The 55,332-nt window shown below is 66.4% G+C and carries 55 protein-coding genes and 1 tRNA gene (1 of these 56 only partly in view); 31 read left to right on the plus strand and 25 right to left on the minus strand.

Annotation, left to right across the window (positions count from 1 at the left end; translation table 11 throughout):
• Positions 1-272: 272 nt before the first annotated feature.
• The 4 genes from CJZ82_RS11190 to CJZ82_RS11205 all read left to right on the plus strand — a co-directional run bounded on the left by CJZ82_RS11190 (position 273) and on the right by CJZ82_RS11205 (position 2,501).
• Complete coding sequence (locus CJZ82_RS11190) at positions 273-536, plus strand: hypothetical protein (protein ID WP_094555862.1); 264 nt, start codon at positions 273-275, stop codon at positions 534-536.
• Entirely contained in the window at positions 536-1,270 is a 735-nt protein-coding gene (locus CJZ82_RS11195) for an ABC transporter ATP-binding protein (protein WP_198949744.1), read from the plus strand. The genes CJZ82_RS11190 and CJZ82_RS11195 overlap by 1 nt, the downstream gene beginning before the upstream one ends.
• A 16-nt stretch (positions 1,271-1,286) precedes the next feature.
• A tRNA-Asn gene (locus CJZ82_RS11200) sits at positions 1,287-1,358 on the plus strand.
• A gap of 351 nt (positions 1,359-1,709) precedes the next feature.
• Entirely contained in the window at positions 1,710-2,501 is a 792-nt protein-coding gene (locus tag CJZ82_RS11205) for a response regulator transcription factor (RefSeq protein ID WP_094555863.1), read from the plus strand.
• 38 nt (positions 2,502-2,539) lie between these two features.
• Here CJZ82_RS11205 and CJZ82_RS11210 read toward each other — a convergent pair whose 3' ends face one another.
• From CJZ82_RS11210 to CJZ82_RS11220, 3 genes are read right to left on the minus strand one after another with little or no spacing between them, the layout of a single operon-like run.
• Positions 2,540-3,532 carry a DNA polymerase III subunit delta' gene (locus CJZ82_RS11210; protein ID WP_094555864.1) on the minus strand — a complete coding sequence of 331 codons (993 nt, stop codon included), beginning with the start codon at positions 3,530-3,532 and terminating at the stop codon, positions 2,540-2,542.
• Entirely contained in the window at positions 3,525-4,205 is a 681-nt protein-coding gene (tmk, locus tag CJZ82_RS11215; RefSeq protein WP_094555865.1) for a dTMP kinase, read from the minus strand. Before tmk ends, CJZ82_RS11210 begins: the two co-directional genes overlap by 8 nt.
• Positions 4,192-6,579, minus strand: coding sequence for a cation-translocating P-type ATPase (locus CJZ82_RS11220; protein ID WP_255380899.1), 2,388 nt, complete (start codon positions 6,577-6,579; stop codon positions 4,192-4,194). The genes tmk and CJZ82_RS11220 overlap by 14 nt, the downstream gene beginning before the upstream one ends.
• A 99-nt stretch (positions 6,580-6,678) precedes the next feature.
• Here CJZ82_RS11220 and CJZ82_RS11225 point away from each other — a divergent pair, with 99 nt between their 5' ends.
• The 3 genes from CJZ82_RS11225 to CJZ82_RS11235 are packed head-to-tail and all read left to right on the plus strand — an operon-like array spanning position 6,679 to position 9,071.
• Positions 6,679-7,200 (plus strand): photosystem I assembly protein Ycf3, encoded by a 522-nt coding sequence (locus tag CJZ82_RS11225; protein WP_094555923.1) that lies wholly within the window; start codon positions 6,679-6,681, stop codon positions 7,198-7,200.
• Between the two features lie 24 nt (positions 7,201-7,224).
• Complete coding sequence (locus CJZ82_RS11230; RefSeq protein ID WP_094555866.1) at positions 7,225-8,100, plus strand: zeta toxin family protein; 876 nt, start codon at positions 7,225-7,227, stop codon at positions 8,098-8,100.
• 17 nt (positions 8,101-8,117) lie between these two features.
• Positions 8,118-9,071, plus strand: a complete 954-nt coding sequence (locus CJZ82_RS11235) for an EamA family transporter (protein WP_094555867.1) — start codon at positions 8,118-8,120, stop codon at positions 9,069-9,071.
• Positions 9,072-9,103: 32 nt separating this feature from the next.
• Here CJZ82_RS11235 and radA read toward each other — a convergent pair whose 3' ends face one another.
• Positions 9,104-10,540: a DNA repair protein RadA gene (gene radA, locus CJZ82_RS11240; protein WP_094555868.1), complete on the minus strand. Its 1,437-nt coding sequence runs from the start codon at positions 10,538-10,540 to the stop codon at positions 9,104-9,106.
• 92 nt (positions 10,541-10,632) lie between these two features.
• Here radA and rpaB point away from each other — a divergent pair, with 92 nt between their 5' ends.
• The 5 genes from rpaB to CJZ82_RS11265 are packed head-to-tail and all read left to right on the plus strand — an operon-like array spanning position 10,633 to position 15,497.
• Positions 10,633-11,379 carry a response regulator transcription factor RpaB gene (gene rpaB / locus CJZ82_RS11245; RefSeq protein ID WP_094555869.1) on the plus strand — a complete coding sequence of 249 codons (747 nt, stop codon included), beginning with the start codon at positions 10,633-10,635 and terminating at the stop codon, positions 11,377-11,379.
• Positions 11,360-12,718, plus strand: a complete 1,359-nt coding sequence (gene plsX, locus CJZ82_RS11250) for a phosphate acyltransferase PlsX (RefSeq protein WP_094555870.1) — start codon at positions 11,360-11,362, stop codon at positions 12,716-12,718. Before rpaB ends, plsX begins: the two co-directional genes overlap by 20 nt.
• A 52-nt stretch (positions 12,719-12,770) precedes the next feature.
• Positions 12,771-13,787 (plus strand): beta-ketoacyl-ACP synthase III, encoded by a 1,017-nt coding sequence (locus tag CJZ82_RS11255; protein ID WP_094555924.1) that lies wholly within the window; start codon positions 12,771-12,773, stop codon positions 13,785-13,787.
• Between the two features lie 43 nt (positions 13,788-13,830).
• Positions 13,831-14,730 (plus strand): ACP S-malonyltransferase, encoded by a 900-nt coding sequence (fabD, locus tag CJZ82_RS11260; RefSeq protein WP_094555871.1) that lies wholly within the window; start codon positions 13,831-13,833, stop codon positions 14,728-14,730.
• A 35-nt stretch (positions 14,731-14,765) separates the two neighbouring features.
• A complete protein-coding gene (locus CJZ82_RS11265; protein ID WP_198949746.1) occupies positions 14,766-15,497 on the plus strand; it encodes a 1-acyl-sn-glycerol-3-phosphate acyltransferase in 732 nt (243 codons plus the stop codon).
• On the opposite strand, the gene CJZ82_RS11270 is transcribed toward CJZ82_RS11265, so the two are convergent.
• The 3 genes from CJZ82_RS11270 to CJZ82_RS11280 are packed head-to-tail and all read right to left on the minus strand — an operon-like array spanning position 15,412 to position 16,903.
• Complete coding sequence (locus tag CJZ82_RS11270) at positions 15,412-15,996, minus strand: YdcF family protein (RefSeq protein ID WP_094555872.1); 585 nt, start codon at positions 15,994-15,996, stop codon at positions 15,412-15,414. The genes CJZ82_RS11265 and CJZ82_RS11270 overlap by 86 nt on opposite strands.
• Positions 15,996-16,655, minus strand: a complete 660-nt coding sequence (tsaB, locus tag CJZ82_RS11275; RefSeq protein ID WP_094555873.1) for a tRNA (adenosine(37)-N6)-threonylcarbamoyltransferase complex dimerization subunit type 1 TsaB — start codon at positions 16,653-16,655, stop codon at positions 15,996-15,998. The genes CJZ82_RS11270 and tsaB overlap by 1 nt, the downstream gene beginning before the upstream one ends.
• The gene (locus CJZ82_RS11280; RefSeq protein WP_094555926.1) at positions 16,652-16,903 is read right to left on the minus strand and encodes a Ycf34 family protein; all 252 of its coding nucleotides are present in this window, start codon (positions 16,901-16,903) and stop codon (positions 16,652-16,654) included. The genes tsaB and CJZ82_RS11280 overlap by 4 nt, the downstream gene beginning before the upstream one ends.
• Positions 16,904-16,961: 58 nt before the next feature.
• On the opposite strand from CJZ82_RS11280, the gene CJZ82_RS11285 reads away from it, so the two are divergent.
• From CJZ82_RS11285 to CJZ82_RS11295, 3 genes are all read left to right on the plus strand, one after another.
• Positions 16,962-18,161, plus strand: coding sequence for a CCA tRNA nucleotidyltransferase (locus CJZ82_RS11285; RefSeq protein WP_233130207.1), 1,200 nt, complete (start codon positions 16,962-16,964; stop codon positions 18,159-18,161).
• Between the two features lie 171 nt (positions 18,162-18,332).
• The gene (locus CJZ82_RS11290; protein WP_094555875.1) at positions 18,333-18,764 is read left to right on the plus strand and encodes an RNA-binding protein; all 432 of its coding nucleotides are present in this window, start codon (positions 18,333-18,335) and stop codon (positions 18,762-18,764) included.
• A gap of 49 nt (positions 18,765-18,813) precedes the next feature.
• Positions 18,814-19,845 carry an alpha/beta fold hydrolase gene (locus tag CJZ82_RS11295; protein WP_233130208.1) on the plus strand — a complete coding sequence of 344 codons (1,032 nt, stop codon included), beginning with the start codon at positions 18,814-18,816 and terminating at the stop codon, positions 19,843-19,845.
• Here CJZ82_RS11295 and CJZ82_RS11300 read toward each other — a convergent pair.
• Positions 19,796-20,734 (minus strand): phytoene synthase, encoded by a 939-nt coding sequence (locus CJZ82_RS11300; protein ID WP_369820051.1) that lies wholly within the window; start codon positions 20,732-20,734, stop codon positions 19,796-19,798. The genes CJZ82_RS11295 and CJZ82_RS11300 overlap by 50 nt on opposite strands.
• Positions 20,731-22,125, minus strand: a complete 1,395-nt coding sequence (pds, locus tag CJZ82_RS11305) for a 15-cis-phytoene desaturase (protein ID WP_094555877.1) — start codon at positions 22,123-22,125, stop codon at positions 20,731-20,733. The genes CJZ82_RS11300 and pds overlap by 4 nt, the downstream gene beginning before the upstream one ends.
• Before the next feature lie 133 nt (positions 22,126-22,258).
• Between pds and CJZ82_RS11310 the strand changes: the two genes are divergently transcribed.
• Both CJZ82_RS11310 and CJZ82_RS11315 read left to right on the plus strand, forming a co-directional pair.
• A complete protein-coding gene (locus tag CJZ82_RS11310; protein WP_094555878.1) occupies positions 22,259-22,609 on the plus strand; it encodes an NAD(P)H-quinone oxidoreductase subunit M in 351 nt (116 codons plus the stop codon).
• Positions 22,606-23,352, plus strand: coding sequence for a DUF3172 domain-containing protein (locus CJZ82_RS11315; RefSeq protein ID WP_369820052.1), 747 nt, complete (start codon positions 22,606-22,608; stop codon positions 23,350-23,352). The genes CJZ82_RS11310 and CJZ82_RS11315 overlap by 4 nt, the downstream gene beginning before the upstream one ends.
• Before the next feature lie 14 nt (positions 23,353-23,366).
• Here CJZ82_RS11315 and CJZ82_RS11320 read toward each other — a convergent pair whose 3' ends face one another.
• A complete protein-coding gene (locus tag CJZ82_RS11320; protein WP_094555879.1) occupies positions 23,367-24,371 on the minus strand; it encodes a LysR family transcriptional regulator in 1,005 nt (334 codons plus the stop codon).
• 184 nt (positions 24,372-24,555) lie between these two features.
• Between CJZ82_RS11320 and CJZ82_RS11325 the strand changes: the two genes are divergently transcribed.
• The 6 genes from CJZ82_RS11325 (at position 24,556) to CJZ82_RS11350 (ending at position 31,840) form a co-directional block, all read left to right on the plus strand.
• Positions 24,556-25,287, plus strand: a complete 732-nt coding sequence (locus tag CJZ82_RS11325; RefSeq protein ID WP_094555880.1) for an NnrU family protein — start codon at positions 24,556-24,558, stop codon at positions 25,285-25,287.
• A 105-nt stretch (positions 25,288-25,392) separates the two neighbouring features.
• A complete protein-coding gene (locus CJZ82_RS11330; RefSeq protein ID WP_094555881.1) occupies positions 25,393-27,414 on the plus strand; it encodes an NAD(P)H-quinone oxidoreductase subunit 5 in 2,022 nt (673 codons plus the stop codon).
• A 200-nt stretch (positions 27,415-27,614) separates the two neighbouring features.
• Positions 27,615-29,204 carry an NAD(P)H-quinone oxidoreductase subunit 4 gene (locus CJZ82_RS11335; protein ID WP_233130210.1) on the plus strand — a complete coding sequence of 530 codons (1,590 nt, stop codon included), beginning with the start codon at positions 27,615-27,617 and terminating at the stop codon, positions 29,202-29,204.
• 91 nt (positions 29,205-29,295) lie between these two features.
• Positions 29,296-29,670 carry a LapA family protein gene (locus CJZ82_RS11340; RefSeq protein WP_094555883.1) on the plus strand — a complete coding sequence of 125 codons (375 nt, stop codon included), beginning with the start codon at positions 29,296-29,298 and terminating at the stop codon, positions 29,668-29,670.
• Between the two features lie 63 nt (positions 29,671-29,733).
• The gene (locus tag CJZ82_RS11345; RefSeq protein ID WP_094555884.1) at positions 29,734-30,606 is read left to right on the plus strand and encodes a segregation/condensation protein A; all 873 of its coding nucleotides are present in this window, start codon (positions 29,734-29,736) and stop codon (positions 30,604-30,606) included.
• Positions 30,607-30,655: 49 nt separating this feature from the next.
• Positions 30,656-31,840 carry an NDP-sugar synthase gene (locus CJZ82_RS11350; protein ID WP_094555885.1) on the plus strand — a complete coding sequence of 395 codons (1,185 nt, stop codon included), beginning with the start codon at positions 30,656-30,658 and terminating at the stop codon, positions 31,838-31,840.
• Here CJZ82_RS11350 and CJZ82_RS11355 read toward each other — a convergent pair.
• A complete protein-coding gene (locus tag CJZ82_RS11355) occupies positions 31,821-32,741 on the minus strand; it encodes a methylenetetrahydrofolate reductase (protein ID WP_094555886.1) in 921 nt (306 codons plus the stop codon). The two genes, CJZ82_RS11350 and CJZ82_RS11355, sit on opposite strands and share 20 nt — an antisense overlap.
• Positions 32,742-32,819: 78 nt before the next feature.
• On the opposite strand from CJZ82_RS11355, the gene CJZ82_RS11360 reads away from it, so the two are divergent.
• Positions 32,820-33,089, plus strand: a complete 270-nt coding sequence (locus tag CJZ82_RS11360; RefSeq protein ID WP_094555887.1) for a LuxR C-terminal-related transcriptional regulator — start codon at positions 32,820-32,822, stop codon at positions 33,087-33,089.
• A gap of 352 nt (positions 33,090-33,441) precedes the next feature.
• On the opposite strand, the gene CJZ82_RS11365 is transcribed toward CJZ82_RS11360, so the two are convergent.
• The 9 genes from CJZ82_RS11365 to CJZ82_RS11405 form a co-directional block, all read right to left on the minus strand.
• Positions 33,442-34,050, minus strand: coding sequence for a CYTH domain-containing protein (locus CJZ82_RS11365; protein WP_094555929.1), 609 nt, complete (start codon positions 34,048-34,050; stop codon positions 33,442-33,444).
• A 66-nt stretch (positions 34,051-34,116) separates the two neighbouring features.
• A complete protein-coding gene (locus CJZ82_RS11370; RefSeq protein ID WP_094555888.1) occupies positions 34,117-35,076 on the minus strand; it encodes an NAD(+) kinase in 960 nt (319 codons plus the stop codon).
• A 54-nt stretch (positions 35,077-35,130) separates the two neighbouring features.
• Positions 35,131-35,457 carry an NADH-quinone oxidoreductase subunit NuoK gene (nuoK, locus tag CJZ82_RS11375; RefSeq protein ID WP_094555889.1) on the minus strand — a complete coding sequence of 109 codons (327 nt, stop codon included), beginning with the start codon at positions 35,455-35,457 and terminating at the stop codon, positions 35,131-35,133.
• Positions 35,458-35,459: 2 nt separating this feature from the next.
• Positions 35,460-36,086: an NADH-quinone oxidoreductase subunit J gene (locus CJZ82_RS11380; protein WP_094555890.1), complete on the minus strand. Its 627-nt coding sequence runs from the start codon at positions 36,084-36,086 to the stop codon at positions 35,460-35,462.
• Positions 36,086-36,697 (minus strand): NAD(P)H-quinone oxidoreductase subunit I, encoded by a 612-nt coding sequence (gene ndhI, locus CJZ82_RS11385; protein WP_094555891.1) that lies wholly within the window; start codon positions 36,695-36,697, stop codon positions 36,086-36,088. The genes CJZ82_RS11380 and ndhI overlap by 1 nt, the downstream gene beginning before the upstream one ends.
• A 98-nt stretch (positions 36,698-36,795) precedes the next feature.
• A complete protein-coding gene (nuoH, locus tag CJZ82_RS11390) occupies positions 36,796-37,914 on the minus strand; it encodes an NADH-quinone oxidoreductase subunit NuoH (RefSeq protein ID WP_198949748.1) in 1,119 nt (372 codons plus the stop codon).
• A 93-nt stretch (positions 37,915-38,007) separates the two neighbouring features.
• Positions 38,008-39,198 carry a citrate synthase gene (locus CJZ82_RS11395; RefSeq protein WP_094555931.1) on the minus strand — a complete coding sequence of 397 codons (1,191 nt, stop codon included), beginning with the start codon at positions 39,196-39,198 and terminating at the stop codon, positions 38,008-38,010.
• Between the two features lie 67 nt (positions 39,199-39,265).
• The gene (locus tag CJZ82_RS11400; protein ID WP_094555892.1) at positions 39,266-39,796 is read right to left on the minus strand and encodes a histidine phosphatase family protein; all 531 of its coding nucleotides are present in this window, start codon (positions 39,794-39,796) and stop codon (positions 39,266-39,268) included.
• A 2-nt stretch (positions 39,797-39,798) separates the two neighbouring features.
• The gene (locus CJZ82_RS11405; RefSeq protein WP_094555893.1) at positions 39,799-41,439 is read right to left on the minus strand and encodes a DUF3352 domain-containing protein; all 1,641 of its coding nucleotides are present in this window, start codon (positions 41,437-41,439) and stop codon (positions 39,799-39,801) included.
• 104 nt (positions 41,440-41,543) lie between these two features.
• On the opposite strand from CJZ82_RS11405, the gene CJZ82_RS11410 reads away from it, so the two are divergent.
• The 3 genes from CJZ82_RS11410 to CJZ82_RS11420 all read left to right on the plus strand — a co-directional run bounded on the left by CJZ82_RS11410 (position 41,544) and on the right by CJZ82_RS11420 (position 43,842).
• Positions 41,544-41,894 (plus strand): rhodanese-like domain-containing protein, encoded by a 351-nt coding sequence (locus CJZ82_RS11410; RefSeq protein ID WP_094555894.1) that lies wholly within the window; start codon positions 41,544-41,546, stop codon positions 41,892-41,894.
• A 118-nt stretch (positions 41,895-42,012) separates the two neighbouring features.
• The gene (locus CJZ82_RS11415) at positions 42,013-43,014 is read left to right on the plus strand and encodes a heat-inducible transcriptional repressor HrcA (protein WP_094555895.1); all 1,002 of its coding nucleotides are present in this window, start codon (positions 42,013-42,015) and stop codon (positions 43,012-43,014) included.
• A 12-nt stretch (positions 43,015-43,026) separates the two neighbouring features.
• Positions 43,027-43,842, plus strand: a complete 816-nt coding sequence (locus tag CJZ82_RS11420; RefSeq protein ID WP_094555896.1) for a 20S proteasome subunit A/B — start codon at positions 43,027-43,029, stop codon at positions 43,840-43,842.
• 9 nt (positions 43,843-43,851) lie between these two features.
• Here the strand turns inward: CJZ82_RS11420 and trpB are convergent, their stop codons facing one another.
• Positions 43,852-45,132 carry a tryptophan synthase subunit beta gene (gene trpB / locus CJZ82_RS11425; RefSeq protein ID WP_094555897.1) on the minus strand — a complete coding sequence of 427 codons (1,281 nt, stop codon included), beginning with the start codon at positions 45,130-45,132 and terminating at the stop codon, positions 43,852-43,854.
• Between the two features lie 102 nt (positions 45,133-45,234).
• On the opposite strand from trpB, the gene CJZ82_RS11430 reads away from it, so the two are divergent.
• Both CJZ82_RS11430 and cysC read left to right on the plus strand, forming a co-directional pair.
• Positions 45,235-45,561, plus strand: coding sequence for a translation initiation factor (locus CJZ82_RS11430; RefSeq protein ID WP_094555898.1), 327 nt, complete (start codon positions 45,235-45,237; stop codon positions 45,559-45,561).
• A 58-nt stretch (positions 45,562-45,619) separates the two neighbouring features.
• The gene (gene cysC / locus CJZ82_RS11435) at positions 45,620-46,258 is read left to right on the plus strand and encodes an adenylyl-sulfate kinase (protein ID WP_369820053.1); all 639 of its coding nucleotides are present in this window, start codon (positions 45,620-45,622) and stop codon (positions 46,256-46,258) included.
• Here cysC and CJZ82_RS11440 read toward each other — a convergent pair.
• The 3 genes from CJZ82_RS11440 to purE are packed head-to-tail and all read right to left on the minus strand — an operon-like array spanning position 46,218 to position 49,411.
• Complete coding sequence (locus CJZ82_RS11440) at positions 46,218-47,357, minus strand: AI-2E family transporter (RefSeq protein WP_094555900.1); 1,140 nt, start codon at positions 47,355-47,357, stop codon at positions 46,218-46,220. The genes cysC and CJZ82_RS11440 overlap by 41 nt on opposite strands.
• On the minus strand, positions 47,354-48,910 hold the full coding sequence (locus CJZ82_RS11445; protein ID WP_143593642.1) for a glycosyltransferase family 39 protein: 1,557 nt from the start codon (positions 48,908-48,910) through the stop codon (positions 47,354-47,356). The genes CJZ82_RS11440 and CJZ82_RS11445 overlap by 4 nt, the downstream gene beginning before the upstream one ends.
• Positions 48,911-48,913: 3 nt before the next feature.
• Positions 48,914-49,411: a 5-(carboxyamino)imidazole ribonucleotide mutase gene (gene purE, locus CJZ82_RS11450; protein WP_094555932.1), complete on the minus strand. Its 498-nt coding sequence runs from the start codon at positions 49,409-49,411 to the stop codon at positions 48,914-48,916.
• Positions 49,412-49,527: 116 nt separating this feature from the next.
• On the opposite strand from purE, the gene CJZ82_RS11455 reads away from it, so the two are divergent.
• Positions 49,528-50,736: an N-acetylglucosamine-6-phosphate deacetylase gene (locus tag CJZ82_RS11455; protein WP_233130209.1), complete on the plus strand. Its 1,209-nt coding sequence runs from the start codon at positions 49,528-49,530 to the stop codon at positions 50,734-50,736.
• Between the two features lie 27 nt (positions 50,737-50,763).
• Entirely contained in the window at positions 50,764-51,483 is a 720-nt protein-coding gene (gene bchM, locus CJZ82_RS11460) for a magnesium protoporphyrin IX methyltransferase (protein WP_094555903.1), read from the plus strand.
• 34 nt (positions 51,484-51,517) lie between these two features.
• On the opposite strand, the gene gltB is transcribed toward bchM, so the two are convergent.
• On the minus strand, positions 51,518-55,332 hold the 3' portion of the coding sequence (gene gltB / locus CJZ82_RS11465) for a glutamate synthase large subunit (protein WP_094555904.1). The gene runs 784 nt beyond the window's last position; only the last 3,815 of its 4,599 coding nucleotides appear in the window; its start codon lies off the right edge, out of view — the gene reads right to left on this strand; the stop codon is at positions 51,518-51,520.

The raw sequence follows: 55,332 nt of genomic DNA on the forward strand, positions 1-55,332 counted from the left end.
CCACCCCACGAAAACGAAGCGGTCACGCTTGAGCCAGTCATCGAGGACGTCGAACCATCCCCGTGCGGCGGGTGCGCGCCCTAGAGCGATCGTCATGCGGGTACTTCATGAAGCTTTACAGAGTCAGCTTACGGATAACCGGTGCACGCTGGGACCCTGCCGGGTTGAGCGCGCCAGCAAATGAGTAAATACACTCAGCAGACCCTGGCCAAGGCCGGCGGCGGCGCGGCAGGCCATTCGCCAGAGTGGCCTTTGGTTTTCAAACACAGAACGTGTACGTCGTCGAGCTCGCTCTCAAGCTCAGCCCCATGCCCATCTCGGTGCAGCGCAAGGAATTGAGCGACGCCCAGGCGCTCCACAGCGAGATCCGGGCGGCTATGGAAAGCGGCCAACCCCGCGTGCTCGAGCTCCACTGCGAGAAATCAGAGGAGAAACGCGTCAGCCTGCTCAGTGGCGAACTGCTGGCCGTTCAGCTGTACGAGAAGTCGGCGGTCGGCGGCGGCAGCAAGCGGCCGGGCTTCAGTGTCGACGGTTGATGGCCTGGGGCAGCCCCTCCAGCGAAGCCGCATCGCCTCGATCTCCCGCCCTGCAGGTGGGGGGCCTTTGTTTTGGCTGGTCCAACGGCAATGCCGCCCTTGATCACTGCGACCTGCGCCTGCCCGGACCCGGCCTCTGGATGCTGGTGGGCGGCAACGGCAGCGGAAAAAGCACCCTGTTGCGCCTGATTGCCGGCCTGCTTGAGCCCAGTGGCGGCCAGATCGCGCTGACGATCAAACCCGCCCTGGTGTTCCAGAACCCAGATCATCAGCTGCTGCTCCCCAGTTGCGGCACCGATCTGCAGCTCGGCCTTGAGCAGGGACTGCCAGCCGCGGTGCGGCAGGCACGAGTGGCCGCGGCCCTCGCCCAGGTGGGTCTGGGGGGGTTCGAAGGGCGGCCGATCCACACCCTCAGCGGCGGCCAGAAACAGCGGCTGGCGATCGCCGGCGCCCTGGCGGGAGACGCGGGCCTGCTGCTGCTGGATGAGCCCACCGCCCTGCTCGACCCCGAAAGCCAGCGAGAGGTCTTGCAACTGATCGAGCGGCTCTGCCACCGGCAGGAGCGGCCGCTCACGGCGCTGTGGATCACCCATCGGCTGGAAGAGCTCGACCACTGCGACGCTGCTGCCGAGATGGAGCAGGGCCGGATCGGGCCCTGGCAGAAGGGCCCAGCCCTGCGACGGCACATCGAGAGCCGACTTCCCCCCTTGCCGGGCGGTAGGGCCGACGGGTAGGTTCACCACAGTCCGTTCCTCGGTAGCTCAGTGGTAGAGCGATCGGCTGTTAACCGATTGGTCGCAGGTTCGAATCCTGCCCGGGGAGTTTCAACCCACAGATGCAGCCTGAATTGGTGGTTGCTGCTGGCGAGTCAATCTCCAAACTGAACGGTCCGAGCACAACGCCCGATCCCGACCTGCTCGCCGTCGCCTGACATGGATCACAGCCAGTACCCGCTGGCAACAGGTTGACTGGAAGAAAATCTGTAGATTCAATTCAAGTTGTTCTGGGCCTGTCCCAGTCAGAAACCTTGTCAGAGCAGGTTTGCAGCCCCGGAATCAGCCGCTGGAGCGGTCCGGCAGTACTCGGGGAAGCCTTGGATCAGGAGAAAATGGCTTGCGCTTCGTTGGTGCCGGCCGTCTTCGTCCTGCCGACTCGTGTCCCTCAGCACTTGCCATGAAACCCCGCATCTTGCTGATTGAGGACGATGACGACATGCGCGAGCTGGTGGCAGGCCATCTTGAGCATGGCGGCTTCGTGGTGGAGACCGCCGACGATGGGATCAAGGGTCAGGCCCTGGCGTTGCAGGCCAATCCTGATCTGATCCTGCTTGATCTGATGCTGCCGAAGGTCGACGGTCTCACCCTCTGCCAACGGCTACGCCGGGATGAGCGCACTGCCGCCATCCCGATCCTGATGATCACAGCCCTGGGCGGCACCAAGGACAAGGTGAGCGGGTTCAACTCCGGTGCCGACGACTACCTCACCAAACCCTTCGATCTCGAAGAGCTGATGGTGCGCGTCAAAGCCCTGCTGCGCCGCAGCGAACGAGCTCCGCTCTCCACCAAGCACAGCGAAATCCTCAGCTACGGCCCCCTCACCCTGGTTCCGGAGCGGTTTGAGGCGATCTGGTTCGACGACCCCGTGCGCCTGACCCACCTGGAATTCGAGTTGCTCCACTGCCTGCTACAGCGTCATGGCCAGACCGTGGCTCCGTCGCTGATCCTCAAGGAAGTCTGGGGTTACGAACCTGACGACGACATCGAAACCATCCGGGTCCATGTACGCCACCTGCGTACCAAGCTCGAGCCCGATCCACGCAAACCGCGTTTCATCAAGACGGTCTATGGAGCCGGCTACTGCCTGGAACTGCCGACCGGAACCAAACTCGCCCAGCAGGAGGCCCTGATCCGCAGCCAACGGGAAGAGCAACTGGCCGCGGCCTCCCACGCTCTCGAGAGCGCCTGAGCCCTGCTGGGCTGGAAAGGAAGTGAGGACGTGGTGGTTCAGACGATCACGCCACTCAGCTCAAGCAGAGCCACTTCCCAGGCCAGGCGAGGCTGCACGAAGCCTCGCAGTTGCCCCCGCAACCGCTCCAGCCTTTGCTGCTGGGGCAGCCGGGGTTCCCTGCGCCAGAGGAAGAGCTGCCACCAGTTGAGCAGCCACAACTGCTGATCCAGATCAAGCGCTTCACTCAGGTCACGCGCCAGCGCCATGGCCTCGAGTGGGTCGGCCGGCAAGGCTCCCAACCGTTCAGCCAGGCCGCTGGGCAACCCCCGCCACTGACGGCGATGCTCCAACAGGGCTCCCGGGGCTCCAGCGGCCAGTTCGATCAGCTCGGGAGGATCAGCGGCTTCTGGGGCGTCAGAAGCATCAGCATCTGTGGCGCCAGAAGCATCGGCGACATCGGCCTGCTGCGCCAGAACCTCCGCCATCGCAACGGGATCGAGAGGGCGGAAGGGAATCAGCTGGCAACGGGAGCGGATTGTGCTGAGCAGGCGTTCCGGTGCGGTGCTCAGCAGCAGCAGCAGTCCCGCCCCTGGCTCCTCCAGAGTCTTGAGCAGACCATTGGCCGCCCCCTCCGCCATCAGCTCCACGGCCTCAATCACCACCACCGGGCGTGGGCCAGCCACTGCCCGCCTCGCCAGGAACGGCCCGACGGAGCGGATCTGCTCCAGCCGGATCTGCGGCAGGCCCCGTTTGCTCACCCCCTCCGCCATCGCCTGGCTCACCGGCACGAGCCGACCCTGGTGGGAGTAGGTGGGCTCCAGCCAGAGCAGATCAGGATGGTTGCCCTGACTCAGGCGCCGGCGCACCGCAAGGTCGCTGGCGGGTCCGGCCAGCACGCCCTCCAGGAAGCGCAGCCCCCCCAGCCTGCGGCCCACCCCCTCGGGACCGCTGAGCAGGTAAGCGGCCGCCAGGCGCTGCTGCTCCAGGGAGGAGCGCATCAGCGCCACCGCCGTGGGCTGACCGATCAGATCAGCAAACAGATCAGCCATCGGCATCGGCCGGACTGGCCAGGACCGGGAGAAAATGCTCCAGCAGCACAGCACGAAGGGCCGACTCCACCTCCAGGGGCGAGCCGGAGGCATCCAGCCTCTGCCAGCCCCGCTCCGCGGCCAGCCTCGCAAACCCGGCCGACACCCGCTCCAGAAACGGCAGGCCAGCCGCTTCGATCCGATCAGCGCCGCGATGGCCCCGGCGCTGGGCAGACAGCGTCAAGGGCAGATCGAGCCAGAGGGTGAGATCTGGCACCAGGCCGGCGGTGGCGATGGACTCGAGCTGGTCGATCAGGTCCAGGGACAGGCCCCGGCCATGGCCTTGATAGGCGGCCGTGGAGCCGGCGAATCGATCGCTGAGCACCCAGTGACCGGCTGCCAAGGCCGGCTCGATCAGGCTCTGCACGTGCTGGGCGCGATCGGCGGCATAGAGGAGAAGCTCGGCGCTGGCCACTGGGGCCGTCTCCGCCGGGGGATGGAGCAGCAGCTGCCTCAGCCCCTGACCGAGCGGGGTGCCGCCTGGCTCCCGGGTGGTGACCAGGCTGGCGCCGACAGGCATGAGGCCGCTGACGGGAAGCCAGGTGGCCAGGCGCTCCAGCTGGCTCGATTTACCCGACCCATCGATGCCCTCCAGCACCAGAAAGCGGCCTCGCTGGACCTCAGGCAGGGCCATGGAGCAACAGCGCGTTGACGACCACTGTGATCGAGCTGACGGCCATCAGCAGGGCGGCCAGCGGAGGTGAGAGCAACAAGCCGAAGCCGGGCAGCAGGGCTCCCGCGGCAATCGGCAGGACGATCAGGTTGTAGCCGAAGGCCCAGAATAGGTTCTGCCTCACCTTGGCCAGGGTGCGGCGAGCCAGGTGCAGGGCCTCCACCAGCGACTCCAGCCGATCACCGAGGATCACCAGATCAGCGGTGTCCTGGGCGATCTGGGTGCCGGTGCCCACCGCGATGCCCAGGTCAGCGGCCGCCAGAGCCGGGGCGTCGTTGATGCCGTCTCCCACCATCGCCACAGTCCCCTGCTGGCGCCAATTGAGGATGTGCTCCAGCTTCTGCTGGGGATCGAGCTCCCAGGCCAGGCCTGCGCTGGGCAACCCAAGCCGTCCACCCAGCTGCAACACCGGCTCGCGACGATCGCCACTGAGCACCCCAAGCCGCAGGCCCATGTCGCCAAGCTCAGCCAGGGCCTTGGCCGCATCGCTACGGGGCTGGTCCTGCACTGCCACCAGGCCAAGCACGGCCTCGGGAGAGGCCACCGCCAGCACCGTGGCCCCCTCCGACTCCAGCTGGGCCAGCTGCAGCTCCAGCCCAGCTGGAATGGTCAGACCATGGGCACTCAGCCAGCCCGGACGACCGACCCGGGCCAGACCGTCACCCCCCCCAAGCCGGCCTTCCACACCGGATCCCGCCTCTGTGCGGCTGTCGCTCACGTCCGCCAGGCGCAGCCCGCGGCACTGGGCCTCCTGCAGCAGGGCATGGGCCAGGGGGTGGCGGGTGTGTTGCTCAAGGCTGGCGGCGAGCTGGATCAGGGCGTCCGCCGCCGCCCCGGCGGAATCGCCGCCGCTGGCCGGCAGGACAGCCACCACCAGGGGGCGGCCAAGGGTGAGGGTTCCGGTCTTGTCGAAGAGCACGCTCTCGAGGCGGGCCGCCATCTCGATCGCGTCGCCGCCGCGGAAGAGCAGGCCAGAGCGAGCCGCCTGGCCCGATCCCACCGTGATCGCCGTTGGGGTGGCCAGACCCAGGGCACAGGGGCAGGCCACCACCAGCACGGCAATCGCCAGCTGCAGAGCCAATGAGAATGGAGTGGTGGCCGCGGCCCCCAGCACTCCATGACCGCCGTGGGCCCCGTGGCCCGCCCCCATGAGCACCTGCGGCCAGAGCTTGGTGCCCCATTGCCACCAGAACACGAACGTGGCCATGGCCAGCAGCAGCACGGCCACGCTGAAGCGGCCGGCCACCCGGTCGGCAAGGCTCTGGATCGGCGCCTTGCGGGCCTGGGCCTGCTCCACCAGGGCAATGATCCGAGCCAGGGTCGACTCCGGGCCCGTGCGCCGCACCTCCAGCTCCAGAGGGGCCTGCAGGTTGAGCATGCCGGCCATCAGCTCGGTGCCAGGCCCTGCCTCCAGGGGCATGGGTTCGCCCGTGAGGCTGGAGACATCCACTGCGGAGCGCCCCTCCACCACCTCACCGTCGACAGGGACCCGATCTCCGGGCAGCAGTCGCACCCGGTCGCCAGGGCGAAGACCACCGACGCGCACCTCACGCGCCGGTCCATCGCCGAGGAGCAGCAGGGCAGTGTCGGGCTGAAGGCGCACCAGCTGCTCGAGGGCCTGGCCCGTGCGGTTGCGGGCGCGCTCCTCAAGGAAACGGCCCAGCAGCACGAAGCCCAGCAGCATCACGGGCTCATTGAAGAAGCAGGGCCAGCCGGACCCTGGTCGCAGGTAAGCCACCAGGCTGGCCAGGTAGGCACTACCCATGCCCAACCCCACCAGGGTGTCCATGCTCGGGCTCCCCTGCCAGGCGTTGCGCGCGCCCCGCACCAGGATTCCCCGCCCGGGTCCAAGCAGAGCCACGCTGGCCACAAGAGCGTGGAAGCCCAGATCACCCAGCCTGGGCACCCCGGGCAGGGACATCAGGGCCGGCGGCAGGTGGCCACCCTGGGCCAGATGACCGAGCACTGACACCAGCATCAAGCTGAGGGCCACGATCAGCTGACGCCACTCCTGACGCCAGCGGCGCTGCTGGTCGCGCTTGGCGCGACTGGAATCAGGGCCCATCTGATCGCGCCTTTGGGCCTCGAATCCCAGGGCCTGCAGGCTGGCGATCAAAGCCGTCGCCTGATCTTCCGTCGGGGTGCTCTGGAAAGGGTCGAGACCGATCCAGGCGGTGCGGGTCACCAGATTGACGCTGGCCTGGCTGACCCCAGGCTGCTCCAGCAGCCGCCGCTCGACCGCACGCACGCAGCCGCCGCACTTCATGCCGTCCACATCGAGGAGCAAGGGCTCGACGGGGGCGCTGGGCGCAGGGGGGTGGGAGGTCAGGGTCACAGGCTGAGGCTCAGGCCCCAAGGGTAGGGAGTGTGGCGGAGGCTCCCTGGCCTGGCAGGCACCCGTCAGGATGGGAGCACCGATCACGCCAGTCGACCCGTGCCCCGCAGCCAACGCAACGACAACTTCATCGACAAGAGTTTCACGGTGATGGCCGACCTGATCCTCAAGGTGTTGCCCACCAACCGCCGGGCCAAGGAGGCCTTCGCCTACTACCGCGACGGCATGAGCGCCCAGGGGGATGGGGAATATGCCGAGGCGCTTGAGAACTACGACGAGGCGTTGAAGCTCGAGGACGACCCCCTCGATCGCGCCTTCATCCTCTACAACATGGCGCTGGTGTACACCAGCAACGGCGACCACCAGCGGGCGATCGAGACCTACGAGCAGGTGCTGGAGCTCAACAGCAAGATGCCCCAGGCCCTCAACAACATGGCGGTGATCCACCACCACCTCGGTTCCCTCGCTGAGGAGCGTGGCGACACCGATGAGTCCGACCGTCGCTTCGCCCAGGCAGCCGAATACTGGACCAAGGCGATCCGGATGGCCCCCAACAACTACATCGAGGCCCAGAACTGGCTCAAGACCAGCGGGAGAGGCAGTGTTGATGTCTATTTCTAGGTACGGCGCCTAAGTCCCGCGCCCATGCCACTAGTAATCCGGCACAGGCGGCTTGGCGCTGCGCTTTCCGGGCTTGTCCTGGCGTGGTCGACGCTGGTTCAGGCGGGTCCGCATCTTCTTTCCGGTACGTCACCAGCCGCTGAGATCCGCTCGCCGAGCGCAGATTGCCCGGGCACTGAAACGACCGTCCCGTCCCTGGTCACGCCAGAGGCCCTGGCCGCCCTTGAGCGCTGCCTGGCCGCGCTGCCCCAGACCCGCGATCTCTACAGCAAGGGAGGCACCTACACACCGGAGCGAGATCTCCTCCATCGACGGATTCTCGCCGACGCCACGGCGGGTGATTCCTGCGTGAGTGGTCGTGCCCCGATCGCCCTGCTGACTGGAGGACCTCCTGGAGCGGGCAAGACCACCTGGCTGAGACGGCACGCGCCGATGTTGCTCCGTCCCACAACCCTGCGGGTCGATGCAGACGAGCTGCGGATGAAGTTGCCGGAATACAGAGGCTGGAACGCGGCGATCACCCAGGATGAAGTGGGCGATCTGGTGGACCGGCTGCTTGATGCCGTAGGCAAGCCTTGCCTGACAGATCTGATTTATGACGGGACCCTCTCCAGTGCTCGCCGGTACCAGCGCCTGATCCCCCGCTTAAAAAGCCTCGGCTACCGGGTGTTCCTTGTGAACGTGCTGGTCCCAGAATCCGTCAGCCGGGCGCAGGTGCTGCGGCGCTACCAGGCAAGCGGACGCTACGTACCTCAGTCTGCCATCAGCTCCTACTTCAGTAAGGGGCCGGCTGTATTCCGCCAGATTGCCCCTCAGGTGGATGGCTACCTTCAGGTGAACGGACTAGACGGATCCGTGCTTGATACCGGCGGGGCGCCCCTGCCATCGCTCGATCCCTAGAGCCTCCGCGAGCCACCATGCTGATCACTGCAGCCCGCCTCGTCCTCTTCGGCTACGTCATCGTCTCCGGGCTGCGCAACACTGCCCTGAAGGGGCTGCAACTCCAGGGCGCAAGCCATCCGATCGGGGGGGAGAATCCGATCAGCTTCTGCAATGTCTTCTTCATCAGCCAACTGATGGTGGGCATTGCCCTGATCAGCCTCGAGCCCAAACAGGTCCGGCGTCAAATCAGCCAGTTGCCATCCTCCGCTGCACCCCTGATCGCAGCGGATGCCTTCTTTGGCTGCTTTCTCGCCCCAATGGCCTTCTATCTCGCCCTCGAAGAGCTGAGTGTCATCACCCAGACCCTGCTCTTCTCACTGACGCTGCCGGCCTCAGCCCTGGTGGCCCAGTTTTGGCTCGGGGAACGTCTTCAACCCAGATTCGGCTACAGCCTTCTGCTGATTCTTTCTGGTTTGCTGGCGGGGAAGATTCTCGGAGTCATGCAGAGCGGCGGGTACCAATCGGTTATGCCGATGCTCGACGGCATCGGCGGCTACCTCTGGGCTCTGGTCTCGGTGGGCGCCACAGCGATGAGGAGTTGCATTCGAAAGCGTCTCGCCGGACTGGAACTCTGCCGAGGCTTGTCTTCGGGAATCCCCAATCTGGCCGGGGCCCTGGTATTTGCTGTCATCGCCCTGATCCGTTATGGCCCCGGGCACTTCTTTTACCTGAGCTGGTGGTGGGTGCTCGGCGTGATCGTGATCTACGGTCTAACGCTCTGTCTTGGCACCGAGGTGCTCCGCCAGGCCTGTCAGAGACACTTCAACGTGACCCAGATCGCCTTTGCGGGTTCGGGCAGCCTTGTGGTCACCGTTCTCAGTGCCACCTTGCTACTCGGCGAACCGTTGGCCTGGCCCACCGTGCTGAGTACAACGCTGATCCTGGGAGGCGTGCTGCTGCGCTTCCTCCCTCCGCTCCGGACCACCTGAGGGCGAGCGGAAACGTACCGACAACAACACGACTACAGATCGGAGGCGGGATCCACTCCCAAGGCCAATACCAGGGCCTCGGCCACTCCTCCCGCTTCGAGCAGCTCCAGCCCCAGCGCCGCCGCCACTGGAGCAAGACCGCTGCCACGGGGGACCACGGCCCTGGTGAACCCCAGGCGGGCCGCTTCCTGCAGACGTAACTCCAGCTGACCCACCGAGCGGATCTGTCCCCCCAGGCCAAGCTCTCCCACCAGCACCGTGCCGGCGGGCAAGGTGAGATCGCGGTAGCTGGCCACCACAGCGGCGGCCACCCCCAGGTCGGCGGCGGGCTCCTCCACATCGAGTCCCCCGGCCACGGCCAGATAGCAATCGAAGCGGGATAGGGGCAGGCCCAGGTGCTTCTCCAGCACCGCCAGGATCTGGTGCAGGCGGTTGATGCCGATCCCTGTGGCGGTACGCCGCGGGCTGGCGTAGCTGGTGGTGCTCACCAGGGCCTGGAGGTCCACCAGCAGCGGCCGGGTGCCTTCGCAGGCCACGATCGTGGCGGTGCCGGCGCAGGGGCCCTCTCCCCCCAGGAACAGCTCGCTGGGGTTGGTCACCTCGACCAGACCACGGTCGCGCATCTCGAACACCCCCAGCTCGTGGGTGGGCCCGAAGCGGTTCTTGACGGCCCGCAGCAGGCGGTGGCTCGCGAAGCGGTCGCCCTCGAAGGTGAGCACGGCATCCACCAAATGCTCAAGCACCTTTGGCCCTGCCAGCATTCCCTCCTTGGTGACATGGCCCACCAGAAGCAGGGCTGTGTCCTGGCGCTTGGCCAGCCGCTGCAGGGCCGCGGCGCAGTCTCTGACCTGAGAAACCGAGCCCGGGGCACTGCTCAGCTCGGCGTCATGGAGCGCCTGGATGCTGTCGATGATCGCCACCGCCGGGCGCAGCGCCTCCAGCTCCTGCAGCACCAGCTCCAGATCGGTTTCGGCCAGGAGCTGCAGTCCGGCCTGGTCGCTCACCCCCTCTCCCTCCGCTGCCTGCTCCGTGCCCAGGCGCCGCCAGCGCAGCTTCACTTGCTGGGCCGATTCCTCAGCACTCACGTAGAGCACCGAGCAGACATCCGCCAGGGCCCGCGCGCTCTGCAGCAGCAGCGTCGACTTGCCGATACCTGGATCCCCGCCCACCAGCACGAGCGACCCAGGCACCAGGCCACCCCCGAGGACCCGATCCAGTTCAGGGAAGCCTGTGGCGAGCCGCAGCAGCGGGCGTTCCCCCACGGTCTGGATGGGCTCAGAGCGCCGCGCCCGGGAAGCGGCGCCATCTGCAGTGGGAGATGGTGTTGTGCGCCGACGGCGGCCATCAGCAGCGGGGTTGCTCTGCTCCACGAGGCTGTTCCAGCTGCCGCAACCAGGGCAGCGGCCGAAGAACTGACGGGACTGAGCGCCGCAGCTCTGGCAGACGTAGAAAGGGGTGGAACGTCCCAAAGAGGTTTGTGAAGAATGGTGGCTTTGGGTGAACTGGCGGGTGCTCGCACCAGTTCAGTGGTCGGAGATTTTGTAACCGTGCCGGCGACGCGATGACGGTTTCCAGCTCAGCGAAGGAGACCATCCTGGTCGTCGACGACGAAGCCAGTATCCGCAGGATCCTGGACACACGCCTTTCGATGATCGGCTACCACGTGGTCACTGCCTCCGACGGTATCGAGGCACTTGAGGCCTTCCGTCAGTCGAGTCCGGATCTGGTCGTGCTCGACGTGATGATGCCCAGGCTCGACGGCTATGGGGTCTGCCAGGAGCTGCGCAAGGAATCGGATGTGCCGATCGTGATGCTCACCGCCCTGGGCGATGTGGCTGACCGCATCACCGGCCTGGAGCTGGGGGCCGATGACTACGTCGTCAAGCCCTTCAGCCCCAAGGAACTGGAGGCCCGCATCCGCTGCGTGCTGCGCCGGGTGGAGAAGGACCAGGTGGTGGGGATCCCCAATTCCGGAGTCATCCAGGTTGGGGAGCTGCGCATCGACACCAACAAGCGGCAGGTGTACCGGGGTGAGGAGCGCATCCGCCTCACGGGCATGGAATTCAGTTTGCTGGAGCTGCTGGTGAGCCGCTCTGGCGAACCCTTCAGCCGCGGCGAAATCCTCAAGGAAGTCTGGGGTTACACACCCGAGCGCCATGTGGACACCCGAGTGGTGGATGTCCACATCTCCCGGTTGCGCTCCAAGTTGGAGGATGATCCAGCCAATCCCGAGCTGATCCTCACGGCTCGTGGCACGGGATACCTGTTTCAGCGCATCGTGGAAGCCGTTGCCTCCGAAGGAATCTGATCTCGATCCGCGCTCCGGCAGGCGTGCCAAGCCCAGCCGGGCCATTCGTCGCCTGGTGATCTGGTACCGCCGCAATGCGGCGGTCACAACCATCGTGGGCACAGCCACCTCCTCCGCCAGCACGGCAGCGTCGGCCGCGGGTTCGGTGGCAGGCACGATGGCCTCCGCCGCAGGGTCAGTGGCCGGCAGCATGGCCTCGACGGCCGGCTCGGTCCTCAACCCCCTGGTGATCGATCCCCTGCGACGGCTCCAGCAGAGCGGTGGGGAAGAGCTGGCCGCCATCAGCCGTGGCGAACGCCTCTGGGTCGCCGTCGACGGCATGGGGGGCGACCATGCTCCTGGACCAATCCTGGAGGGTTGCCTCAGGGCGGTGCAGATCCTGCCCGTGCGCATCCGCTTCGTGGCCGAAGCAGCGGCGGTGGAGGCGGTGGTACCCAAGCTGGGCCTGGGTGAGCTGCTGCAGGAGTCCATCCAGCGGGGCCTGATCGAGCTGGTGCCCAGCGGCCCGTCCGTTGGCATGGACGACGAGGCCACCGTGGTTCGGCGCAAGCGCGACGCCAGCATCAACCTGGCCATGGACCTGGTGAAGCGGGGGGAAGCGACCGCAGTCTACTCGGCCGGCAACTCCGGCGCCGTGATGGCCTCGGCCATCTTCCGGCTGGGACGTCTCAAGGGCATCGACCGGCCGGCCATCGGCGCCCTCTTCCCCACCAAGGACCCGTCCCAGCAGGTGCTGGTGCTCGATGTGGGCGCAAACATGGACTGCAAACCGGGCTACCTGCACCAGTTCGCCCTGCTGGGGAGCATCTACAGCCGTGACGTGCTCGGGGTGCCCCGGCCAACCGTCGGTCTGCTCAACATCGGCGAAGAGGAGTGCAAGGGCAACGAACTCACGCTCAAGGCCTTCCCCCTGCTGGCCGCCGAACCCCGGATTTCCTTCAAGGGCAACTGTGAAGGCCGCGATGTGCTCTCAGGCGAATTCGATGTGGTTGTCTGCGATGGCTACACCGGCAACGTGCTGCTGAAGTTTCTCGAGTCAGTGGGCAGCGTGCTGCTCGACGTGCTGCGTGCGGAATTGCCCAGAGGTCGCCGCGGCAAGGTGGGCTCAGCCTTCCTGCGCAGCAATCTGATCCGGATCAAGAAACGCCTCGACCATGCCGAGCACGGGGGGGCCTTGCTGCTGGGCGTGAACGGTGTCTGCGTGATCGGCCATGGCAGCAGCAAGGCCCTCTCGGTGGTCAGTGCCCTGCGTCTCGCCCACCTGGCCGCCAGCCACGGGGTCATGGACGACCTGCACAGACTCAGCGCCCAGGAAGAAACCGTCACCGCCTGTGGTTGACTGAGCCCAACTGAGGACTGAGACGGTGTCGCTCGGCCGGATGGGCGCAGGGATGGCCCTGGTGGGTAGCGGCAGCGCCCTGCCGCTGGTCAGCATCAGCAATGAGCAGCTCAGCCGCCGGGTCGACACCAACGACGCCTGGATCCGCAGCCGCACCGGCATCTCCTCTCGCCGAGTCGCCGGTCCAGGTGAAACTCTCACCAGCCTGGCCACCGCCGCCGCCCAGGCTGCCCTGGAGCAGGCCGGCTGGGACGCCGAGGACCTGGACCTGATCCTGCTGGCCACCTCCAGTCCAGATGATCTGTTCGGAACCGCCCCACGGGTGCAGGGCGCCCTTGGGGCCCGTGGGGCCGCGGCCTTCGATCTCACCGCCGCCTGCAGCGGCTTTCTGTTTGCCCTGATCACCGCCGGCCAGTACATCCGGGGGGGAACGGTGGGGCGGGCCCTGGTGATCGGCGCCGATCAGCTCAGCCGCTGGATCGACTGGGACGATCGCAGCACCTGCGTGCTCTTCGGTGATGGTGCCGCCGCCGTGGCGGTGGAAGCCTGCGAGGAGTCGAGCAACGGCCTGCTGGGCTTCAAGATGCACTCCGACGGCCGCCGGGCCGACTGCCTCTCCTTGCGCCAGCAGGATGATCACGTTCCCCTGCTGGAAGGTCATTCGACCCAGAAAGGCGGCTTCGAGACCATCCACATGAATGGACAGGAGGTCTACAAGTTCGCGGTGCGGGAGGTGCCGGCGGTGCTGCAGGAACTGCTGAAGAGCACCGGCACGACAGCGGAGCAGCTCGACTGGCTGCTGCTCCACCAAGCCAACCAGCGCATCCTCGATGCGGTGGCCGACCGCTTTGCCATCCCCCATGAGCGGGTGCTCAGCAACCTGGCCCGCTACGGCAACACCTCCGCCGCCACCATCCCGCTGATGCTGGATGAGGCCGTCAGGGATGGCCGGGTTCGCCCGGGCAATCTGATCGCCAGCAGTGGCTTCGGGGCCGGACTCAGCTGGGGCGCGGCCCTGCTGCGCTGGGGTGGCGCCGACTTCGGCAAGACGTCCCCTGACCCCGGTTGAAAGGCACCGCCGTAATCTCCAGCCGGTTCGAGCGCGTGTCGCCATGGGGATTGCCTGGGTGTTTCCCGGTCAGGGCTCACAGAAAGCCGGCATGGCCAGCGGCGTGCTGGATCTCCCGGGCGCTCGCGAGCGCTTCACCGCCGCCTCCGATCTGCTGGGCCGCGACCTGCTGGCGATCTGCGCGGGCGAGGCGAGCGAAGGCCAGGGGGAGCCATCCGATCTGGGCGACACCAGAAACACCCAACCCGCCCTGTTCGTCGTTGAAAGCCTGCTGGTGGATGGCCTCAAGGCCCAGGGCCGCCAGGCCGATCTGGTGGCCGGCCACAGCCTGGGCGAACTGGTGGCCCTCTACGCCGCCGAGGTCTTCGACTTCGGCACCGGCTTGGAGCTGATGCGCCGCCGCAGCGAGCTGATGGCTGCGGCGGGCGGTGGGGCGATGACCGCAGTGATGGGCTTCGAGCGCAGCGCTCTGGAGGCCATCGTGGAAGCCAGCGAGGGCGTGGTGATCGCCAACGACAACAGTGCGGCCCAGGTGGTGATCTCCGGGCTGCCGGAGGCCGTGGCCGCCGTGGCCGCCCAGCTCTCCTGCAAGCGAGCCATTCCCCTGGCGGTCTCCGGGGCGTTCCACTCTCCGTTCATGGCCGATGCGGCTGCCGCCTTCGCCGCCCTGCTGGAGGAGGTGCCCTTCGCCGACGCCAGCATCCCGGTGCTGAGCAACACCGATCCAACCCCCTGCCGCGACGGGAACGAACTCAAGCAACGGCTGCGGCGGCAGATGGTGAGCGGTGTGCGTTGGCGCGAAACTATGGATCAGCTGGCGGCCCAGGGCATCGACACCGTTGTGGAGATCGGCCCTGGCAACGTGCTCAGCGGTCTGATCAAACGCAGCCTGACGGGGGTGACCACCGCCCAGCTCAGCAGCGCCGCCGACCTGGGACTGTGACCGACACAGGGAAGAAGCTCCCGGCCAGCGGGCCGATCGCGCCCCGCCGCCGCGGCCTGCGCCGCCGGGTTGCCCCTCCGGCCCTGCTGACGCCCAGGCCGAGCCTCACGTACCGCCTGATCAGCTACCTGCTGGTGTTTCCGGTGTTCCGGCTGCTGTTCAGGGGCCGTACCAGCGGCAACGGCAGGGTGCCCTTGGATGGGGCGCTGGTGGTGGTCGCGAACCATGGCTCTCACCTCGACCCGCCCCTGCTGGGGCATGCCCTGGGGCGTCCGGTGGCCTTCATGGCGAAGGCGGAGCTGTTCCGGGTGCCCCTGCTGGGGGCCATCATCCGGGCCTGCGGGGCCTATCCCGTCTCCCGTGGTGCCAGCGACCGGGAGGCCATCCGCATCGCCACTGACCGCCTGCTCGAGGGCTGGGCCACCGGAGTCTTCATCGACGGCACCCGTCAGGCGGATGGGCGCGTGAACCAGCCGCAGCCCGGGGCCGCCCTGCTGGCGGCCCGAGCGGGAGCTCCGCTGCTGCCGGTGGCGATCATCAACAGTCACCGGGCCCTCGGGACGGGTCAGACCACCCCAAGGCTGGTGCCGGTCCACATCCGCATCGGCCAGATCATCCCGCCACCGGCCTCCCGTCGCCGCGTCGACCTGCTGGCCACCACAGCCGCCTGCCAGGATCAGATCAACGCGCTCCTTGACCAGGGGCTGCTGGACCCAGCGCGGGCACGATCCGTCCTGCCGCCCACGAGCGCAGATCCCGACCGGTGACCACCCAGGCAGCGGCCCGCAGGCCATCGCCCCAGACCTTGCGGCGCCCCTCCGGCAGGCAGTGCTTCCCGCAGGGCACGGCCACCGGGGTGAGGTGAATCCCGCGACTGCCGGCCACAATCCGTCCCACCAGGAGGGCCCGGTCCATGTGATCGTTGCTGGTGACCAGCAACACGTGCTGGATGCCCAGTCGCTTGAGGTCATCCACCACCGTGGTGAAGTTACCGAGGGTGTCGCGGGCTCGGTAATCGAGGCGGAACTGGCGGCGATCAAGTCCCTCCTGGCTGAACAGCCACTGGGCGTATTCAGGATTGCTGCCACCACTCACCAGCAGGGGCAGCCCGTCACGATGGGCCAGCCGACCGGCCAGCTTCTCCCGCTCGATATCTCCACCCAGCACCAGGATCAACTGAGGCTGGCTGAGACGGGGCAGCAGCCATCCACGGCCGATCAGCACCAGAGAGCCGGCCAGCAGTGCCAGCACCAGCAGCCGTCGCATCAGAGCTGCCCCACCGGACTGGTGGGATACAGGGGCAGCACGCTGGCCCAGGGAGCCGCCGATTCCGCCGCCGCCGCCAGCCCACTCAGCCGCAGCAACCCGGCCACGTCGGCCGCCGGATCGACCCGAGCCTCCAGCCGAACGCCTGGCGGCAGATCGGCCAGCTGTCCGAACAGGCGTGGAGCCTCCCGCTCGGCCATTCCCCCCAGTGCCCACTCGTCCACGGCATAGCAACCCGCCACGATGCCGCGACGGGGAAGCTCCTGCAACAGCCAGAAGGGCTGATCGCCCACTTCGGCGCGCTGACGCAGACGCTGGGCAATCAGCAGGAAGCTGCTGAATCCATCCAGCGGCAGCGCCAGCTGCTGGGCCAGGGTGCGGGCGAAAACCACGCTCAGGCGGGTGGCGGTAAACCCACCAGGACCCGTGGCCACAGCCAGACGCCCCAGCTCACGCCACTGGTGGGCCGGCAGCAGCTGCTCGACACAGGCCAGCAGATCGTTGGAGAGCCGCCGGCCCAGGGGATGGCTGGTGATGCGGGGGCTCGGCGGGGCCATGGTCCCAGGAGCAGAGGACGACAACAGGGGAGCGAGGCCTAGCCCAAGCTCGTCGCTGGTGCTGTGCAGCGCCAGCAGCCAGGAGGGGGCGACAGCGCTCATGCCGGCACCACTTCACCCGGGCGCAGGCGACTCCAGCGGCCTGGGTCCGACTGGAAGCTGCCGCAGGCCCGCACATCCCACTCCACCCCCACCTGAGCGCCCTCCAGGCTGATGACCTGCACGTGGATGCGGGGGGTCGTGGGGCGCAGGTCCGGATCCGCACTGAGGTGCTCCACACCGTGCTGCCGTTCCACCGCGTGATAGGCCTGACAGCGCTCCACCCAGTGGCAGTCGACGCAGATGCACATGCCGCCGGGGCGCTCCACTTCCCCCATTCTGAAGTGGGCCTGTGCCCCCGAGGGGCGCATGGCTGCGGCCACTGGAGTGCTGCGACAGGCCCTGGCCCTCGAGGCCTGGCCATGGCCCCCTGACTCCTTCCCCACTGGCACAGCCCTGGTGGGGGGCGCCGTGCGCGATGGACTGCTGGGTCGCCTTGGACCTCAGCCCGATCTGGACCTGGTGGTGCCCGGGGACGCCCTCGCCCTCTGCAACAGCCTGAGTCGCCGCCATGGCGGCCGCGTCGTGGTTCTTGATGCCGAGCGCTCCATCGCCCGGCTGGTGCTGCGCGGCTGGAGCCTTGACCTGGCCCGACAGGTGGGGGACGACCTGGAGAGTGATCTCTGGAGAAGGGACTTCAGACTGAATGCCCTGGCCCTGCCGCTGGCGCCAGGTTCCGAGCTGATTGATCCCACAGGTGGTCTGGGTGACCTGGTGGCAGGAGTACTGGTGGCGGTGCGGGAAGCGAACCTGATTGACGATCCCCTGCGAATGCTGCGAGGAGTGCGCCTGGCCGCGGAGCTGGGCTTTCGCCTGGAGCCCCGCACCCGCGGCTGGATCGAGCGGCACCACCGCCGGATCAGCGAGGTGGCACCGGAGCGGGTACTGCAGGAACTGGAGAAGCTGGTGCAGGCCCCCTGCGGCGGGAAGGGTCTGGGGGAGGCTCTCAGCTACGGCCTGCTTGATCCCTGGCGCTCAAGCGGTCCGGACCCGGTCTGGCAACCAGAGCTGGAGCTGGAGCTGACCCCCGCGGAAGCAGCCCGGGCCCTGCCCCTGGCCCGACTGGCGAGGGTGTTTGATGCCGCGTCCCTGGAGCACTTGCGCAGCAGCCGTCAGTTGCAGCAGCGCTGCGAACGGTTGCGGCACTGGTTGCTACGGCTGCTCGACAATGCCGAGGGCGCCGCCTCCGGGCTGCAGCGCCTGGGCGAGGCGGAGCGACTGAGCCTGCATCAGCAGCTCGAGGAGGATCTTCCGGCCCTGCTGCTGTTTTTTCCAGCCAACCTGGCGGCGGACTGGTTAGCGCGCTGGCGTAATCCCCAGGACCCGTTGTTTCATCCCCGTCCACCGATTGATGGCCGCAGCCTGCAGGACCACCTGGGACTGAGCCCGTCCCGGCAGCTGGGGGAGCTGCTCGCCCAGCTCACGCACGAGGCCGCCTACGGCCGTATCAAGGGCCGACAGGAAGCCCTGCGCCAGGCCAGGCTCTGGCTTGAGCGAACCACGGCATGATTTACTTGATAGTGAAAAGGCATTCATCCACAGCCTGACACCGCCCGTGAGCATCGGCTGATCGTCAGAGGTTTCGTCAAGGGATTTCCGAGCCACTGGCTCTCCAGACCAACCTGTTCATCGATCAACACTCCGCCATCGGTCCAACATTCCCATTCCTCCCCTCGTTTCATGAGCGTTCGTCTTTACGTCGGCAACCTGCCGCAGAGCTTCGATGACAAGGAACTGACCGACCTGTTCACCGCCGTGGGTGAAGGCGTTCGCTTCAAGACCGTTCAGGATCGCGAGACGGGCGCCTGCCGCGGTTTCGGCTTCGCCAACGTCGACGACGAGAAGCTGGCCGATGTGGTTATTGAGCAGCTCAACGGCCGCGATTTCGGTGGCAACAGCCTGCGCATCGAACGCTCCGAGCGACGCGATTCCCGCACTGCCACCCCAAGCACAGACCGTCGCAGCGGTGGCGCCACCTCCACCGTGGCCCGTAAGGCCGTCAACAAGGTGGTACACAGCGATGACATCACCGAAGGCGCCCCCGATCCACGCTGGGCCGGCGAGCTGTCCAAACTCAAGTCCCTCCTGGCCAACCAGACTGCCGCCGTCTGAGGTTGCCGTCTGAGCCGGGAAACCCTTTCGCTCCCCTCAGGCCTGGTGCGTGACTGAACCAGCTGTTGATGATCCTCGCCCGCTTCAGCACTGGTGCTGGCGGGGTCACTCGATTGGCTTCACCAGCCAGACCCCGGGATCGGGCTCAGAAGACACTCCATCTCGGGATTCCGCTCAAGCCGTTGTGGTGCTGATCCACGGCTTCGGGGCATCCAGTGGCCACTGGCGCCACAACCTTCCCGAGCTGGGGAAGCACTTTCCCACATACGCCATCGACCTGCTGGGATTCGGCTCCAGCGACAAGCCAAGCTCCCGGTTGCGTGGGGAAGTAGCCAGGGCAGGTTCTGTCAGCTACGGCTTCGATCTCTGGGCGGAGCAGGTGGCCGACTTCGCTGCCTGGATCCTGGCCAGCACCTGCATCCACCAGTCGGACCCGGTGCCAAGCCTGCAGTTGGTGGGTAACTCCATCGGCGGTGTGGTCGCCCTGAGGGCCAGTGAGCTGCTGATCGCCCGCGGCCTGCCCCTGCGCCAAGTGATTCTGATCGATTGCGCCCAGCGCACTCTCGACGAGAAACGGGTGGCGCTGCTGCCCTGGCCCCAGCGCGCCAGCCGCCCCCTGATCAAGCAACTGGTGCGCCAGCGCTGGCTGATCGCCCCACTGTTCCGCACCCTGGCGCGGCCCGGCTTCATCCGGCGGGTCCTGGCCATGGCCTATCCCAGCGGTGCCAACGTCGATGACGCGCTGGTGGAGCTGCTTTTTCGCCCAAGTACAGATCCCGGGGCCCCGGAGAGCTTCCGCGGCTTCGTCAACCTGTTCGACGACCACCTTGCCCCGGAGATCCTTGCCCGGCTGGGCTCCCTGCCGGTGCGCATGATCTGGGGCGAGCAGGATCCCTGGGAAAATCCCACTGAAGCCAGTCAATGGGCGGAGCAGTTCAGCTGCATCCGTGAGCTGCGGCTGCTGCCGGGGCTAGGTCACTGTCCCCACGACGAGGCCCCACAACTGGTGAACCCGATCCTGATCGAGTGGCTCAGCGCGACTGAGCGATCACAAAAGAACAGGGAAGATCAAGAAGCTTGAGCGGGCGGGGCACGTAGGCCCGATGGCTGAACACGTCGTAGTCGAGCTGCTCGATCACGGCAAGGATGCCCCGGTACAGCCGCAGGGAAGCCCACACCGGCCAGCGGGCATCGGCTGAGAGCCAGCGCACTCCCGCTTCCGAGCGGGCAAACCACTGGCGGGCCCGCCGCAACTGAAAGTCCATCAGGGCGCGCCAGTTGTCGTTGAGGGTGCCGGCAAGCAGATCGGCCTCGGAGTAACCGAAACGCTCGAGGTCCTCCTGGGGTAAGTAGATCCGCCCGCGGGCGCGGTCTTCGCCCACATCCCGCAGGATGTTCGTGAGCTGGTTGGCGATGCCCAGAGCCACGGCCGCGCTGGAGGTGTCCGGACGCTCGCTCCAGGGGGCTGAGGTGTAGGCGGGATCCAGGCCCATCACTTCCTGCGTCATCAGACCCACCGTGCCTGCCACCCGATAGCAGTAAAGCTCCAGGTCCTCGAAGCGTGCGTAGCGGTGCCGCTGCAGATCCATCCTCTGCCCCTCGATCATGTCGAGGTAGGGCTGCAGGGGTTGGGGATAGCGCTGCAGGGTGTCAACCATCACCAGATCGAGGGCGTCGTGCACCTCTCCGCCAAACAGGGAGCGGGTGCGCTCTTCCCAGCGATCTAGCCGCTCGGCCAGGCGCTCCACCGGCAAAGCCTGGGCCTGGGGACTGTCCATCAGCTCATCGGTGCGACGGCACCAGACGTAGATCGCCCAGATCGCCCGCCGCTTCGCCGGCGGCATCAGCAGAGTGCCGAGATAGAAGGTCTTGGCCCACTGAGCTGTTTCCTGGCGGCACGACTGGAAGGCCTCCTCCAACGTCGGCAGGGAAGGGCAGGGCACCGTGGTGGAGGCAGCCAGCACCGTCACACCGCCAGGGGAGCGATGGCCTGGCTGTGGCTGACGGCCTCAGCGCAGAGCTTGCCGCTCAGCACAGCACCCTCCATCGAAGCGAGGTAGCGCTGCATGGTGTAGTCACCGGCCATGAAGAAATTGGCAATCGGCGTGTCCTGCGTCGGTCGCAGCTGCTGGCAGCCTGGCACCGTCTTGTAGACGGAGAGCGGTGTCTTCACAACCCGTGCCTTGCGGAGCTGGGCCTGGTCATCACCGGTGAAGTGATCCGGGAACAGCCGCCGCAGCTCGGCGATGGTGGCTTCCACGATCGCCTCATCGCTGCGGCCGATCCACTCCTCGGCCGGCGCGAAGACAAGCTCCAGCATTGAGCGGTCGGGATCGGCGTACTCCCGACAGGTGTTGCTCATGTCGGCGTAGACACTGAGCAGATCAGAGCGGCTGAACAGCAGGTGATCGATCTCGGTGAGCTTGCGGTCGAACCAGAGGTGAATGTTGATCACCGGCACCCCCCGAAGACCCTCGAGCTTCTCGAAGAAGGGCAGCTGCTTCCACGGCTCGGGCAGCAGCAGCTTGAGCGGATCAACGGGAAGGGCACTCACGTAGGCGTCAGCTTGGAGCAGGCGGGGCTCCTGACCCTGTAGGCCTGCCAGACGAAAGCCAGCAACGCTGCCATCTTCGGCGAGCTCGATCTGGCGCAGGGGGCTGTTGAGGTGCACCTCACCTCCACGCGCCCGGACCCACTCCACGATCGGCTCACAGAGTCGCTGGGGCGGATTGCCATCAAGGAATGCCATTTTCGAGCCGTTTTTCTCCTGGAGAAACCGGTTCAGAGCCGTGAGGATGACCGTGCTGGAGATCTCATCAGGATTAATGAAATTCAAAGCCTTACTCATGGCGATGAACACTTCATCATTGACCCGCTTGGGAATGTTGTGAAGCTCGAGCCACTCCGACCAAGAATACTTATCGCACTCTTCAACGTACTTCTGCCCACGCAACATCGCCGGCACAAGCCCCAGGCCGAAATGGATCTTCTCCGGCCAGCTCAGCATGTCGTTATTACCAAGAATCGCCACCACGCCATTCAGAGGCGCTGGCAGGTCGGGGAAGTCGAAGCGGCTGTAGTTGCCTGGTGAATCCTTCTGATTGAAGATCATTGCGTGGTCTTTCCACTGCAGACGGTCTTCGATGCCCAGCTCTGCGAAGAGCTTCAGCATGTTGGGGTAAGCCCCGAAGAAAATATGCAGGCCGGTTTCGTACCAGTCGCCGTCCTCGTCCTGCCAAGCGGCCACCTTGCCGCCGAGCACATCGCGCGCTTCGACCACCACGGGCGTGTGGCCTGCATCGCTGAGGTATTTGGCGCAGGAGAGACCGGCCAGGCCTGCTCCAGCGATGGCGACGCGCATGGGAAAACGAAAAGTCAACAGCAACCATAAAAGGGTTGCCGCTGGCAACGGCGCCCCGCGAACCATCCCAGGGGCGGCTGGGGTTCCTAAAGTCCGGAAACGTGGAGCGCCTGCCTGCCCACGACCCCCAACCATGGTCGACGCCAGCCTGCTCAAGTCCACCACCCGCCACGTGCGGGTGTTCACGGCCCGGGTGGAGGACGGTCAGCTGATCGCTGATCCCAGCCAGCTGACTCTTGATCTCGATCCCGACAATGAATTCCTCTGGGACGCGCCCGTTCTGGGCAAGGTCCAGCAGCGCTTCCGCGAGCTGGTGTCCGCCAGCGCCGGCCACGACCTGAGCGAATACAACCTGCGCCGTATCGGTTCGGAGCTCGAAGGCTTCATCCGCCAGCTGCTCCAGGCCGGCGAGCTGCGCTACAACCCCGAAGCGCGCGTGCTCAATTACTCGATGGGCCTGCCCCGCACGCCGGAGGCCTCTTGACCCGCTCCCGTTACGACCGAGGTGGCCGCTCCGGCTCGAACGACAACGGCCGTGGTGATGCCGTCCGTGGAGGCTATGGCCGAGGCAGCGAGAGCCGCTCCGTGCCAGCAGCAGAGGGACGTGATCCCTACGAGACCTACGACCGGTCGCCCCGGGGACGGCGCACAGCCGAGCAGGGAGGGAGCGGGGGCAACGGTGGCCCGGGAGGCGGTGGTGGATCCGGCGGCGGCGGGGGGGCTGGCAGCCCCATTCAGCTGAATGTGGGCACTATCGCTGTCCTTGCCGGCGTGCTGGTGCTGGGCATCGGCATCGGCACGGCCCTTTCCAGCAACACACCCGGCAACCAGGGCAACATCGCCAGCAGTCAACAACTGGATCTGGCAGTGCCAGATCCCGAGTTCTGCAAGCAGTGGGGAGCCAGCGCCTTCGTGATGGACGTGGAGCTCTACACCACGATGAACCCCAGCAGCAGCTTCGTGACCCAGCCCACCCTGCAGCCGGGCTGCGTGATCCGGCGGGAGAACTGGAGCGTGCTTCAGAAAGAGGGCGCCGTGACCTCCGAGCAGATGCGTCAGTGCAAGCAGCGCATGAACACGTTCGCCTACATCGGCTCGATCCGAGACAAACCCGTTGTGCGCTGCGTCTACCAGACAGATATCAGCGGCAACAAGTTCCAGACCAGGGGAATTGCCGGCACCGCCGACGACGCCACCGGGATCACACCCGAAGCCGGCCAGTTCTGATCGGGGGCTCCGCTTCAGGAGGCCGTGGCCGCCTGGGCCACAGCCTCCTGAAGCGGAGTGGCCGCGGGCCGTGCCGCGGGCTGGCGCAGAGGACTATCGGGACTGGCGAACAACGGCAGAACTTCGCGGCGGAAGGCCTCTGAGGCCCTGGAGCAATAGCGGGCGGGATGGGTGATCAACTTGAGCTGACGACGCACGTGCAGATCGGAGACGCTCAGGCGGTGCAAGCTGCCCGTGGCCAGTTCGCGCTCGATCGAGACCACCGGCAGGAAAGCTGCACCGAGGCCAGACTGGACGGCGTTCTTGATCGCCTCGAAGGAGTTGAGCTCCATCTCGATCTTGAGGCGCTGGACCTCCAAACCAGAGCGCGCCAGCAGCTGATCCACCATCTTTCGGGTGGTCGACTGGGCATCGAGGCAGACGAAGCCGAGGCGGTAGAGATCGTCCTTGTTGAGCTCGGGCAGACGTGCCAGGGGATGCTTCACCGGCAGCACCAGCACCAGCTCATCGTTGGTGTAGGGCACCACCTGCAGCAGATCCACCAGTTCGCTGGGCAGCTCGCCGCCGATGATCGCCAGATCGATCTGACCGTTGGCAACACTCCAGCTGGTGCGGCGGGTGCTGTGCACCTGGAGCTGCACCGAAACATCGGGATATTTCTGACGGAACAGCCCGATCATGCGGGGCATCAGATAAGTGCCCGTGGTCTGGCTTGCCCCCACGATCAACGAGCCACCGCGCAGATTGTGAAGGTCGTCGAGGGCGCGGCAGGCCTCCTGGCACTGGCTCAGGATCCGGTCGCAATAGCTGAGGAGGAGATGGCCGGCTTCGGTGAGCTGCGCCTTGCGGCCACCCCGGTCGAACAGGGAGACATCAAGCTGCTTCTCCAGGTTCTGGATCTGGAGACTGACCGCTGGCTGGGTGACGTAGAGGCTGTCGGCAGCCTTCTTGAAGCTGCCCTCGCTGGAGATGGCGCGCAAAATGCGCAGCTGATCGAGGGTGAAGGGCAGATCAGCCATGGGATGGGCCCTGGGCCTTGCTCCGGCTGGGAATGAAAACTCTAAAGGGGAAACTCCTGAACCCCGGGGCCTGAGATCCCTGAGCGGGATGGAATGACACCTCCGCCAGAATCACCGCTTCCGCCACGGCTTCTTGGCCCCGTCTGCGCCCAGCTTCGCCCTGTTCAGCACCGGACTTGGCGCCATGGCGCCGGAGCACCGCTCAAGCCTGGTGATGTTCGCCCTGCTGGTGGGGTTCGCTTTGCTCCACAGCGGCGGTGCGGCCCTCCGGGTCCGGGCTGAGCAGCTCATCGGGGCACGGGTGTGGCGCCTGGTGTTCGCGGCCGTGAGCATCCCGGCGGCCGTGGTGGTGGTGGGCTATTTCATCACCCACCGCTACGAGGGAGTGCGGCTCTGGAACCTCCAGGGCACCCCCGGGCTGATCCCCCTGGTCTGGGTGGGCACGGCCATCAGCTTCTTTTTTCTCTATCCGGCCACCTACAACCTGCTGGAGATCCCGGCATTGCTGAAGCCCCAGGTGCGCCTCTACGCCAGCGGGATCATCCGCATCAGCCGCCATCCCCAGGCGGTGGGACAGGTGCTCTGGTGCGCCACCCACCTGCTCTGGATCGGCAGCAGCTTCATGCTGGTCACCTGCGCTGGCCTGATCGGCCACCATCTTTTTGCTGTCTGGCATGGCGACCGGCGGCTACAGGCCCGCTTCGGGGAGGCATTCGAGGAGCTGCGCGCCAGCACCTCCGTGATCCCCTTCCGCGCCGTGCTCGACGGCCGCCAGCAGCTGGTCTGGGCGGAATTCCTGCGGCCAGCCCAGCTGGGGATCGCCATCGCCATCGGTCTGATCTGGTGGAGCCACCGCTTCCTGGGGCTGGCGGCAGAGGCGTTTCTGGGGGGACCCCTGGGTCGGTTGCTGGGCTGAGGACGTCGATCGTGCCTGGTAAAAACCCCTGATCGCGGTCCAACACACAGCCCGGACCAGCTTGGGCAGGCTGCTTACACTCCAATAGCCCGCACCCTGAGCTGGATGACGTCGGCTGCCGAACTTGCCTGGTTGATCCCCGTGCTGCCCCTGGCTGGGGCGGCCATCACCGGCCTCGGCCTGATCAGCTTCAATCGAACCGTCAACCGGCTGCGCAAGCCGGTGGCCCTGCTCCTGATCAGCTGCGTCGGGGCGGCCGCTGTGCTCAGTTTCGCCGTGCTGGCAGAGCAGCTGGCTGGGGCTCCCGCCACCGAAGTGCTCTTCGACTGGGCCAGCGCGGGCAGTTTCAATCTGCAGATGGGCTTCCGGGTGGATGCGCTCGGGGCTGTAATGCTCTCGCTGGTCACCACCATCGCCCTGCTGGTGATGGTGTACTCCGATGGCTACATGGCCCACGACAAGGGTTATGTGCGCTTTTTCACCTATCTGGCCCTGTTCAGCAGCTCGATGCTGGGCCTGGTGATCAGCCCGAACCTGCTTGAGATATACGTGTTCTGGGAGCTGGTTGGCATGTGCTCCTACCTGCTGGTGGGCTTCTGGTACGACCGTGACGGTGCTGCCAATGCCGCCCAGAAGGCCTTTGTGGTGAACCGGGTCGGAGACTTCGGCCTGCTGCTTGGCATTCTCGGGCTGTTCTGGGCCACGGGCGCCTTCGGCTTTGAGGAGATCGGCTCACGCCTGGCGGACGCCGTGGCAGGCGGCAGCCTTTCCAATGGAGCTGCAGTGCTGCTCTGCCTGCTTGTGTTCATGGGACCGATGGCCAAGTCGGCCCAGTTCCCCCTGCACGTTTGGCTGCCCGATGCCATGGAGGGTCCAACCCCCATCTCCGCCCTGATCCATGCCGCCACGATGGTGGCGGCGGGAGTGTTCCTGGTGGCCCGGCTGCAACCTGTCTATGCCCCTTTCCCCCAGGTCCAGCTGGTGATCGCGGTGGTCGGCACGATCACCTGCTTCCTGGGGGCTTCGATTGCCCTCACCCAGATGGACCTGAAGAAGGGCCTGGCTTACAGCACCGTCAGCCAGCTGGGTTACATGATGCTTGCAATGGGCTGCGGCGCCCCGGTCGCCGGCATGTTCCACCTGGTGACCCACGCCTTCTTCAAGGCAATGCTGTTCCTGGGCTCCGGCTCGGTGATCCATGCCATGGAGGAGGTGGTGGGCCATGAGCCGGTGCTGGCTCAGGACATGCGCCTGATGGGCGGCCTGCGTCAGTTCATGCCCGTGACGGCGATCACCTTCCTGATCGGCTGTGTGGCCATCAGCGGCATTCCGCCACTGGCAGGCTTCTGGAGCAAGGACGAGATTCTCGGGCAAGCCTTCAACACCTATCCGATCCTCTGGGTTGTGGGCTTTCTCACCGCCGGCATGACGGCCTTCTACATGTTCAGGCTCTACTTCCTGACCTTCGAGGGCGAGTTCCGCGGCAACGACGCGGCCATCCAGGCGCAGCTGCTCAAGGACGCAGGCAAGTTCGCCCCTGGGCCGGATGGGCAGAGCGATGGCGCCAGCCATGGTCACCACGCCAGCCACCCCCACGAATCCGGCTGGCAGATGGCCTTGCCCCTCGCGGTCCTGGCGGTGCCTTCCGCCCTGGTCGGCCTGCTCGGAACCCCTTGGCACAGCCGCTTCGCCGGCCTGCTCGATCCCCAGGAAGCCGCCGAGATGGCTGAGCACTTCTCCTGGGCTGAATTCCTCCCCCTGGCAGGTGCTTCGGTGGCGATATCGATCACCGGAATCACCATTGCGGTGCTGGCCTACTCCCTCCACAAGCTTGATCTGGCCACCTTGGTGGCCGCCCGCTTCCCCAGCCTCAACGCCTTCCTGGCCAACAAGTGGTACCTCGACGACCTCAACGACAAGCTGTTCGTTCAGGGCAGCCGCAAGCTGGCCCGTCAGGTGCTCGAAGTGGACGCCAAGGTGGTGGATGGGGTGGTGAACCTCACCGGCCTGCTGACCCTGGGCAGCGGTGAAGGCCTCAAGTATTTCGAAACCGGCCGGGCCCAGTTCTATGCCCTGATCGTGTTCGGCGGCGTGATCGCTCTGGTGGTGCTGTTCAGCAGCTTCTGAGCCAGGCGGCAGGCTGACCACCAGGCTCTGTGTGTGTCAACGCTTATCTGGGAGCGGCCTGAGCAGCAGGTATTTCTACACTCCGCCCAGACCTCATCCCTGCCCCCGTGCCGCTCGATCCTGCCGTTGCCACGGGCGCCATTGGTGCCTTGAGCGACGGACCCGCCACCGTCTTCCCCTGGCTGAGCGTTTCGATCCTGATGCCGATCGCCGCCGCCCTGCTGATCCCCTTCATTCCCGATCCAGGCGACGGCAAGACGATCCGCTGGTATGCACTCGGTGTCGCCCTGGTCACCTTCCTGGTCACCGCCGGGGCCTATCTAAACGGCTACGACCCCTCGGTGGCCGGTCTGCAGTTGATCGAGCGGGTGGAGTGGCTGCCAGATCTGGGCCTGGCCTGGTCGGTGGGGGCCGACGGGCTCTCGATGCCCCTGATCCTGCTCACCAGCTTCATCACAGCCCTGGCTGTGCTGGCGGCCTGGCCAGTCACCTTCAAACCACGCCTGTTCTATTTCCTCATTCTGGCCATGGATGGCGGCCAGATCGCCGTCTTCGCAGTCCAGGACATGCTCCTGTTCTTCCTCTCCTGGGAACTGGAGCTGCTGCCGGTCTACCTGTTGCTGGCGATCTGGGGCGCCAAGAAGCGCCAGTACGCCGCCACAAAGTTCATCCTCTACACCGCAGGTGGCTCGGTGTTCATCCTGCTGGCGGCCCTGGCGATGGGATTCCATGGCGGTGGCACCCCCAGCTTTGAATACACAACCCTGGCGGCCAAGGAATTCGGCACCCGCTTCCAGCTGCTGGCCTACGCCGGTCTGCTGATCGCCTTCGGTGTGAAGCTGCCGATCGTGCCGCTGCACACCTGGCTCCCGGATGCCCACGGCGAAGCCACGGCGCCAGTGCACATGCTCCTCGCCGGCATCCTGCTGAAGATGGGGGGCTATGCCCTGCTGCGCTTCAACGTGCAGCTGCTACCCGATGCCCACGCCCAGTTCGCCCCCCTGCTGGTGGTGCTGGGGGTAGTGAACATCATCTACGCGGCCCTCACCTCCTTCGCCCAGCGCAACCTCAAGCGAAAGATTGCCTACAGCTCGATCAGCCACATGGGCTTCGTGCTGATCGGTATCGGCAGCTTCTCCGCCCTCGGCACCAGCGGCGCCATGCTGCAGATGGTGAGTCATGGCCTGATCGGCGCCAGCCTGTTCTTCCTGGTGGGGGCCACCTACGACCGCACCCACACCCTCCAGCTCGATGAGATGGGAGGAGTGGGCCAGAAGATGCGCAAGATGTTTGCCCTCTGGACGGTCTGCTCCCTGGCTTCCCTGGCCCTGCCTGGCATGAGCGGCTTCGTCTCCGAGCTGATGGTGTTCGTGGGCTTCGCCACGAGCGAGGCCTACTCGCTCAGCTTCCGCATCGTGATGGCGGTTCTGGCGGCCGTTGGGGTGATCCTTACGCCGATCTACCTGCTCTCGATGCTGCGGGAAATCTTCTTCGGCAAGGAGAACACCGAGCTGGCCTCCCACACCAGGCTGGTCGACGCCGAACCGCGTGAGATCTACGTCATCTCCTGCCTGCTGGTGCCGATCATCGGCATCGGTCTCTATCCACGCCTGATGACCGACAGCTACCGCGCCTCGATCGAAGCCCTTGTGCAACGGGAAGAGGCCTCCATGGCCCGCATGATTCCAGCCGGCCGCCAGGGCCTGATCCGTCAGAACCCTCCCCTGGCCCTGATCAGCTCTGGCGTGGAGGCCCATCAGCCGCTCTTGGTGGCGCCGCTGCTGCCCTGAGCAAGGGGTTACGAAACTCTGCGGATCCCGACCGCCCATCTCCCCCTGCTCCAGCCTTCACCCTTTCGCCACGCATCAAGCGCCTCGAACCATGCGTCAGCTGAACTTCCTGCTGATCTTCAGCTTTGGCCTGGCCACCGTGATGTTCACTCTGGAGAACACCACCGCCACCACGGTGCACTTTCTGCCCGGGGTGAGCGCCACCTTGCCCCTGGCGGCAATGATGCTGGTGGTGGGAGGAATCGGTGCCACCTCCGCCTGGGTGTTCGCCGTCTGGACCGGCGTCGTCAAGAAGGTGGAGGAGCTGCAGGAGCAGGGCGAGCTGGAAGCCCAGCAGGTGCGGATCCAGGAGCTGGAAGCCGATATTCAGCGCTACCGGGCCACCGTGGATGCGCAGCTGAGCCTGCTGCCGGCCGCTGGTCAGAGTTCAGCTCCGAGCCCTGAGCCTCAGCCCAACGAGGCCTGAACCAGGGCACGGCTGGCCCTGAGACCCCAGGCGGGGTACGTTTCCGGCAGATGTGGAAAGATCTTGGCCGATGCAGGCGCCAGGCTGGCGATTCGCCTGCTGCAGGATGCCGCCGAGCGTGGCGAGATTGACCCCTGGGACGTCGATGTCATTGCCGTGATAGACGGCTTCCTGGACCAGCTGCGCCAGCGGATCGGCGCCCCCCGGCTGGTGAGCCGGCCCGGTGAGGGGGGCAGCTTCGAGAGTGATCTGGCCGCCACCAGCGAGGCGTTCCTGGCCGCCTCTGTGCTGGTGAGCCTGAAGGCCGAGATCCTCGAGCAGCAGACCCTGCCACCGGAGCCAGAGCTGGAGGCCTTCAGCATCGATGACGACGGCGCTGATTCCTTTGAGTTGCTCTCGTTCCAGCTGCCGCGCCGGCCGGAACGTCACCTGCATCGGCGGGCCGTGGCTCCACCGCCGCTGCAGCGTCCCGTCACCCTGGGGGAACTGATCCGCCAGCTGGAGGACATCGCCGAGCGGCTGGAGCAGGGGGAAGCGAGCGGGCGAACCAGACAACGCGGACGTCGCTACAGCGAGCGGGCGGCGATCGAGCAGGTGGCGGCCCTGGCCCACCGCGAGAAACTGCCGGAAACCACCGCCGCCCTCAGCCACTTCCTCCTGGAGTGGCAGGCCGCCAGCGACTGGGTGAACTTCGAGGTGCTTGTGGAAGCCTGGGCCGAGTCCGCACCGGCGGATCTGGACCAGGACCGGGTGGGAGTGTTCTGGGCCCTGCTCTTTCTGTGCTCCCAGGGCAGGATCGACCTGCAGCAGGATGGTGATCTGTTCGGCCCCCTCTTCCTCAGGGGTTGCCAGGAAGGGTTGGGCATGCTGCCCACCGCCGCGCCTCAGGGATTGGGGCCAGCTCCGTCTCCGGCTCGGCAAGCCCAGGCCGCCTGAGGGTCTTGATTAAGCTTTACGGAATCGGAACAGAAGCGGACAGGTGCCCATGAAGGCCATGATTCTCGCGGCCGGAAAGGGAACTCGGGTGCAGCCCATCACCCACACGATCCCCAAACCGATGATCCCTATCCTGCAGAAACCCGTGATGGAGTTTCTGCTGGAGCTGCTGCGTGAGCACGGGTTCACCGAAGTGATGGTCAATGTTTCACACCTGGCCGAGGAGATCGAGAACTACTTCAGAGATGGCCAACGCTTCGGTGTGGAGATCGCCTACAGCTTCGAAGGGCGCATTGAAGACGGCGAACTGATCGGCGCGGCCCTTGGTTCAGCCGGCGGCCTCAAGAAAATCCAGACCTTTCAACCATTTTTCGACGACACCTTCGTGGTGCTCTGCGGCGATGCCCTGATCGATCTCGATCTCACCGAGGCTGTGCGCCGCCACAAGGAGAAAGGCGCCATGGCCTCCCTGGTCACCAAGCAGGTGCCCAAGGACCAGGTGAGCAGTTACGGCGTGGTGGTCACCGACCAGGACAGCCGGGTGCTGAGCTTCCAGGAGAAGCCCTCCATCCAGGAGGCCGCCAGCGACATGATCAACACAGGCATCTACATCTTCGAACCGGAGGTTCTCGAACACATCCCTGCCGGCGTTCCCTTCGACATCGGTGCCGATCTCTTCCCCCTGCTGGTGGCTGCCGGAGCCCCCTTCTACGCCCTGCCGATGGATTTCGAGTGGGTGGACATCGGCAAGGTGCCCGACTACTGGCAGGCGATCCGCAGCGTGCTCAAGGGCGAAGTGCGTCAGGTCCAGGTGCCTGGCCGGGAAGTGCGGCCTGGGATCTTCACGGGTCTGAACGTGGCCGCCGACTGGGACAAGATCAACGTGACCGGCCCCATCTACGTAGGAGGCATGACCCGCATCGATCCTGGGGTGACGATCGTGGGGCCGGCGATGATCGGACCGAGCTGCCACATCTGTGAAGGCGCCACGATCGACAACTCGATCATTTTCGATTACTCCCGCATCGGTGCCGGCGTACGTCTGGTGGAGAAGCTGGTGTTCGGCCGCTACTGCGTGGATCGCAACGGTGACCACTTCGACCTGCAGGAAGCTTCCCTCGACTGGCTGATCACCGACGTGCGCCGCCAGGATGTGGTGCAGCCCTCACCCCAGCAGAAGGCGATGGCTGATCTGCTCGGCACGGACCTTGCCCTCAGTGTGGGAGAGAACTGACGTCCATCGGCAGCGATCCCCCAGGGGCCGAAACACCGGCCTCAGCCAGGATCAGGGGGATGCGCTCCTCCGCCTTCACGGCCATCAGGTGAACACCCTGGGCAATGGCGCTGTAGGAGCGCACCTGCTCGGCGGCGATCGCCACACCCTCGGCCGCCGGATCCGCTGAAGCCGCCAGCCGGTCGATGATCGGCTGGGGAATCGAGGCACCAGGCACGACCCGGTTGATGAAGGCCGCGTTCCGCGCCGACTTGAGCAGAAACACCCCAGCCAGCACCGGCAGACCCAGTGGTTCACTGATCTCGCCGCAGAAGCGGCGCAGGGCTTCTGTATTCATCACCATCTGGGTCTGCAGAAAGCACGCGCCGGCGGCCTGCTTACGCGCCACCCTGGCCCGCAGGCCGCTCCAGCTGGTCGACTGGGGGTCGGCCGCAGCCCCTGGGAACAGGGCCGTGGGACCATCCGGCAGCAGGCCCTCCACTGGATCGAGACCAGCGTTGAGATGGCCCACCAACTGCAGCAGGCGCACGGCTTCCAGCTCATTGACGGCCCGGGCGCCTGGCTGATCACCGGCGCCCACCGGGTCCCCGGTGAGGCAGAGCACATTGCGGATGCCGAGGGCATGGGCTCCGAGCAGATCGGCCTGAAGCGCAATCCGGTTACGGTCGCGACAGGCCAGCTGCAGCACAGGCTCGAGTCCGGCATCAAGGAGCAGGCGGCAGAGGGCGAGGCTGCTCATCCGCATCACAGCCCTGCTGCCATCGGTGACATTGACGGCATGGACCAGTCCGCGCAGCTTGGCGGCCGCCGCGAGGGTTCGGGTGGGGTCGCCTCCCCTCGGCGGGGTCACCTCAGCCGTGATGGCGAACTGACCGGTCTCCAGGGCCTGGCGCAGAAGCAAGGGACAGGGGATCGCTCAGGGCCCATCATGCGTCAACGGCTGCTGCTTACAGTGGGCCCGTGGAGGTGTGGAGTCTGGATGTCCGATCGAGACAATCTCATCCAACTGCGCTCCAGCCTTTCGGAACGCGAATTGGAAATCATCGAGCGGGTAGCGACGGGCCTGACCAATCAAGAGATAGCCCTTGAGCTGATGATCAGCAAGCGAACGGTCGACAACCACGTCAGCAATATCTTCACCAAGACCGGCGCCAAGAATCGGGTCGCCCTGCTGAACTGGGCAATGGACAACGGCAAGATTTGCCGAGATGGTTTCAATTGCTGCAATTTACCCAGCCCTGAAGCCTGAGTTGCGGCCTGAGCCACAACTCAGCCAGGTGCCGGGGGTAGCGGGTACTCAGAAGTGATCCAAAATCCAGCAGTGCTCCAAAACCAAAGCGCTCAGATCGGGGCAGCGCCCCTGGTCAATCAGACACTCTGGGCCGTCGCAACCGATAGGGCCCTCGGCAGGGCGTGCACTTCAACTGAGGGCGTGAGGGCCTAGAGGATGTACCCGTCGGGTCCGAGCCCGAACAGATCGGCGTAGTCGAGGCAATCATCGCTGTCGCAGCAGGCGGAGCGACGCACGCTTTGGTGGCCGTAGGGGCCGAGCACGGACTGAACTGGAAAAGGGGAATCAGGGAGAAATTCTTAAGAAAATCCTAGCGGATGTCGCTGTTGTTACAAAGGCTATCCACCAGCAGATCCTGTCGGTCCGCCTCAGACCAGTAGCTCCAGGGGTATCTAGCCAGGGCCGCATTGCTGAGCTCTCCACGACCGGTGATCTCCAGAGCGCACCAGGGCGGCAGCGTCAGCGGTTGGTCCTCCCGCTCCAGCTCCACCTCCGCCAGCACCAGGGGGGCGTTCTCTCCCTCGAACACATCAAGCACCCAGTCACCGCCAGGCAGGTCAAGCCCGTAGCGCTCCTTGCTCAGGCTGACCGCGGCAAGACCCAGCAGCTGGCGGGCATCGGCGGCCGGAATCGCGTACTCGAATTCCTTCCGGGTGATGGCGGTGACGGTGGCCTTGAGGGTCAGCCACGCCCTGGCGCCACTCTCCGAGGAGCCCGCTGAACGCTCCGGATCGGGCTGCACCACCAATGGTTCTGCCTTCTCCGTTCCTTCGGTTCGCCCATCCTCCAGGCGCACCCGCACGGTGACCCCATCGGCTGAAGTCTGCAGATAGCCCTGGCACAAGTGCTGCCGCCAGAGGATGTGCTCCCTCCACCCGGTTCCTGCCACGAGGAAGCGGCGCTCGATCTCCAGAGCCACCGATCCACTCCCCCAGGACGACCAGGCCATCCTGCTGCCAGGTCCGTCGCCTTGGCGCTGCGCCGCTCAGTTTGGGGAGGGTTCGGAGGCGGTGAGGTCGCCAGCCCAGTGCAGCTTGTGGCTGAGGGTGCGGTAATAGGAGGGGCTTTGCTGCAGCACCACCATCAGGGCGCAGTGGCCGGAGCGCTGCACGACGCAGCGATCGCCCGGCTCGAGCACCGTGGCGTGGGCGCCATCCTTCCAGAGCTTCACCCGGCGGCTCGGCTCACCCAGGGGCCAGATCGCCAGCTGGGAGCGTGGTGGCACCACCACCGGCCGGCTGGAGAGGCTCATCGGGCAGATCGGATTCACCACGATGGCATCGATGCCGGGATGGAGAATCGGCCCTCCAGCCGCCATGGCATATCCCGTGGAGCCGGTGGAGGTGGCGATGATCAAGCCATCGCCGCGGAACTGATCCACGACCTCCCCGTCGATCTCCAGCTCCAGCACGCAGGTGGGCGAGAGCTCATCGAGGAAAGGGCGGAAATAGAAATCGTTGAGCGCACGGTGCAGCCTGGCTGGCCCATCGCTGGCAGGGTCTTCCGGCTCATCCCCTTCGGGAACTCCGTCGCCACGATCAACGAAGGCCTCCAGCATCATGCGCCGCTCGAGAGCGAAGCGGTCATCGCGCAGCCGTTGCCAGAGGTTGTCGTCTGAGGAGGACGTGCTGAGCACCAGCAGCTTGCGTTCCTGGGTCAGGAAGCCGAGGTGCCCGCCCACGTTGAAACTAAGGATCGGCACCTCCAGGGGGCCGAGGTGACGAGCCGCACTCAGGACGGTGCCATCCCCTCCCAGCACCACAGTGAGGTCAGGCAGACAGGGCTCGGTGGCCAGAAGTCCCGGGAAGGGATTGGAGCTGGCTCCACTGCTGGCCACAGATACCTGAACTCCCTGGGAGCGCAGATCTTCACAGCAACGCCGGGCCTGACGCTGGGCGGCCTGGCTGCCTGAGCGAACGATCAGCCAGACCCTCTGAAGCTGCATGGAATCAAGCGTGAATCCTGAATGGCCACATCAGCGGGTGAGCGGCGGGACCGTTTACCAGCGCAGCAGGTTGAAGCGCTCCATGTCGACAGTTTCGCGGTTGCGATAAAGAGAGAGCAGGATCGCCAGGCCCACGGCAGCTTCGGCGGCCGCGACAGTGATCACAAAAATGGCAAAGACTTGGCCTCGGATCTGCTGGCCGTCGATGTAGCTGGAAAATGCCATGAGATTGATGTTCACGGCATTGAGCATCAGCTCAATACTCATGAGCACGCGCACGGCGTTGCGGCTGTTGATCAAACCCCAGACACCTGTGCAGAAGAGGATGGCTGCGAGCACCAGGTAGGCCTGCAGCGGAATGTCGATGGAAGTGGCGGGCATGATCAGACTTTCTCCAGCAGGGTGGTCTCGCCGGCGGTGCTCTCAAGAAGAAGGGGTGTGCGCTCTTTTTCGATCAGTCCCTGATCCGCCGCTTCGCCCGTGATCACATCGCTGCTGAACACATCGCGGCGGGCGAGCACGATCGCTCCGATCATCGCCATGAGCAGCAGCACCGAGGCCAGCTCGAAAGGCAGCAGATAGTCGCTGAACAGGTGGATCCCGATCAGCACCGTGGAGTCATCGCCGAGGGGGGTGGGCCCTGGGACTGCCCATGGAGTGGTGAGATCAACCCTCAGGATCAAAAGAAACAGCCCGAGGCAGACCCCCCCGGAGAGCACCCGTCGCAGGAGCAGGCCAGGGATCTCAGCCATGGCCTCCTTCTTGTTCACGAGCATGATCGCGAACAGGATCAGCACATTCACGGCGCCCACGTAAACGAGCACCTGGGCTGCGGCAACGAAGCTGGCGTTCAGCAGCAGGTAGAGGCCCGCCACCGAGAGAAACACGCCAGCCAGCAGGAAAGCGGAATACACGATGTTGGGCAGCAGCACCACCCCAAGAGCCCCCAGCACCAAGGTGAGGGAGAGGGCAATGAAGCAGACGAGCTGGGTGACGGACGCGATCGTCATCAGGAGTTCTCCGCGGGCTTGGCAGCTGTGGCAGCCATTTCAGCCTGCACCTGCTCAGGCAGTTGACCGGCTCTCGGCCTGGAGGGGTCAACCCCATGGGGGTCCATCTCACCCTTGGGCAGGTAGGCCAGCTCGCGCAGGGGCACCACGGCCGGATCACTGGTGACGCTGGTGGGGAGGCGGCCCAGGGCAACGTTGTCGTAGTTGAGACTGTGGCGATCAAAGGCCGCCAGCTCGTATTCCTCAGTCATGGAGAGACAGTTGGTGGGGCAGTACTCCACACAATTGCCGCAGAAAATACAGACTCCAAAATCAATGGAGTAGTTTTTCAGTTCTTTCTTTTTGGTCTCTTTATTCATTACCCAATCAACCACTGGCAGGTTGATTGGGCACACCCGCACGCAAACCTCGCAGGAGATGCACTTATCGAATTCGTAGTGGATCCTGCCGCGGTAACGCTCCGACGGAATCAGCTTCTCATAAGGGTATTGCACGGTGATCGGCCGGCGGCGCAGATGATCAAACGTGACCGACAGGCCCTGGGTGATGTAATTGGCCGCGCCAAGGGCGTCCTTGGTGTAATCACCGACCTTTTGCAGGAATCCGAACATGGAGGAGGAGTCGGAGAGGAACGTGGACAGGAGCTGAAGGGTTGGAGCTGTGGCTGGGTTGGGGTCTAGGGGTTAACCCATGATGACCGGCTGTCTTCTTATCCGCCGAAAAAGGCAGGGAAGGCGAGCTTCAGACCAGCGGTGACCAGCAGATTGACCAGGGCGATCGGCAGCAGGAACTTCCAGCCCAGATCGAGAAGCTGGTCGATGCGCACCCGCGGCAGTGTCCAGCGCAGCAGGATGGCGATGAACACCAGCAGGTAGGCCTTGAGCACCGTCATGACGATGCCCAGGGAACCGGTGATCACCTGCACCAGAGGGGCATCGACCGACTGGCCCAGGGCGCCAGCCAACCACTCCACCGGAAAGGGGAAACCCCAGCCACCGAGATAGAGGACGGCCACCAGCAGGGCCGAGAGCACCAGGTTGATATAGCTGCCCAGGTAGAAAAGGGCGAACTTCATGCCGGCGTATTCGGTCTGATAGCCGGCAACGAGCTCTTCTTCCGCCTCTGGAAGGTCGAAGGGGAGCCGTTCGCACTCGGCCAGGGCGCAGATCCAGAAGATCAGGAAGCCCACCGGCTGGCGCCAGATGTTCCAGCTGAGAATGCCGGCTCCGCTCTGCTGGTTGACGATGTCGACGGTGCTGAGCGAGTTGCTCATCATCACGACCGCCAGCACCGCCAGGGCCAGAGGGATCTCATAACTGATCGACTGGGCAGCGGCACGTAGACCCCCCAGCAGGGAGTACTTGTTGTTGCTGGCGTAGCCGCTCATCAACAGGCCGATCGGCTGGATGCTGCTCAGGGCGATCCAGAGGAAAACGCCGATGCCCACATCACTGATCAGAAGGTTCTGACCAAAGGGCACCACCAGCCAGGACAGGATCACCGGCACCAGCACGAGCACCGGACCGAGCGTGAACAGCAGCCCGTCGGCGCGGTGGGGGATGACGTCTTCCTTGAAGAGCAGCTTGAGGCCATCGGCCATTGGCTGCAGCACGCCGAGGGCGCCCGCATATTCAGGGCCGATCCGCTGCTGCACGGCTGCGGAGATCTTGCGCTCCAGCCAGACGTTGACCAAAACACCGATGACGGCCGCCACCAGGACCAGAAGCATCGGCAGGGGCAGCCAGAGCAGATGGGCCGTGCCCTGGCTCAGGCCGAATCCCTCCAGGGTGCTGGTGAAACTGGACTGAAGGTCGATTCCAGGGCCCACCACAGCCAGGGCAGGCCGGCTGGTGATCAAGGGCACTGGTGCCGGATCAATCAACACCGTGACAACTCCGCGTTGAGCTGAGATGGTGGCAACTTAGACCGCAGGCAGGGCATTGCGGGCATCCTGAGGCAACCAACTCCTGCGCTCGGCCCCGGTATAGATCTGCGTGGGTCTGTAAATGCGGTTGGCCCCCAGCTGCTCCTTCCAGTGAGCCAGCCAGCCAGCCACCCGGGCGATCGCAAAGATCGGCGTGAACAGATCCCTGGGGATGCCCAGCTTGCGGTACACCAGCCCGGAATAGAAATCAACATTGGGGTAGATGCCCTTGGGGCCAAGGCGCTCGGAGGCCACCTCCTCGAGCCGCCTGGCTACGTCGTACATGGCGTCGTGCCCAAAGCGGTCGAACAGCTGCTCAGCCAGCCCCTGGAGAATCACGGCCCGGGGGTCCTTGACCTTGTATTCACGGTGCCCGAAACCCATGATCTTCTGCTTGTCGGCAATGGCCCGATCCAGCCAGGCTTCGGCCCGGTCCTCGCTGCCGATCTGCTCAAGCATTGCCAGCACGTCTTCGTTGGCACCGCCGTGCAGAGGGCCGGCCAGGGTGCCGACGGCAGAGGCCACCACGGCGTAAGGATCGGTGAGGGTGCTGGCAGTGACGCGGGCACTGAAGGTGCTGGCGTTGAGGCTGTGCTCGGCGTGCAGGATCAGGCAGGCATCGAAGATCCGGGCCGCCAGAGGGTCGGGCTCACGCTCGGTGAGCATGTAGAGAAAGTTGGCCGCATAGGCGAGATCATCACGGGGCTGGATCGGATCCTGGCCCAGACGGATCAGCTGAAAAGCAGCCACCATCGTGGGGATCTTGGCGATCAGGCGCACCACGGCCGCCTCGATGTAGGCGGGATCATCCAGAGCACGGCGGGAATAGAACAGCCCGAGGGAGGCCGCGCTCGACTGCAGCGCGTCCATGGGGTGCCCGTTGGCCGGGAAGCACTTCATCATGTCCCGGATGCGGAAGCTCACCCTCCGGTGCATCTGCACGTCATGCTCGAAGGCCCGCAGTCGCTCGACGGTGGGTAGCTCACCCCAGATCAGAAGGTGGGTGGTTTCGAGGAAGGTGCTGTGGGCCGCCAGTTCCTCCAGGGGATAGCCGCGGTAGGTGAGCAGACCCTGAAGACCGTCAATGTCACAAATGGCCGACTGGGTTGCCGGCACACCCTCCAGCCCAGGACGGAAGACGGGTGCCGCGTCTGCCGCAACCCGGTTTGCATCCACCACCATCCGCATCATCCCGGCTTCAGATCCGAAGCTAGGCCGAGGCTCCGCCCCCTGCCGTAGCCCTGCTGACCACCCCTCAGATGAGGCATGCGGGGCTGAGCAGAAGGCGCAGGCAGGCGCTGCCCTCCAGGGGCTGTGCGCCAACGCTGCCGGGGGCAGGCATCTCGAGTAAAGCCACTCCGCCCTTCTTCAGGCGCAAGGCTCCGGGAGGAGCGCCGCAGAGGCGGGCGGCCAGGGCACTGAGGTCGGGCTCATGGCCCACCAGCCCGAGGCGGCCACCAGCGGCCAGGGGACCATCCACCGCCAGCCACTCCACCAGCAGAGGCATCGGGTCGGCATCGGGAGAGAGTTCCGCCGCGATCGCCAAGGCAGCGCAGAGGCCCTCCTCCCGGGCGATCTGGGCTGTCTGGAGCGCCCGCACCAGCGGACTGCTCAACAGCTTATCGCAGTGAAGGTCGAGCTCAAGCAGCCGCCGCACCACCGCGGCAGTCCGCCGGCGCCCCCGCTCCGTCAGCGGGCGCTCTCGATCGGACCGCACACCAGGACCAGGCTCCTGGCGCTCCTCGGCAAGGCCATGACGCAGCAACAGCAGGGAGACATTGGCCATGGTCAACCCAGCTCCAGGCGTGCCCGCAGGGCGAGCAGCGAAGACGGTCCCAGCGGCGGCGGCGAATCCTCCGGCAAGGGCGGCTCGATCGCCAGGCTGAAGGCCAGGCCCTGCACGCCGACCAGCAGAGGACGACCCACAAGGCTGGAGACCAGTTGCCACGGGTGCCAAGGCGCCAGCAGATCCTGCGCGGGCCCAGCGGCCAGGGCCGCCTGCAGAGGGGCGCCGCGGCTGCCCAGGGCTTGCAGTTGCTCGATTCGCTCCCGCGGGGGAGCCTTGCGGCCCTGCAGCTGATCGTCGAGGGCCAACAGGCCCTCTCCCCACCAGGACGTCTCGCCCTGATCGAAGCGGGCACCGGCCAGCGTTGCCTGCAGGCGGTCGGGATCGCCTTTGCCGGGGCGGGCCTCCAGGCGGCTCCAGACCTGAAGGGTCTGGCCAGCACGGTTCAAGGGCGCCGGGCTGTAGCCCTGCTGGAGCAGGGGAGGGCTCAGCTGCTCGGTGGCCAGGGGGGATGCGGCGGTGGCGAGCGTCCAGCCCCCCTCCCGGCGCAGGCCCAGCAAAGATCCATGGTCGGCGGCCGCCACCAGCGATGGCAGCGGTCCATTCAGCTGAGCGAGAGCCTGGCGCAGCAGCGGGCCCACCAGGTCATTCCAGACGTCAGTGCTGGTCTGCTCGCCCGGCTCCGCCAGCAGGGAGGCCGGATCCTGGATCAGGGCCAGGCTGGCCACTGGCCCGCGTAGCTGGCCAGGCAGGTCGGGCAGCGAATCCAGCTGCAGCTGCTGCAATGGCTGGCGCACAGGCAGCAGTGCCTGGAGCTGCAGACTCCGGCCGTCAGGCACAAGGGCCACCACCAGGTCACCCACCCCCTCAGCCTTCTTCAGGGTGGTGGGTAGATCGAGCCAGTCGCTGAAGGCCTGCGGGCGGGCGGTGAGCAGGGCCACACCCTTCTCCAGCCGTCCTACGGCGCCCTGGAGCGAGTGTTGTCCTGCCTGGTTGAGTTCGTCGATCTGGGAGACGTCGAGGGCCTGCTCCAGCACACCCCGGCCAGAGGCGATCAACACCAGCCGGTCGTCGATCAGGGCCGTGGCCAGCGGCTGGCTGGACTCACCAGCCAGGGCACCGCGTCCACTGATCAGCCCCATGCCCCGGTAACTGCTGATCTGCAGGGCAGTGCCTGCCAGGCTGCGGGATTGCCAGAAGCGCTGCAGAAAGCGGCGGGCGCCCTCTGGCTCGCGGCACCCGAGAGCCAGCAACCAGCCGCTGGGACCAGCGCTCCCCTCAGGAGCGATCACCGCCAGGCTGGTGTCAGGACCGAGCCATCCGGCCAGTTCACTGGAGTACTCCAGGCCGGCCGTGGCAAAGGCGCCATCGCGCAGATTGGCCATCAGCTCGGCTGCTTCCCGTCGCTGGGACGGAGGAGCCACGGCCCTGGCGTAGGCCACCAGGTCGTCGGGTTTGACCAGGAGGTGAAGACTGATCAGCGCGCTGCGCGGCACGAAGCGGGCCGCCAGGGGCAGGTGCAACGGCTGCTGCTCCAGGCTCAGGGGACTCTGACGGAGAGCCAGCCACCAGAAGCCTCCCCCCAGGGAGAGCAGGAGCAGTGCTGCCGTCAGCACAGCCGCCAGGAAGGGGCGAGCCTTCATGCGCCGCACACAGGGGTGCTGACATCTTCATCCATGACCACGCACGCTGACAGCCCCAGGTCCCCAGGACCCAATGCTGAGCCTTTCCCGCCACCATCGATGCCATGACCACTCCGACCCCCAGGGCCATCCGCGCCAGCGCACTCCAGCAACGGCTGCTCGACGGTGAACCGCTGCAGCTGGTGGACGTGCGCGAACCCGCGGAACTGAAGATGGCCTCTCTGCCACGGCCGGTGCTGCATCTGCCGCTGAGCCGCTCAGCCGAGTGGGTGGAGCGCATCGAGAGCCTGATCGGGCGAGACCAGACGGTCGTGGTGCTCTGTCATGCCGGAATCCGCAGCTGGCAGTTCGCCTGCTGGTTGATGGAGGCCCAGGGCTATGACGACGTGCTCAACCTGCAGGGGGGCATCGACGCCTGGAGCGTGGAGGTGGATCCGTCGGTGCCGCGGTATTAGGTGCCGCGCTACCAGAGGCTGATCTGCAGAGCCGGTTCCTGGCCTGGCCGCAACAGAGTGACCTTGACATGAGGAATTTTTCCGTACGATCAGCTTCAGACGTTCCGCCAGCTCGCATGTGATCGCCCTGCCCCACCGCCAACAGCAGGTGCTGCAGGCCACGGTGCATCACTATGTCGACACCATGGAGCCGGTGGGCAGCCGCACCCTGATCCGCCGCTTCGGCTTGCCCGCCAGCGCAGCCACGGTGCGGTCCACCATGGGAGCCCTTGAACAACGGGGCCTGCTGCTGCAGCCCCACACGTCAGCCGGCCGCATCCCCAGCCAGCAGGGCTACCGCCTCTACGTGGATGCTCTCCTGCCGGCCCCTGGTGCCGGGGCGGTGCAACTGCAACGGGAAATGCTGGGCCTGAGCCTGCAATGGGCGGCCCTGGATGATCTGCTGCTGCATCTGGCCCGTCGCCTGGCGGATCTCACCGGTCTGATGAGCCTGATCACCCCTCCCCAACGGGCTGAATCACGCTTACAGGCGATCCGGCTGGTGCCCAACGGCGAGCGGCTGCTGGTGCTGCTGGTGGAGAACGCTCTGGTGGCCAGCAGCCTCAACCTGCGGCTCCCCCCAGGAAGCGGCCTTGAGCTGCCTGCCCTGGAAGGGTGGCTGCAGACGGAACTCGATCGCCCCCCCGGAGGCCTGATCCGCTGGGAGCGCCTCCCGTCCCAGCTGCGCAGCAGCGGCGGCTTGCTGCGTCAGGCTCTGCGCAGCCACCGCCAGGCCCGAAGCAGCGATGGCGATGGCGCCGTGGTCGTGGGCATGGGCGGACTGCTGGCCCAGCCCGAATTCAGCCGCAGCGCTGATCTCAGACCATTGCTGCAACTGGTGGAGGAGGAGCCTCTGCGACTGCTGCAACCGGCCCAGCAGCAGGATCCGGAGGGAATCTGGATCGGAGCGGAGCATCCCCACCCGGCCCTGCGCCAGTGCGCCGTGGTACGGGCCAGCTACAGGAGCGGGGACGGCAGCGAGGGCCAGGTGGCCCTGCTGGGACCGATGCGCATGGCCTATGCCACGGCGATCTCAGCGGTGCGCTCCGTGGCCACTAGCCTGCAACGTCTGCTCAGCTGAGGCCCCAACGGAATGACCTATTGCGTGGGGTTCTGGTTGGAGGCCGGTCTGGTGATGGCCTCCGATTCCCGCACCAACGCCGGGGTCGACTACATCTCGTCGTACAGAAAGCTGTACACCTTCGAGCCGGCCCCCGACCGGCTGTTCATGCTTCTGGCCGCCGGCAACCTGGCCACCACCCAGGCCGTGATCAACCACATCAAGCGCGACCTGAACCAGGCCCGGCGCGATGGTCCTGGCCTGGCGGGGCGGCCGTTGGCCAGTCAGGGGGGTTCCGGCGTGCCCCCCAGACAGCACGACCTACTCAGTGCCAACTACCTGTTCGAAGTGGCCGCCTACATCGGCCGGCTGAGCGTGAAGGTGCAGAACGACAATCACTCGGCGCTGCACCAGGTAGGCGCCAGCGGTGAAGCCAGCTTCATCCTCGGCGGTCAGATCGCCGGCCAGCCCCATGGCCTGTACCTGATCTACCCCCAGGGCAACACGATCATGGCCACGCCGGAAACGCCCTTTCTGCAGATCGGGGAGAGCAAGTACGGCAAACCCCCCCTCGATGCGGTAGGGCACTGCCGGATGTCGCTGGAAGATGCCGCCCGGCTCTGCCTGGTGTCCCAGGTGATCACCCGCCGCTCCAACCTCACCGTGGGGCCTCCCTTCGAGGTGGCTCTCTACCCCCGCGACAGCCTGGTGGTGGCGCACCACCAGCGGCTGGAGCGTGGCGCCCGCGAGATCGCTGAGATCAACAGGATCTGGATCGAAACCCAGCGCCAGGCCATGCAGAAGCTGCCCCGCTTCCCCTGGGAGCAGTCCCAGGAACCTCCGGACTGAGCCGGTGGGTCAGCCGCCCGCCAGCCGGTCTCCCAGCTGGTCGGCCACGGTGTTCACGTCCTTGTCGCCGCGGCCGGAGAGATTGATCACCAGCTCGGTGCCCGGCGCCAGAGTGGGGCAGAGCTGCTCCAGCCAGGCGAAGGCATGGGCCGTTTCCAGGGCCGGGATGATGCCTTCGAGCAGGCTGACCCGTTGCAGCGCATCTAGGGCCTCCCGGTCGGTCACGGCGGCATATTCGGCCCGGCCCAGCTCTTGCAGGTAGCTGTGCTCGGGGCCCACCCCCGGGTAGTCAAGACCGGCGCTGATCGAGTGGGCCTCCTGGACCTGCCCCTGCTCGTCCTGCAGCAGCAGGCTCATGGCACCGTGCAGCACCCCGACTCGGCCTTCGGTGATCGTGGCGGCATGGCGGCCCGTCGCCACCCCTTCGCCGGCAGCCTCCACGCCGATCAGACGGACGGAGGTGTCGGTGACGAAGGGGTGGAAGAGGCCCATGGCATTGGAGCCACCGCCCACGCAGGCCAGCAGAACATCGGGCAGACGGCCGAAAGCCGCCTGGCACTGGACCTTGGTTTCCTCGCCGATCACCGCGTGAAAATCGCGCACCAGCATCGGGTAGGGGTGGGGCCCAGCCACTGACCCCAGGATGTAGTGAGTGCTCTCCACGTTGGTGACCCAGTCGCGGATGGCTTCGCTGGTGGCGTCCTTGAGAGTGGCGGTACCGGCGGTGACCGGCTGCACCGTGGCACCCAGCAGGCGCATGCGGAACACGTTCAGGGCCTGGCGACGCATGTCCTCGGCCCCCATGTAGATCACGCACTCCAGGCCGAAGCGGGCGCAGACGGTGGCGGTGGCGACGCCATGCTGGCCAGCGCCGGTTTCAGCGATGATCCGCTTCTTGCCCATGCGCAGGGCCAGCAACGCCTGACCCAGAGCGTTGTTGATCTTGTGGGCCCCCGTGTGGTTCAGGTCCTCCCGCTTGAGCCAGATGCGGGGGCCACCCTCGGGGCGCTGGTAGTGGGCTGTGAGCCGCTCGGCCTCGTAGAGGGGCGAGGGGCGACCGACGTAGGTTTTGAGCAGGTGATCGAGCCTGCTGGTGAAGGCGGGATCAGCCCAGGCCTCAGCCGCGGCCTGCTCCAGCTCCGCCAGGGCTGGCATCAGCGTCTCCGGTACGTACTGCCCGCCATAACGCCCGAAGCGCCCGAGCGCATTCGGGCGGGCGCCCTCCTCGAGAGCAGCGGCACCGGTGAGGGCTGCGGAGTCCTGCGGGATCGGGGGGAGGGTGCTCGTCACCGGTGATCGATCGGGGTGCTTCAGCCTAGGAAGCGGGCCGCGGCGACAGATCCATCAGCCCATGGGTGCGCTGTGATGGACGGAGTAGCGGCAACGGACGCCATGGGCAAGGGAGGCTGGCAGGAATTCAGCGCTGGGGCGAGCACAGCCCGGCCAGCGGCTGCGGGCGCAGCGGACACCCCTCGCCCGCAGCAACGGGTGCGGGTGCAGCGCACCAAGGCGGGAAAGGGCGGCAAGACCGTGACAGCCATCACCGGCATGGAGATCAGCGACGTCGATGCCCGGGCCCTGCTCAAGCGTCTGAAGGCCAGAGCCGGCAGCGGCGGCACCCTCAAGGACGGCGTGATCGAGCTGCAGGGGGATCAGGTGAGCATCTGCCTGGAGACGCTCTCCGCAGAGGGCTTCCGGCCCAGACAGGCGGGGGGCTGAGCAACCCCGACCAGCAGGCGTGGCGGGAAGGTGAGAGCATCGCCCCACCCTCCCCTCCATGTCCGCCCCGTCGATGACCAGCAACTCCACCGACAGCAATGCCACCAACATCGTCTGGCACGAAGCCGCGGTGGACCGAGACTCCCGCGCCAGCCAGCGGGGCCACCGCAGCGCCATCCTCTGGTTCACGGGGCTCTCGGGAGCCGGCAAGAGCACCCTGGCCAACGCCGTGAACGTGGAACTGTTCCAGCGAGGGCTGGCCACTTACCTGCTCGATGGTGACAACGTGCGCCATGGCCTCTGCAACGACCTGGGGTTCTCCGATGCCGACCGGGAGGAGAACATCCGGCGCATCGGCGAGGTGGCCAAGCTTTTCCTCGACGCCGGCGTGATCACCCTCACCGCCTTCGTGTCACCGTTCCGGGCCGACCGCGATCGGGCCCGCTCCCTCGTGCAGTCCGGGGATTTCATCGAGATCCACTGCGCCGCGGAACTGGCGGTCTGCGAGCAGCGGGATCCCAAGGGGCTGTATGCCAAGGCCCGCGCTGGCGTGATCAAGGACTTCACCGGTATCTCCAGCCCCTATGAAGCGCCGGACTCCCCTGAACTGCGGGTCGACACCGGCGGCAGGCTGGAGGAGAACGTGGCCCAGGTGATCAGTTACCTGGAGCATCAGGGGTTGATCGCGGCGGGATGAAGACCGGTGCCATGGCCGCCTGACTGGGGAGTGGTTCTGGCTCCGGCAGCCCCAGGCGACGGGCCACCTCATCGAGAAAGGCCTTGAGGCAGCTCGCCACCGGCACGGCCAGCAGCAGGCCCAGCAGTTCGCCAAGGCCCAGCAGGCTGCCGATCCGAGCACCGACCGGCAGGCTGAGCAGCAGCCAGGCAGGCTGCAACCCCACGATCTTGCCCATCAACCGGGGCTGGATCACCTGGTCCACCACCTGGCCAACAGCAATCGCCACCGCCAGCACCTCAAGGCCGGTGCGAGGATCCTTCAGGGCCAGCAGCAGGCTCACCAGCACGATCGTGAAGGCACTGGCGTAGGGAATCAGGGTGGTGGACCCGATCGCCACTGCGAAGAGCACGCCATAGGGAATCCCCAGCAGGGTGAAGACCATGATCTGGGCCAAGCTCAGAATCAGCGCCAGGATCACCTGGCCGCCGAAATAACCGCGAAAGGTGCGGTTCACGGTGGCAAGCACCAGCTCCCGCCAGCTGGCCGGCAACCAACGGGCCAGCCCGCGGCTGGTCGACTCGCCACCCAGCAGAAGGAAGATGGCCAGCACGATCACGATCACGCTGTTGATCGTGAGGGTGAGGGTGGCGCCCAGCAGTCCCAGCAGCTTCTGGCTGAGCTGCGAGGCGTACCGGGTGGAGCGAGTGAGCAGGGCACTGCTGAGATCGCCGAAATCCGCAGGCAGGCCGTGCTCCACGGCCCAGTCCTGGGCCTGGTTGAGCAGGGTTTCCGCTTCCACGAACCAACCGGGCAAGGCCGTGAGCAGATCCGCGAGCTGCTCCACCAGCAGGGGAATGATCCAGAGGGCCACCAGAACCAGCACCAGCAGGGCCAGCCCGAGAACCAGGGCGAGAGCCAGGGGCCTGGGCAGGCCCCGGCCCGTCAGCCAGCGGCTGGGGAGATCAAGCAGAAAGGCGATCAACGCAGCCGTGAGAAACAGCGCCGGGAAGGGAGCGAGCGGCAACAACAACTGACGCAGTACCCAGAAATTGAGCACCAGCAGGGGCAAGGCCAGGCCGAGCCGCTGCCAGGCGGTCAATGGGGCCGGGCGGATCATGGTGCTGGTGCAGCCGCCGCCGGGTCCGGCTCGGCTGGAGGCAAGGGCTTCACCTGCCGGCGGGATACCTCCAGGCCTGAGGCAGGCACCGCCACATCGATCAGCTGCAGCCTCCCAGGAATCAGGGACTCGAACCGCCCGCCCGGCACGTCACCGGGTTGCACCGACAGCCCACGATCGATCAGCACCACCCGCTTCAGGGGAGGTTGCACTTCAATGCTCTCGTCCCGTTGGTCGAGCACCAGATCGGCCTCGCCGTGGTCGTAGGCAGGAAGATGCACCGAGGGCAGGCGATAGGCACGGCGGTTGGAGCGGCCGGTCACCACCACCAGGGTGGTGGCGGGATCGAAGCGCTTCACCGCGTGGATAGCCAGGCCCCATTCGTGGTCGTAGGAGCGCAGATTCTCCAGAAAGCGATCGCCGGGCATCAGCAGAAAGAGGGCGCATTGCAGGGCGAGCACCAGCAGCAGGGGCCGGGGCCAGCGCAGCGCCCCGGCCCCACCTGTCCGCTCCGCCAGGCGGGCGGACAGCAACAGCAGCAAGGCCGGCAGCAGCGTGGTGGCGTGCCCCATGCGCGTGAAGTGCACGGCCACCAGATAAGTGGCCGAGGGGACCACCCAGAGGGCGATGAACCAGCGCCGCCAGATCCGTTCCTGGCGCGGGAGCGGTCCAGGGGCCTTGGCGATTGGCCCAGCCCTGCTGGTGGCCAGGGCCAGGGCCAGACCAGCCGGGGCCGTGAGCGCCACCGTGCGGATCAGCAACCAGCCGTTGCCGAGCACCCCGCGGTCGGAGGCCTGCTGGGTGTGATCCCCCTTCCAGGCCATCAACTGCGACCAGAAAGGGCCCAGCCCGCCCGCCTCCTCCAGAAAGGCCTGGCCCCACCACGCGAGCACCCCTAGGCCGAGGGCCACAGCCACCAGCAGCCGCCAGGACTTCAGGCCTCGACGGCTACCCCTGAAGCAGCACACCAGCACGAGGGGCAGCAGGAAGATGGGGGTGTTCGGCCGGATGCCAGCGGCGGTAGCCATCAGCAGCGCCAGGGGGGGCAGGAAGCGCTGATCCCCCTCAGCCACGAACCAGGCGCAGCAGGCGATCGCCGTGACCCAGCCCAGCTCGGTGCCATAACTGAGGGGTTGACTGGCGTAAAACCAGAGCAGGGGGCTGCTGAACAGCAGCGCCACCATCCACCAGGCAGCCCGCAGTCCCCCCCAGCGCCTGGCCAGGATCCAGCCGAAGGGCAGCGCCGCCGCCGACACCAGAGCATTGACCAGCTCCAGGGCCGCCACCCCATTGCCCCCGGTGAGCGGCAGGCTCAGGCGTCCAAGGCTGATCAGCCACCAGAAGCAACCGGGGAGGTGAGGCTGGTGGCGATCCAGATCGAAATCGGTGAGAGCGAGCACGAAGTTGCCCGCATCCCAGGCCTGCACCAGCTCCGTGCGAGTGAGCCAACGGCTGAGGGCACCGGCGAAGAACAGCAGCAACCACCAGATCCACGCGGCCGCCGGCGCCGGCCGCTCCGGTCCACGAGCTGGTGCAGAACCCGACTCCACCATTCCTCAGCCCTCCATGGCGGCCAGATAGGCCGTGCTGCCAAGCTCGCCCAGGCGGGCGTCCTTGGCGCAGACCTGGTCATGGAGCCCCAGGCGATGCCGCCTGAGCTGCTCGGCCAGGACCGGATCGGCCGTGGCCAGGATCTGGACCGCCAGCAGCCCGGCGTTGGTGCCGTTGCCGATGGCCACCGTGGCGACGGGAATCCCGGCCGGCATCTGCACGATTGAGTGGAGCGAATCGACCCCAGAGAGGGTTCGGCTGACCACCGGCACACCGATCACCGGCAGGATGGTGAGGGCCGCCACCATCCCCGGCAGGTGAGCGGCACCGCCCGCCCCAGCCACGATCACCTTGAGGCCGCGGCTGGCTGCGGCTTCCGCGAAGTTCAGCATCTCCCGCGGGGTGCGGTGAGCCGAGAGCACCCGCACCTCCACGCCCACCCCGAAGTCTTCGAGCACCTTCACCGCCGGCTGCATCGTCGGCAGGTCGGAATCGCTGCCCATCACCACGGCCACGAGGGGAGCATCCCCGGAACTGGGGGTCGGCGGGTTGGCTCCCTCAACGGCAGCGGAGACAGGTTCGAGGGTCAAAGAGGAGCGGCAGTGGCCGTGCGGCGAGGATGGCATTCTCCCGCCCGTTCGCCCCGGAGCCGATGACCGTGCGCTGGATCAGCAACGTCCGCCTGCCCCAGGCGTCGCGGTGCAGCCATGGCTCCGAGCGCCGCTGGCGTCTCGGGGTGGACAGCCGGGGGGTGATCGATCGGGTGCTGGCCCTCGATCCCGGCAGCTGCGCCGCCGGCGACGACTGGAACGGCGACTGGATCAGCCCCATGGGGGTTGATCTGCAGATCAACGGAGGCCTGGGGCTGGCCTTTCCGGAGCTGGAGCCGACCGACCTGCCGCGGCTGCTGGAGCTGCTGGAGCTGCTCTGGGCCGATGGGGTGGAGGCGATCTGCCCCACCCTCGTGACCTGTGCTGTGCCTGCCCTGCGCCAGGCCCTGGCCGTGCTGCAACAGGCCCGCCTCCAACATCGACCCGGGCGCTGCCAGCTGCTGGGCGCCCATCTGGAAGGCCCCTTTCTGGCCGAGGCGCGGCGCGGTGCCCACCCGGCGTCCCACCTGGCCCTCCCCAGCCTGGAGGCCCTGCAGGAGCGGATCAACGGGCATGAGCAGGAGATCGCCCTGGTGACCCTCGCCCCGGAACTGGAGGGGGCCGAAGCGGTGATCGCCGCGCTGCGGCAACACGGCATCGTGGTGAGCCTGGGCCACAGCGCGGCAACGGAGGCCGAGGCTGGGCGGGCTTTCGCGGCGGGGGTGGGCATGCTCACCCATGTCTTCAATGCCATGGCCGACCTGCACCGGCGAGCCCCCGGTCCGGTGGCGGCTGCGCTGCTGCGCGGCGATGTGGCCCTCGGGCTGATCGCAGACGGGGTGCATGTGGCCCCCTCGATGGCGGTACTGCTTCAGCGGCTGGCACCCGAACAGGTGCTGCTGGTGAGCGACGCGCTCGGACCCTATGGCCTGAGCGAGGGGCGCCACCGCTGGGATGAACGGGTGCTGCTGGTGGAGGACGGAAGCTGCAGATTGGAGGACGGCACCCTGGCGGGCGTGACCCTGCCCCTGCTGGAGGGGGTGACGCGCCTGGCCCGCTGGAGCGGCGAACCGGGACGGGCGATCGCCGCCGCCACGCTTGTGCCCCGGCGGGTGCTCGGGGAGCGGCGCACTCCGTCCCAGATGCTGCTTGGAGGGCCCCTGGCCGAATCCCTGCGCTGGCGTGCGGGGGCCGACGGGGAGCTGCGCTGGCGGCGTGGGTCCGAAGCGGCTCCTTAAGATCCGCCCACCCGTACAAGCGCACCCATGGCCACGTCTCCAGCGCCTGACGCCGGCGCCAAGCTGGCCGAGAAGGCCGAAGTGCGCGACTACTTCAACAGCACGGGCTTCGAGCGCTGGAAGCGGATCTACAGCGACAGCGACGACGTCAACAAGGTGCAGCGCAACATCCGCCTGGGGCACCAGAAGACAGTGGATCAGGTGCTCGAGTGGCTGCAGGAGGAGGGCGACCTGCCCCAGCGCAGCTTCTGCGATGCCGGCTGCGGCGTGGGCAGCCTCAGCCTGCCGCTGGCCCAGCTAGGGGCCGGCAGCATCGCCGCCAGTGACCTCTCCGAAGCCATGGTCGAAGAGGCCCGCCATCGTCTGGAGGCCAGCGGGATCGGCCTTGATCGGGTGCAGTTCAGCGCCTCCGACCTGGAGAGCCTTCAGGGCCGCTATGACACGGTGGTCTGCCTGGACGTGTTCATTCACTACCCCCAGGCCGCGGCCGAGGAGATGGTCCGTCACCTGGGCGGACTGGCCGAGCGGCGGCTGATCGTCAGTTTTGCTCCCTACACCCCGCTGCTGGCCCTGCTCAAATCGATCGGGCAGCTGTTCCCGGGGCCGAGCAAGACGACCCGGGCCTACACCCTGCGGGAGGACGGCATCGTGGCCGCCGCCGCAGAAGCCGGCTTCCAGCCCAGGCGTCGCAGCCTCAACCAGGCACCGTTCTACTTCTCGCGGCTGATTGAATTCGAGCGCAGCTGAATCAGCGGCTCCGCCCGAATCCGAACGGCCAGGCTCAGGTGGCCATGGCCAGTTTCTCCCGCTCCAGCAGGCCGACTGTGGCCACTTCACTGGGGGGCACCAGCACCTTGAAGCGTGAGCGCCACTGGGGCCAGTTCGCCAGGATCTCAGCCGCTTTGCGGCTGCCGGTGACCTCTAGATGGGCTTCCAGCAGCGGTTTGATCAGCTGCTCCTGCTCAGGCGTCTCCAGGGGATGAACCGAGACGATCTCGGGGTTGAGACGCCCTGACAGAGCATCCTCAGTGTCGAGGAGGAAGGCCACACCACCGGTCATGCCCGCAGCCACGTTGCGGCCGGTGCTGCCCAGGACAACAACCACACCACCGGTCATGTATTCACAGCAGTGGTCGCCGCAGCCTTCGACCACGGTGCAGGCGCCGCTGTTGCGGACGGCGAAGCGCTCACCGGCCCGTCCGAGGGCGAAAAGCTCACCACCGGTGGCGCCGTAGAGGCAGGTGTTGCCCAGGATGACCTGGTTGCCGGGATCACGGGTTGCAGCGAAAGGCACAACCGTGATGCGGCCACCGTTGATGCCCTTGCCGACATAGTCGTTGGCATCCCCCTCCAGGCGCAGGTTCATGCCCTGCAGCGTGAAGGCCCCGAAACTCTGGCCTGCGGCACCCTCGAAGCAGAGATCGAGCAGGCCCTTGAACCCCTTGTTGCCATGGCGGGCAGCCACCTCACCGGCCAGGCGGGCCCCCACACTCCGATCGGTGTTCACGATCGCCAGTCGGCGGGCCACCGACCCATGCTGATCGATGGCCGAGAGCACCTCGGGATCTGCCAGGAGCTGATCTTCCAGAATCACTCCGTTGCCGTGGGCCTGGCTGTCGTGGCGCAGCCAGCTGCGATCGTCAGGACCAGGCAGCGGAGCCAGCAGACAGGTGAGATCGAGGGCGCTGGTCTTGGCCAGGGCCACCTGACGGGGATGGAGCAGTTCAACCCGGCCGATGAGGTCGTCCAGCCGGGCCACCCCGAGCACGCTCAGCAACTGGCGCACTTCCTCGGCCACGAACAGGAAGAAATTGACGACGTGCTCAGGCAGGCCGGTGAAGCGCTTGCGCAGGGCTTCCTTCTGGGTGGCCACCCCCACCGGGCAGTTATTGGTATGGCAAACCCTGGCCATGATGCAGCCCTCGGCAATCATGGCCACCGAACCGAATCCATATTCTTCGGCACCCAGCAGGGCCGCCATCAGCACATCCCAGCCGGTCTTGAGACCGCCATCGGCCCGAAGCAGCACCCGGCTGCGCAGACCGTTCGCCAGGAGGCTGCGGTGCACCTCGGAAAGGCCCAGTTCCCAGGGGCTGCCGGCGTGCTTGATCGAGCTCAGTGGCGACGCACCGGTGCCGCCGTCGTGACCGGAGATCTGAATCACATCGGCATTGGCCTTGGCCACTCCGGCAGCGATCGTGCCGATGCCGATTTCGGCCACCAGCTTTACCGACACCTTGGCGCTGGGATGCACCTGGTGCAGGTCGTGGATCAGCTGGGCCAGGTCTTCAATTGAATAGATGTCGTGGTGTGGAGGCGGGGAGATCAGCGCCACGCCGGGCTTGCTGTTGCGCAGCCAGCCGATGTAGTCATCCACCTTGGGACCGGGTAGCTGGCCGCCCTCGCCGGGCTTGGCCCCCTGGGCCACCTTGATCTCCAGCTGCTGGCCACTGCGCAGATACTCCGGGGTGACTCCGAAACGCCCCGAGGCCACCTGCTTGATGGCGGAGCAGGCGCTGTCACCGGGCACCAGGCCCCGCAGGGTCGGCAGGGTGGCCGAGCGGCCGTCCGCGTCGACATCGGTGAGCGGGTGGTAGCGGGCCGGATCCTCTCCTCCCTCACCGCTGTTGCTCTTGCCGCCGATGCGGTTCATCGCCACCGCCAGCACCTCGTGGGCTTCACGGGAGAGGGCGCCCAGGCTCATGCCACCGGTGCAGAACCGGCTGCAGATGCTCTCCACGCTCTCCACCTGCTCGAGCGGCAGTGGGGTGGGGGCTGGGCGCAGCTCCAGCAGGTCGCGCAGGGCCGTGACCGGACGGTTCTCCAGCAGGGTGCGGTATGTGGCGAAATGGTCGTAGCCGGGGCCTGCGGCCACGGCCGCATGCAGGGCCTTGGCCATCTCAGGGCTGTTGAGATGGAACTCACCGCCGGAGCGATACTGCACGAAGCCCATGAACTCGAGCTTGGTGCGGTTGAGCTCGGGAAAGGCCTTGGCGTGGAACGCCAGGGTTTCGTTGGCAAGATCACGGAGACTGAGGCCAGCCACCCGGCTGGTGGTGCCGCGGAAGGCCAGCTCGATCAGATCGGCGCCGATGCCGATCGCCTCGAAGATCTGGGCACCGTGGTAGCTGGCGAGCAGAGAGATGCCGATCTTGGAGAGGATCTTGCGCAGGCCAGCTTCCAGAGCCTTGCGCACGTTGGCCTGAGCCTTGGCGGCATCGGTCGCCGGCAACTTGCCTCGCTCGATCAGGGAGCGGGTCTTGGGGTGGGCCAGCCAGTGACGGGTGGTTTCCCAGGTTAGCCAGGGGCAGACGGCGCTGGCGCCGAAGCCGATCAGGCAGGCCAGGTGGTGGGTGCTCCAGCACTGGGCCGTGTCAATCACCAGGGAGCAGTGGAGGCGCAGCCCAAGCCTGAGCAGATGCTGGTGGACCGCACCCACCGCCAGCAGCGCTGGGATGAAGGTGGTGGTGGCACTGAGGCCACCGGCAACCCGGTCGGAGAGCACCAGGATCTGACTGCCGTCTCGCACCGCCTGCTCCGCCGCCTGACAGAGACACTGCACAGCAGCTTCCAGGCCAGCTGGACCCTGCTCAAGCCCGTAGAGGGTGGAGAGGGTGGTGGTGGCCAGGCCCTGGTGGGGCAGCGCGTCCAGGTCGGACTCGTTGAGAACGGGCGTGGCGATGTGGAGCACCGAGGCAGCCGATGGCTCTGGCCGCAGGGCCGATCCACGCCGCCCCAGGTGCATGTCCAGGCTCATCACCAACTCCTCGCGGAGTGGGTCGATCGGAGGATTGGTGACCTGGGCGAAGCGCTGCTTGAAGTAGTCGTAGAGGAGGTGGGGCTTGTCGGAGAGCACCGCCAGGGGGATGTCGTCGCCCATGCAGTACGTGGGCTCCTTGCCCTGGCCTGCCATCTCGTCGATCACCAGATCCAGGTCCTCGGCGGTGAAGCCGAAGGCGGTCTGGTGACAGAGCAGGTCCAGGTCGGTGAGCTGATGCTCCGTGCTCCAGGGCTGGGGCTTCAGCGAGCGATGGTGTTCCTGCAGCCAGGCGGCGTAGGGGTAGCGGGAGGCCACCTCCTCCTTCACCTCCCAGTTGTGCAGCAGGCGGCCCTGCTCGAGATCCACGGCCAGCATCTGGCCGGGGCCGAGGCGGCCCTTTTCGACGATGCGGCTCTCTTCGATCTCCACCACCCCGGTTTCCGAACCCATCACCACCAGGCCATCACTGGTGATGCAGTAGCGGGCAGGACGGAGTCCGTTGCGATCGAGAGTGGCGCCCACACTGCGGCCGTCGCTGAACACCAGCAGGGCAGGACCGTCCCAGGGCTCCTGCAGGCAGGCGGAATACTCATAAAAGGCCTTGATCTCCGGCCGCCCCTCAAGCTCGGGCTGCTGTCGAAACGCTTCCGGTACCAGGGTCAGCAGGCTGTCGGTGATCGGCCGGCCGCTGCGCACCATCAGCTCGAGCATGGCGTCGAGGTTGGCCGAATCGCTGAAGGCGGCGTTGACCACAGGCTTGAGGTCGGAGGCGGCCTCACCCCAGACCGCATCAAGGTGGGACTCGGCCGCCTGGGCCCAGTTGATGTTCCCCAGCA

Source organism: Synechococcus sp. 1G10, assembly GCF_002252625.1.
Lineage (GTDB): Bacteria > Cyanobacteriota > Cyanobacteriia > PCC-6307 > Cyanobiaceae > Regnicoccus_A.

Bases quoted from the DNA above. Each gene is read 5' to 3' on its own strand.
- CJZ82_RS11195 (WP_198949744.1), top strand. From the start codon at position 536: ATGGCCTGGGGCAGCCCCTCCAGCGAAGCCGCATCGCCTCGATCTCCC.
- CJZ82_RS11205 (WP_094555863.1), top strand. From the start codon at position 1,710: ATGAAACCCCGCATCTTGCTGATTGAGGACGATGACGACATGCGCGAG.
- CJZ82_RS11210 (WP_094555864.1), bottom strand. From the start codon at position 3,532: ATGGCTGATCTGTTTGCTGATCTGATCGGTCAGCCCACGGCGGTGGCG.
- tmk (WP_094555865.1), bottom strand. From the start codon at position 4,205: ATGGCCCTGCCTGAGGTCCAGCGAGGCCGCTTTCTGGTGCTGGAGGGC.
- CJZ82_RS11230 (WP_094555866.1), top strand. From the start codon at position 7,225: ATGCCACTAGTAATCCGGCACAGGCGGCTTGGCGCTGCGCTTTCCGGG.
- CJZ82_RS11235 (WP_094555867.1), top strand. From the start codon at position 8,118: ATGCTGATCACTGCAGCCCGCCTCGTCCTCTTCGGCTACGTCATCGTC.
- rpaB (WP_094555869.1), top strand. From the start codon at position 10,633: ATGACGGTTTCCAGCTCAGCGAAGGAGACCATCCTGGTCGTCGACGAC.
- CJZ82_RS11255 (WP_094555924.1), top strand. From the start codon at position 12,771: ATGGCCCTGGTGGGTAGCGGCAGCGCCCTGCCGCTGGTCAGCATCAGC.
- fabD (WP_094555871.1), top strand. From the start codon at position 13,831: ATGGGGATTGCCTGGGTGTTTCCCGGTCAGGGCTCACAGAAAGCCGGC.
- CJZ82_RS11270 (WP_094555872.1), bottom strand. From the start codon at position 15,996: ATGCGACGGCTGCTGGTGCTGGCACTGCTGGCCGGCTCTCTGGTGCTG.
- tsaB (WP_094555873.1), bottom strand. From the start codon at position 16,655: ATGAGCGCTGTCGCCCCCTCCTGGCTGCTGGCGCTGCACAGCACCAGC.
- CJZ82_RS11280 (WP_094555926.1), bottom strand. From the start codon at position 16,903: ATGTGCATCTGCGTCGACTGCCACTGGGTGGAGCGCTGTCAGGCCTAT.
- CJZ82_RS11285 (WP_233130207.1), top strand. From the start codon at position 16,962: ATGGCTGCGGCCACTGGAGTGCTGCGACAGGCCCTGGCCCTCGAGGCC.
- CJZ82_RS11290 (WP_094555875.1), top strand. From the start codon at position 18,333: ATGAGCGTTCGTCTTTACGTCGGCAACCTGCCGCAGAGCTTCGATGAC.
- pds (WP_094555877.1), bottom strand. From the start codon at position 22,125: ATGCGCGTCGCCATCGCTGGAGCAGGCCTGGCCGGTCTCTCCTGCGCC.
- CJZ82_RS11310 (WP_094555878.1), top strand. From the start codon at position 22,259: ATGGTCGACGCCAGCCTGCTCAAGTCCACCACCCGCCACGTGCGGGTG.
- CJZ82_RS11320 (WP_094555879.1), bottom strand. From the start codon at position 24,371: ATGGCTGATCTGCCCTTCACCCTCGATCAGCTGCGCATTTTGCGCGCC.
- CJZ82_RS11325 (WP_094555880.1), top strand. From the start codon at position 24,556: ATGGCGCCGGAGCACCGCTCAAGCCTGGTGATGTTCGCCCTGCTGGTG.
- CJZ82_RS11330 (WP_094555881.1), top strand. From the start codon at position 25,393: ATGACGTCGGCTGCCGAACTTGCCTGGTTGATCCCCGTGCTGCCCCTG.
- CJZ82_RS11335 (WP_233130210.1), top strand. From the start codon at position 27,615: ATGCCGATCGCCGCCGCCCTGCTGATCCCCTTCATTCCCGATCCAGGC.
- CJZ82_RS11340 (WP_094555883.1), top strand. From the start codon at position 29,296: ATGCGTCAGCTGAACTTCCTGCTGATCTTCAGCTTTGGCCTGGCCACC.
- CJZ82_RS11350 (WP_094555885.1), top strand. From the start codon at position 30,656: ATGAAGGCCATGATTCTCGCGGCCGGAAAGGGAACTCGGGTGCAGCCC.
- CJZ82_RS11360 (WP_094555887.1), top strand. From the start codon at position 32,820: ATGTCCGATCGAGACAATCTCATCCAACTGCGCTCCAGCCTTTCGGAA.
- CJZ82_RS11370 (WP_094555888.1), bottom strand. From the start codon at position 35,076: ATGCAGCTTCAGAGGGTCTGGCTGATCGTTCGCTCAGGCAGCCAGGCC.
- nuoK (WP_094555889.1), bottom strand. From the start codon at position 35,457: ATGCCCGCCACTTCCATCGACATTCCGCTGCAGGCCTACCTGGTGCTC.
- CJZ82_RS11380 (WP_094555890.1), bottom strand. From the start codon at position 36,086: ATGACGATCGCGTCCGTCACCCAGCTCGTCTGCTTCATTGCCCTCTCC.
- ndhI (WP_094555891.1), bottom strand. From the start codon at position 36,697: ATGTTCGGATTCCTGCAAAAGGTCGGTGATTACACCAAGGACGCCCTT.
- CJZ82_RS11395 (WP_094555931.1), bottom strand. From the start codon at position 39,198: ATGCGGATGGTGGTGGATGCAAACCGGGTTGCGGCAGACGCGGCACCC.
- CJZ82_RS11400 (WP_094555892.1), bottom strand. From the start codon at position 39,796: ATGGCCAATGTCTCCCTGCTGTTGCTGCGTCATGGCCTTGCCGAGGAG.
- CJZ82_RS11405 (WP_094555893.1), bottom strand. From the start codon at position 41,439: ATGAAGGCTCGCCCCTTCCTGGCGGCTGTGCTGACGGCAGCACTGCTC.
- CJZ82_RS11410 (WP_094555894.1), top strand. From the start codon at position 41,544: ATGACCACTCCGACCCCCAGGGCCATCCGCGCCAGCGCACTCCAGCAA.
- CJZ82_RS11420 (WP_094555896.1), top strand. From the start codon at position 43,027: ATGACCTATTGCGTGGGGTTCTGGTTGGAGGCCGGTCTGGTGATGGCC.
- CJZ82_RS11430 (WP_094555898.1), top strand. From the start codon at position 45,235: ATGGGCAAGGGAGGCTGGCAGGAATTCAGCGCTGGGGCGAGCACAGCC.
- cysC (WP_369820053.1), top strand. From the start codon at position 45,620: ATGTCCGCCCCGTCGATGACCAGCAACTCCACCGACAGCAATGCCACC.
- CJZ82_RS11440 (WP_094555900.1), bottom strand. From the start codon at position 47,357: ATGATCCGCCCGGCCCCATTGACCGCCTGGCAGCGGCTCGGCCTGGCC.
- CJZ82_RS11445 (WP_143593642.1), bottom strand. From the start codon at position 48,910: ATGGTGGAGTCGGGTTCTGCACCAGCTCGTGGACCGGAGCGGCCGGCG.
- purE (WP_094555932.1), bottom strand. From the start codon at position 49,411: ATGGGCAGCGATTCCGACCTGCCGACGATGCAGCCGGCGGTGAAGGTG.
- CJZ82_RS11455 (WP_233130209.1), top strand. From the start codon at position 49,528: ATGGCATTCTCCCGCCCGTTCGCCCCGGAGCCGATGACCGTGCGCTGG.
- bchM (WP_094555903.1), top strand. From the start codon at position 50,764: ATGGCCACGTCTCCAGCGCCTGACGCCGGCGCCAAGCTGGCCGAGAAG.